Raw genomic sequence first — 57,671 nt, 5'->3', positions numbered from 1 at the left:
CAACGTAACGGCTTATTCGCCTTTGGGTAGTGGTGATAGACCAGATGCTATGAAAGCTGCAGATGAACCATCCTTGCTTGAAAACCCGCTAATCAACAAAATTGCTAAAAAACATGGTGCTTCGCCAGGTCAAATTCTTATCAAGTGGAGTGAGCAAAGAGGTACTGCGGTAATCCCGAAATCAACCAACGAAGAAAGAATTAAGCAAAACCTGATGAGTGCCGGTTTTCAGCTTGATGAAGATGACATGAGAGAAATTGCAGATCTGGATTATCATTTTAGATATGTGAACGGTAAGTTTTTTGAACTGGAAGGCAACTCTTATAGAAATGTTTTTGATGATTAATTTTTTTTATGTCATCCTGAATTTATTTCTGGATCCCCTGAAATAACAAAAGCTGAAACAAGTTCAGCACGAGAAATAAAAAAGCCCGCTCAATTTGAGCGGGCTTTTTTATTTAAAATATCAATACTTCTATTTCGCTACGTTCACCGCTCTGGTCTCACGAATTACCGTGATCTTTACCTGACCAGGATACGTCATATCTGTCTGTATTTTCTGAGAGATCTCGAAAGAAAGGTTCGATGCTTTTTCATCAGACACTTTTTCACTTTCTACAATCACTCTTAGTTCTCTACCGGCCTGGATCGCATATGCTTTCTTAACTCCTCCAAATCCGAACGCAATATCTTCAAGATCTTTCAATCTTTGAATGTAAGAATCCAGCACCTGTCTCCTTGCTCCCGGTCTCGCTCCACTAATCGCATCACAAACCTGAACAATTGGAGATAATAATGAATTCATCTCTATTTCGTCATGGTGAGCTCCAATAGCATTACAAACTTCGGGTTTCTCGCCGTGTTTTTCTGCCCATTGCATACCAAGGATCGCGTGAGGAACTTCCGTTTCGGTTTCTGGTACTTTCCCGATATCGTGAAGTAATCCGGCTCGTTTAGCTAATTTTGGATTTAGACCTAATTCCGCAGCCATCACACCACACAGTTTTGCAACTTCTCTCGAATGCTGTAAAAGATTCTGGCCATAAGAAGAACGATATTTCATTCTTCCAACCATCTTGATCAATTCTGGCTGTAAGCCGTGAATTCCAAGATCGATCACCGTTCTCTTACCTATATCTATAATTTCTTCTTCAATTTGCTTTCTGGTCTTTTTCACCACTTCCTCAATACGCGCAGGGTGAATTCGACCATCAGTTACCAGTTTATGAAGAGACAATCTCGCTACTTCTCTTCTAACCGAATCAAAACAGCTTAGAATAATAGCTTCAGGAGTATCATCTACAATGATCTCTACACCTGTTGCAGCTTCCAGTGCCCTAATATTTCTACCTTCACGACCAATGATTCTACCTTTAACATCATCACTTTCCAGGTTGAACACAGAAACACAATTCTCTATCGCCTCTTCCGTACCAATTCTCTGTATGGTATTAATAATGATCTTCCTTGCCTCCTGTTGTGCAGTAAGCTTCGCTTCCTCCACAGTATCCTGAATAATAGACATGGCATCTGCCTTTGCCGAATCCTTTAAGGACTCGATGAGCTGGGCTTTAGCATCTTCTGCAGAAAGACCTGAGATCACTTCCAGTTGCTGAACCTTACTATTGTGAAGTTTGTCTATTTCTTCCTGTTTCTTCTCCAGAAAACCTAATCTATGATCATAATCTGCTACTTTATCTTCAAGATCTTTATTCAGCTTTTTATTCTTTCCTAATTCATTAGAAACATGAGACTCTTTATCCTTAATTCTCTTTTCGGCATCACTGATCTTCTTATCACGTGAAAGAATAACCTTTTCATGCTCAGATTTTAATTCAATAAACTTTTCTTTAGCCTGGAGTATCTTATCCTTTTTAATACTCTCACCTTCAGCCTTTGCTTCTTTAAGGATGCCATTCGCTTCCTTCTTTGCGCTGGCGATGGTATTGGAAGCCTGTTTCTTTTCCAGCATTTTTGCGATCGCAAAACCCAGTGCCAGACCTACCACTGCGACTATAATTATAGTTAGTATTTCCATTCGTTTCTATTTAGTGTATATATAAAAAAAGCCTGTATTAGTCAGGTTTTGTTATAAACTCCTTTAAATCAAGTTTAGGATTAACAAGTTGATCAAGAATCCGCTCTCCCAGAAGGGACACGGCCCGCTTTTACAACTTAGACTCATCCTTTTTAAAAGAATCGTGTTGAGTTTATCAAAAAAGCACTAATACAGGCAGTAACCTTAATTTTATTTAAAGAACTTAAGAGGCTAAATGTTGCTGCAGAAGTTGGTTAAGTGACCTTAACTTCTCTTCTGCTTCAATCATCTCACTCGAATTATCAATATTTTTTTGCTCGGTTTGGGCGGCGAACTGCAATGCACACATCGCAAGCACATCCTGTTTATCCCTCACCGCGTAGCTTTGCTCAAATTGCTTAATCATAGCTTCGATCTTCTTTGCCGCCTTACGTAAACCTTCTTCCTGACTAGGCTGAATAGTTAACGGATATACGCGGTCTGCAATTGATATTTTTATCTTCAGCTTATCTCCCATCATTTCAATTTATTCAGACAACTGAACTATGCACTGATCGATCTCTCTGATCAAACTGTTTATTTTGAGCTTCGTTTCTCTTTTATGGTCGGTACTGCCAAGCATCGCGTTCGCAGCTTTTAAGGTCTGAACCTGTTCCTGGGAAGATTGTAAATTTCCTTCCAGTTTTTCATATTCAGTTTTTACAGATGTCAATTCCTCCTGAAGAGCCTCATTAGCCTGTTTCATAACATCATATTTATGAAGCAGTTTACTGATTCTATTTTCAAGGTTATCAACTATTTCTGTAATTTCACTCATAAGCGCTAAAACCGATGTGAACCCTTACAAAGTTAACATACGCTTTGAAATATCCCAATACTTTTTTAGCTGTTTTCAAATAATAATCAACAATCTCGATAATTCTCTGTTATCAAGCTGTTTAATTTTGCCATAAGTTTGATTAACTTTACATCAGGTTTAAAATTTGAATACCCCAAGATTTATGAAGAGAGCTACAAGCCTACTGTTTCTAATTTTATTTTCTACACTGCAATCACAAAATTCCTTACCACAGGATTATTTTAATAACCCACTGGATGTCCCGATAGTGCTAGCAGGTACTTTTGGTGAACTCAGGTCTAATCACTTTCATAGTGGCCTGGATATAAAAACCCAGCAACGTGAAGGTCTGGCAGTTAAGGCTTCAGCTGCCGGGTATATAAGCCGTATCAATATTCAGCATTATGGATATGGGAAGGCCCTATACATCCAACATCCCAATGGATATACTACTGTTTATGGACATTTACAAAAACTTGCTCCCAAAATCAAAGAATATCTTCGGAAACAGCAATATGCCAAAGAATCTTATGAGATAGAACTTTTTCCTGAAGCTGGTGATCTGGCTGTGGAACAGGGAGAATTAATTGCTTATAGCGGAAATACAGGAGGTAGCGGAGGCCCTCATTTACATTTTGAAATACGCGATGGCAGTCAGCGCCCCATGAATGCGCAGATGTTTGGTCTGGATGTACCAGATAGTAAAAAACCAATGATCCAGGGCGTTTTCGCATATCCTCTTGGAGATGATGCTCATGTTAACAATTCTCAGGAACGGCAAAAACTAAATCTAATCCCATTAAATGACGGAACCTATACTGTAAATCAGGTTGAAGCTTGTGGTGAGATTGGCTTTGGCATCTCCACTGTAGACCAGCAAGATGGCGCATATAATCATAACGGTGTGTTTAAAATTGAAGCTAACCTAAATGGAGATCAGGTTTTTGAAGTAAATTTCGAAAAGTTCTCTTTTGCTGAAACAAGACATTTAAATCAGTTAATAGATTATGAATATTACACCAACAATAAAAGCCGTGTACAACGACTTTTTAAAACAGCGGGCAACCCTTTAAGCATCTACGGCGAATTAATTTCTGAAGGCAAACTCAATGTTAAGGATAGTCTGGATTATCAATACACTATAAAAGTAACCGATTTTAAAGGCAATGAAAAAGTAGTTAGAATACCTATTAAAGGACAAATTAGCGATAGAATACAAAAGAAAGAAAAAGTTGAAACCGAATATTTAGCAACTGCTCAGAACGGACTTTCAGCCAAAGGAGAAAAAATAGACATATATATTCCCGGTGGAAGCTTGTATGAAGATGCCTATTTAGACATCAGTTTTAATGGAGAAACCGTAAAAGTTCATAAAGATGAAATCCCGGTTCATAAGAACTTTACCATTGGTTTTGACGTAATCAACTATTCTGAGGAAGAAAAAGAGCGATTATTTATTGCCAGACTTTCAGATTATGGCAGACCTAATTATTCAACTACTTATAAAAAAGGAAATAGGTTTACTACCGGCACCAGAACTTTTGGTAAATATACGCTGGTTAAAGACACCACGGCTCCCAGGGTAGTTCCTGGCAACTTCTATGACGGTCAATGGATCTCTAATAACGAGACTTTAAAGGTGAAAATATCAGATGATCTATCAGGAATAGATGCATACAGGGCAACTGTAAACGGCAAATTTATCCTGATGGAATATGAATATAAGAACAATACCTTAACCCATTATTTTTCTGATGATGTGATAACAGAAACTGAAAATAACTTAAAGGTGATAGTCACCGATAATGTTGGAAATACCAATACTTATACCGCGAAGTTTTTCAGGAAGTAAAACTTTGTACGCCACGCAATACGTGAAATGATATCATTTAAATGAAAAAGCTGAACCCGGTGGTTCAGCTTTCCTATTATATTTAGAATTGAAATTTAATTAAGATTCTATAAATTCTTTTAAGGTCTTTACCACATAATCTATCTCCTCTTTTGTATTATATTTCGAAAAGGAAAATCTTAATGATGGTTTCTCAAGATCCTCTTCAGAACAAAAAGCGTTTAAAACATGGGATCCTTTATCGCTACCACTTTGGCAGGCGCTACCTTTTGAACAGGCAATTCCTTTAAGATCCAGTTGAAATAATAACATCAAGGCCTTTTCAGCACTAACAGGTAGACAAATATTGATAAGAGTGTAGGTGCTTTTTTCAAAATTCTCACATTCCCCGTTAAATTTTACTCCGGGAATCTCTCTTTTAAGACTTTCAATGAAGTGTTTTTTAAGTGAAATAGTGTATTCCTTTTCCGCTTCAAGATTTTCATAAGCAAGTTTAAGAGACTCCTCTAAACCTACAATATTATGAACTCCTTCTGTTCCTGCACGATGACCTCGCTCCTGCTCTCCTCCAAAAATCAATGGCTTTAATCCAGAATTTCTTCTTACAAAGGCAAAACCAACTCCTTTGGGGCCATGAAATTTATGTGCGCTTACTGCTGTGAAATCTACAGGGATGTCACTGAGATCCATATTAAAATGACCTATAGACTGAACGGTGTCTGAATGAAATAATGCATTATGCGATTTCACTAGCTCCGCAGTTTTTTTAAGATCAAGCATATTTCCAATTTCATTGTTCACATGCATAAGACTCACCAAAGTCTTTTTATCTGAATTTTTCAGTCGGGTTTCAAGATCGGAAAGATCAATATTTCCTCTGGAATCAAGGTTTACAAACTCCACCTCGATCTCGAAACATTCTTTAAGCTGATCTACCGTATAAAGAACCGCGTGATGTTCAATTTTTGAGGTGATAATTCTTTGTACCCCAAGATCCCGAACGGCGGAATTTAATGCAAGATTATCAGCCTCCGTTCCTCCAGAAGTGAATACGATCTCTGATGCTTTTACATTTAGAATCGCTGCCACCGTCTTTCTTGCCTGTTCCAAAAGTGACTTAGAAGATCTCCCGAAACTATGGGTAGATGAAGGGTTTCCATAATTTTCTTTTAAAACGCGGGCCATTTTATCGACCACTTCCTCCCTTATCTGGGTAGTAGCTGCTGAATCAAAATACACATTCTCCATAGTGCGCAAAATTAACGGAAATAAAATAATTTCCTACATCTCTTAGTTATAAGTTTGATTCCTTTATTTTTGTTGAAAAAGCAGCTTCATGAGACGTTTATTATTCGGCATATTTTCCCTTGCGCTACTTAATTCCTGTGATGATGGAGAGATCATTGTGACCAGTTTTGATTTTGAGGATAGTGATGTAGAGTTTTGCGAGGGTCCTAATAAAAATGTTTTCTATTCTATTAACAATAATGATGTATTCGAATCTATTTCACTGGAATTCAACAGTAGTGTTCTGGATGTTGGTGAAGACGGAAATATTATTCCGCCGGAAGAGGAAGAAATAAGCTTTAATTTAACTGGAGATGGAAGTAACAATAATAGAATTGTTTACAGGATCTTTAATAGTGAAGTTCCTAATGATTATTTCTGTAATGTAGTCCCTCCGAGCCAGCCCGCCGTAATAGAAGAATGGATTAGTGGCACCGGTGCTGTTGTCTACATTACCCCTGGCTTTGCAGATGAATCTCCAAATATTGATGTAGATGGGGATGGTTTGGATAATATTGACGAAGGATGGGATCCTGACGGAGTAGACCATTTAGATACAGATGAAGATGGAATACCCGATTATCTGGATGTAGACGATGATGGTGATAATGTGGAAACAGATATAGAGTTAGCAAATAGCGCAAATGATCCCGTTAATAGTGACGGACAAAGAGACACCGATGAGGATGGAATACCGAATTATCTTGATAACGACGACGATAACGACGGAATTCTAACCAGGTTTGAAGTTCAGGAAGGAGATGAAAATAATCCAACTCTTTTCCAAACCGCCGAGGGGATTCCTAATTATTTAAATCCTGAGCAAGTGGATGAGCTGCGACATGATGTATATATATTAAATGATATCACCAGAAGTTATGGATATCGCATCACTGTAGAAGACCTAAAGTTTACCAAACAGGATGGCTCTGGAGAATCGATTCAATTCGCATCTTACAATTTTGGCAATTATATGGAGTCTGGTATTGAAGTTATCTTATGTCCTGATCAGGATTCTAATTGTGGCGTAACTGAGGAGACCGAAGAAGAGACTGAAGAACCTACCACTTAAGCATTCTGAAATATATAAACTTCGGTCGCTCCGAGGCCGTACTTTTGATAATCGGCATCATAGAATTTTATATTTGAATATCTTCCCAGTAAGTATTCCAGTTCCATTTTAAGGACGCCCTCTCCCACACCATGAATAAAAACGACCTTTTGGATTCGTTTTCTCATTGCGAATTCCAGTTTATGCCTGGCGGTGTCAAGTTGTAAATTCAACATTTCATGATTAGACATACTTCCTGAAGATCTCACTAACTGATTAATATGTAGATCAACTTCCATAGGAGGGGCATTTCTTTCCTTAGGCTTCACCCTGTTCGATTTTGGCTTTTTTGAAGATGTTTTTTCCTTTAAAACCTCATTAAAATCAAAATCCTGAACATCAATTTCGTCAATATCATTTTCAATTTTAACCAGCTGATCGGCCGTAAAATTCATAATAAAGCCCTCTTCAGTTTTAATTTCAACTTGATCTCCTTTTACATTCTGAACAATTCCACTAAGGTCATCATCCAGTAACTCTACATTATCTCCAGGCACTAAATCTTTCATCACTGCTAGTTTTCCTTTTCATTTTCATGGTCGTCCTTGGTGGCCACCCAGAAATTAGTTGCCCTGTAAAGTCCCAACATGATTATGATAAGACCCAGGATTTTAAAATATGGACTCACATCGTTTACTGAAATTGTATAAATAAGCAGGGCTCCTCCAACTACAATAAGAAGCGTATTTATAATTTGTGAGTTATTCATTTTCAGTAAGTTAAAATTTTTTAATTAGTAATCCGGAAAGTATTATTGTTTACATTTATGCAAATTTATGGCTTTCGATGAGGCTACCATTCTTTTTTCTGGTGTTTTTTAGCACATCTACAATTTATGCGCAGTTATATATTTCACCATCAGATAAATCTGACAGTTATCTGTATGCAAAAGATCGACTGGTATTTGTTCGAAATAATATTCATCTAAATAAAAATCACAATAAAGACACCGAAGCAAGTTTTTACCTTCGGAAAGGCGCACAATTACTTCAGGGTGAAAAACTAAAGAATTTAAATACCGGCGATGGGAGTATCTCAGTATTCCAAAGAGGCACCTCCAATGCCTTTGATTACAACTATTGGGGCCTGCCTGTTATAGTCTATCCAGCTAAACAGCTGCTACCTGATTATTTGAACGATCCTCTTACAAATACCGAGAGCAGGAAAGTAATATTTACTTCGGCATTAGAAGGTCAGAGCGATCCATTAAGCATTGCTAACCGATGGATCTATACATATTCCGGAACCGACTACTCAAGCTGGCAATATCTCGGGGATCATTTTGATCTTTTACCGGGTGAAGGCTTTACAATGAAAGGGGTGAATGGAAGCAATTACAATAAAGTAGAAGGTGAAATGGTTAATCCAGGATCTGCACAAATCTATGACTTTCGGGGCACCCCAAACGATGCGAAGATAGAATTACCAATAGAAAAAGAACAGGTATTATTACTGGGAAACCCGTATCCATCTGCCCTGGACCTGGATAAATTCCTTTTTGAAAACACTTCAACCACCGGTATTGCCTATTTCTGGGATTCTAAAAAAAATGGCAATTCCCATTACCTTGCAGATTATGAAGGTGGATACGGCACCTATTCTCCCGGAACCGGCATATATATTCCCGCTATTTTTAAAAGATATGGCGATGGGACCATAACCGGTGAAATAGGACAGATTTACCCCAGAAAGATAATTCCCATCGCACAGGGATTTATGGTAATTGGTAAAAATAATGGTAAAATTCATTTTCAAAACTCTCAAAGACTTTATCAAAAAGAAGCTTTAGGAGTATCTACATTTAAATCTCCCGAAATAACAAATTCTTCTTTAATTCTAAGCATTGAATTAGATTCAACATACATTCAGGAACTGGGTTTGGCTTTCCTTGAAAATTCCACTATTAATGAAGACCATGCATTGGATGCAAGAAAAATGAATGAATCTCCACAAGAGGTAAGCTGGGTAATTTCAGAAGAAAAATTCGTTGTTAATGCAAGACCTAAGATAGACAAAGAATTAATCCCGCTTAAAATTAGCCTCTCAAAAACAAGTATTCTCAAGTTTTATGTATCAGAATTTAATAATTTCAATCCAGACCGTTTGTTTGTTTATGATGCAAAAGATGATCTTTATTATGGAATTAAAACCGGTTCATTAAAGATAAGTTTGCCGGAGGGTGATTATAACGATCGTTTCTTTATAAGCTTTATAGAAAAACTTGCTTCAGAAGAAAATATCAAAGAAGAGCCTGTAGCAGGTGATAGTAAGCCTCCCTTAGTTTTGCTAAATACCATCGATATATTCCAGAACAATCTTATAGAACAACTTGAGATAAAAATTCTATATGATACTCATTTGAGTAATTTAAAAATCTATGACCTTAACGGAAAGTTATTTCTAAATCAAAATTTCAGGTCTAAAGAAAAAGAATTTTATTTTCCTACTGGAAATTTAAGTAATGCTGTTTATATTGTCAAGGTCAAAACCACCGACAATAAAGAGCTTACTAAGAAAATTGGCATTAAAAATTGAGTAGTCTGGAAGAATACATGTTTCCCTGTCTTAACAAAAGCCTTTTGGGGATTGAGTGTACCGGCTGCGGAGGTCAGCGGGCTGCACTTTTGCTTTTTCAAGGAGAATTCAAAGAAGCTTTCTATATGTATCCAGCTATTTACAGCTTAGCAATTTTGCTGGGATTCCTTCTTGTCAATCTTTTTTTTAAATTTAAATATGATTTTAATATTAAAATTGGTCTTATAGTATTCAATGCTCTTATTATTGCCGGGGCCTATATTCTAAAAATGATTCATATTTTCACCTAACCAACTAACAAATTTATGGAAAAAAGAGAACTACCCAATTCAACCCTGATCCTGATCTTTGGAATATTATCTATTATAGGATGTTGTTGTTACGGAGTACCAGGAGCAATATTTGGTATAATTACCCTTGTAATGTCTAAACGTGCGACAGAGATCTACAATTCAGACCCGGAGCTATATACTGGATATCAAAATGTAAAGGCGGGAAAAATTCTTGCTATCATTGGATTAGCATTAATAGCGCTTAGTATTATTGCAGGTATTATTAGTATAATCATGTTTGGGGGAGTTGAAGAAATGAGACAGGTACAGGAAGAGATTCTAAGAGAATATGGCGGATAATTACCTCCATTTTAGATAAAAAAAATCCCGCTAAAAAAGCGGGATTTTTTATTTAGCTGTACCAGAGATTATTTCTCGAACTGTTTTAAAGTTTTAATAATAATATCCACACAATCTCTTAATTGCTCTTCATTCATTACTAATGGCGGAGCGAATCGAATAATATTTCCATGTGTTGGCTTGGCAAGAAGTCCGTTCTCTTTCAGAGCCATGCAAATATTCCATGCAGTAGAACTATCTTCAGCATCATTAATAACAATCGCGTTCAACAATCCACGCCCTCTAACAAGATTCACAATATTAGAATCTTTTATATAATCGTCCAGTAGTCTTCTGAAAAGATTTCCAAGCTTACGTGCATTCTGAATTAGGTGTTCATCTTTCACTACATCTAATGCAGCTACAGCTACAGCAGCGGCCACGGGATTCCCTCCAAAAGTAGAACCATGCTGTCCGGGCTGAATTACATCCATCACTTCATTATCAGCTAATACTGCAGATACGGGATAATTACCTCCAGAAAGTGCTTTTCCAAGAATAAGGATATCTGGCTTGCTGTAAGTCTCTTCCTGTCTTTCGCAGTGACCTTCGCAGGTACAATGTCCACAAACTGCTAATAAGCCGCCGGTTCTGGCAATCCCAGTCTGGATCTCATCTGCCATAAACAAAACATTGTTTTTATTACAGATCTCTTTAGCTTTCTTCATAAAATCATCTGCCGGAGTATACACTCCTGCCTCTCCCTGTATTGGTTCTACAAGAAAACCAGCAACATTAGGATTAGCTTCTATTGCAGCTTCCAAAGCTTCGGGATCGTCATAATTTATCTTTATAAATCCTGGAGTATATGGTCCAAAATTTCTACGTGCTTCCTCATCATTAGAAAAGGAAATGATAGTAGTAGTTCTTCCGTGAAAATTATTAGCGCAAACTATGATCTGGGCTTCCGTTTCCTTAACTCCCTTTTTTTCATATGCCCATTTTCTAGCTATTTTAATCGCTGTTTCAACAGCCTCTGCACCTGTATTCATCGGTAGTAGCTTATCGAAACCAAAATATTCAGTGGCATATTTTTCATAAGCCCCAAGCACGTCATTATGAAATGCACGAGAAGTTAATGCAAGTTTTGAAGCCTGCTCATGTAAAGCTCCAACAATCTTAGGATGGCAATGCCCCTGATTTACCGCTGAATAGGCAGATAGAAAATCATAGTATTTTTTTCCTTCCACATCCCATACATGAACACCTTCTCCCCTGCTAAGTACTGCAGGTAATGGATGATAGTTGTGTGCACCATGTTGGTCCTCAAGTTGTATAGCTTCTTCTGAAGTTTTGATCTTAGGTAATGGCATGTTAGTTTTTAGTTTTTGAATTAGTGTAATGCTATTCCTTCTTTATTCGGTTGAAAAATGACGAAAAGGGAGAGAAATCATCCCCGAAATTCGAATTGCTGCAAATTACTAAATGTTTGCTGAAAATTTCAACTGCCTCCTCTTTAAATCTTGTTAATTATCCTATTTTTGCGCTATGGCAAGAAGAAATAAAAACAAACTTTTTACTGAAATTGAAGTTATAGACGCGGGAGCCAAAGGTAAGGCTATCGCTAAATCTCCAGATGGAAGAGTCATCTTTATAGACAATGCGGTTCCGGGAGATGTGGCAGATGTTCAAACTACCAGAAAGCGAAAATCATATTACCAGGGAACTGCTACCAAATTTCATGAATTATCAGATAAACGAACAGAACCAGTTTGCCTGCATTTTGGAACTTGTGGAGGTTGCAAATGGCAAAATATGGATTATAAATATCAGCTTGAATACAAGCAAAATGAAGTAGAAAATAATCTTCGCAGGCTGGGTAAAATTGAACTTCCCGAGATCACTCCTATACTGGGCAGTGAAGAGATCTACTTTTATAGAAATAAAATGGAATTTTCGTTTAGCGATAGCCGCTGGTTAACGCAAGATGAAATTCAAAGCGGAGAAGACATTCAGGATAGAAATGCCTTAGGTTTTCACATCCCGGGAATGTGGGACAAGATTCTTGATATCAAAAAATGTCATTTACAGGCAGATCCCAGTAACGCCATTAGAAACTTTGTTAAGGAGTTTGCAAATGAAAATGATCTTAGTTTTTTCAATACCCGTAACCAGGAAGGACTTCTGCGTACCTTAATGATTAGAACTACTTCTACTTGTGAGATTATGATCCTTGTTCAGTTCTATGAAGATGACCAAAGGAAACGCGAGTTACTGCTAAATGCAGTTGCCGAAAAGTTTCCGGAAATCACATCTCTTCAGTACGTTGTGAATAATAAAGCAAATGACACTATTTATGATCAGGAAGTGATTTGTTATAATGGTCGTGATCATATTTTTGAAGAAATGGAAGGTCTTAAATTCAAGATCAACGCCAAATCTTTTTACCAAACAAATTCAGATCAGGCATATAATCTCTATAAGATCACCAGGGACTATGCAAATCTAAAAGGTGACGAACTTGTTTATGATCTTTATACAGGAACAGGCACCATCGCTCAGTTCGTAGCGAAAAACGCTAAAAAAGTGATTGGTGTGGAAGCGGTTCCTGAAGCAATTAAAGATGCAAAAGAAAATGCCGAAAGAAATAATATTGATAACGTAGAATTCTATGTTGGAGATATGAAAAAGGTTTTCACCGAAAGTTTTATCAATAAACATGGACATCCCGACGTTATTATTACCGATCCTCCACGGGACGGGATGCATAAAGATGTTGTAGCACAAATAATTGGTATATTACCTGAACGCATTGTTTATGTGAGTTGTAATTCTGCCACTCAGGCACGGGATCTTGCACTATTAGATGAATATTACAAAGTAACCTCTGTTCAGGCAGTGGATATGTTTCCTCAAACTCATCATGTGGAGAATGTAGTTTGTTTAGAAAAACGATAGTAGAAATACATGAAAAATAACCTTAGATTTCTTCTTATTCTTGCACTATTGGTTAGTCTTGGCTGTCAGCGTGATGACATTTGTGCTGAATCTGTAGAGACCACTCCTTTATTGATCATCCGCTTTTATGATATTGAGGAACCAGATGAGCTTAAAACTCCGCAGAACCTAAGTATTAGATCAACAGATAGTGATAGCACAGATTTTGTAGTGAATACAGGAAGCGGGAACAATGTTCGTTATTACAGATATACGCAGGACAGTGTTGCCATCCCTTTAAAAACTTCCGCAGACCTTACTGAATATGTGTTAACTCTAAATACTGAAGAAGGGGATACCACTGCAACTAATAGTGGGCAGAGAGATACCATACGTTTTACGTATGGAAGACAGGAAGATTACCTAAACCGGGCCTGTGCATATAAAATAAGTTATGTAGGATTAAAGGTTGATGTAGATGGTGGAACTGAGATACCAAATTGGATCCAGGACATACAAATCGAGGAACCAAATGTTGAAGATCAAAATCAGGCACATGTATCGATATTTTTCTAGCTTTATTTTTATACTTATTGCCAGCTTTTCACTTTCTGCTCAACAGCAAGCTGCCGCTCAGGATACTCTTAAATATAATGAGAAATACGGGGTTAGACTCGGGGTTGATCTAAGCAAACCACTTCGTACTTTATTGGACGATAATTTTAGCGGATTTCAACTTGTAGGAGATTATAGGGCTTACAAAAATTTCTATGCCGCCGCAGAACTTGGAACTGAAAAAATTACTTTTGAAGGCGATAATATTCAAACTACTACCAACGGCAGCTATATAAAACTTGGTGGTGATTATAATGCTTATGAGAATTGGCTGGATATGCAGAATGCCATATTTGTTGGTGTTCGCTATGGTTTCGCAACATTTTCGCAAACCCTGGATCAATATAGAATTTATACTTCTTCAGATTATTTTGGACCCGATATTAGGGAAGATAACAATGAAGTTACCGGTTTAACAGCAAGCTGGGCAGAAGTGATGATAGGTATTAAAGTTGAAGTTATAAACAATCTTTTCCTTTCAGCTAATGTTCAACTTAAAAGAAGAATTGGCCAGAACAGTCCTACAAATTTTGATAACCTTGCAATCCCTGGTTTTGGAAGAACGTATGATAGCAGTGAATTTGGCGCCGGTTTTGGTTATTCTATATCTTATTTAGTACCATTTTTTAAGAAAGCAAGAAACTAATCATTAATCATCGTTCTGCTGCTTGCTTCGTTTCTTAGACCCTTCGTAAAGTACATACTTTAACAGTCTGCCCTCTAAAGGACCGTTATACAGTTTTATCTTCCTGGAAGCTCTTAATCCCACGCTTTTAATCGCATCGAAATTGGTAGCAATAAACCAGGCATGGGTACCAGGGTAGCTTTGCTTAAGGGTATCCCCTATTTTTCCGTAGAATTCTTCGATATCAATTTCCAGACGTTCTCCATATGGCGGATTAAATAACATATGTAGGTACTTATCTCCCTGCTTTTCGCTCTCAAAGAAGCTACGCTGCTCTATTTCAATAAAATCTGAAAGGTTGGCATTCTTTACATTATCTTTCGCCTTCATTATTGCCGAAGGAGCCTTATCATAGCCCTTAATCTTAAAATGAAAATCCCTTACCTTTTTCATCGCAGAATTTTCGATCTTCTCATAGAGATCTTCGTCCCAATCATTCCATTTTTCGAAAGCAAATTCCTTTCGGTTTAAGTTTGGAGGAATATTACAGGCAATCATTGCCGCCTCAATTGGGATAGTTCCGCTACCGCACATGGGATCAAGAAAATCACATTGACCGTCCCATCCAGAAATTAAAAGCATCCCTGCAGCCAACACTTCGTTGATTGGTGCAATGTTCGTAGCGGTACGATACCCTCGTTTATGAAGAGAGTCACCCGAACTATCAAAAGACACATTGCAAAAATTCTGTTCTATATGAATATTGATTCGTAGATCTGGGAAATCAAGATCTACGTCTGGTCTTTTTCCAAATTTCTCTCTGAACCTGTCTACAATAGCATCCTTACTTTTAAGCGCTACATATTGAGAGTGGGTAAATATATCTGAATGTACTGCCGAATCTATCGCAAGACTTCCGTCATCAGCGAGGAATTTCTCCCAGGGTAGTTTTTTAATATTATCGTACAGCTCCTGTTCAGAATTCACCCGAAAGCTTTCATATGGCTTCAAAATCTTTATGGCTGTTCGCAAACATAGATTAGCCTTATACATAAAGCCTTTATCACCAACGAAGCTAACCATTCGATTACCTTCTTTGATATCCATTGCACCAAGATCCAGTAATTCCTTTGCGAGGATCGACTCAAAACCATAAAGGGTCTTGGCGATCATTCTGTAGTTATCCATAATCCTTCTTTAAAGAACCGCAAAAATAAGTTAATTTTGCCCGAAAGTATAATTATTACGGGATAGTTCATGCCTGGTCATGAACTTAGTCAACTTAACTAACCAAAGGACCTTGCTTACAGATCTATATATATACATACTACCCATCTTTGCAGTTGTTGCAGGTTATATAATTTCCCTTTTTTTAAAACCCGGAAGTTCATCGGGCTTTAAACTTTTGCTTGCTTTTAGCGGTGCATATCTTCTTGCTGTAACAGTTCTGGAGCTGCTTCCAGATGTTTATAGTGCTCAACAAAACGGTATTGGTGTATTTATCATGATGGGATTATTGTTGCAAATCGTTTTAGAATTCCTTTCGAAAGGGGTAGAACATGGCCATTTGCATTTTCATGAGAATAACAACAGTTTTCCCCTTTTATTATTAATCAGTTTAAGCCTGCACTCACTACTGGAAGGATTTCCATTGGAAAATGATAATCACCTTCTTCATGGTGTTGTGATCCATAAAATTCCCGTAGCTGCAATTCTTTCTGTGTTCCTGGTGCAAAGCAAATTAAGCCAACCTAAAGTGATTTTATTCCTGGGCTTCTTTGCTTTAATGACACCTTTAGGTAGCTGGCTAAAAAATAATGTCGATTTTATTGCAGAATACGCTCCATATATAAACGCAATTGTAATAGGTATTTTTCTTCATGTATCTACAACAATTATATTTGAATCTTCAAAAAATCATTCCTTTAACGCTTCTAAGTTAGCAGTTATCATTTTGGGTATTCTTCTGGCTTATTTTATATAAAATGTTTAGTCAGGAAGAATCAAAGAAAATACGACAGGAATTCTGGACAAGCTTCGGAAAGGAGTATCCACATAAATGGCTGTTGTATAATACCAAAATGAAGGAAATACAATTGAAGTTTACTTTCAACCGAAAATTTGCGCAGGTCTCTCTCGATGTTATTGACGACACTGAGTTGATACGAGAATATTATTTTGAAAAGTTACAATCACTTAAAACTATTCTGAAAGAAGAGTATCTACCAGATGTGATTTTTGAAGAATTCTATGAATTACCTGAAGGAAAGATAATAAGCAGGATTTATACTCAGCTTGATAATGTGAGTATTCATAATAAAAAAACCTGGCCAGAAACAAAAGAATTCCTTTCTTCAAAAATGACGCTTTTGGAAGATTTTTTTAAAGATTTCAGCGATTTTTTAAAAAATTAAACAAGTAAAAAATATTTTTCGGTATTTTGATATATAGAAAGATAGCGACTTTCGTCTGTACCCTACCATATCTTTTTCATTTTACCAATTAACCAACCTATAAAATCGAAGGTGATTATATAGTTACATCGGGCACTATTGGCCAGGTTGAGGGACAGGGAGTTGCTGGCCCGCAGGAAAGTAGAATGAGAATTAGTGAGGTTTCTGAAAGCAGGATGGTTCTAATTATAGATCAGGAAAGTACCACTAATCAGGGTGGGATGGAATTTACTATAAAGATAGATGGTACATATATTAACAAAATAAACAGCATTTTTTTAGATTTTCACCATGTTTTCAAACTTAAACCTTAAGTAATGTTGAACTAGAAATCACTTCTGGTGAATTTCTATTAACACCTAGAATACATTTACGAGTCTAGTATATAAATAATATTATAGCCTTGACACATGTTGAATCAATACTTGTTTTTTAAAACCCTATATTTTGAAGAATATTAACTTTCCTAAATTTGAAACTGAGCGGTTACTACTAAGGAAGATAAAAAGACAGGATCAATCAAACATCCATAAAGGACTTTCTCATAAAGAAGTAATAAGATATTATGGTGTTCAATATGGTACTTTTGAGGACACGGAGGAACAAATAAATTGGTATGAAAATCTCGAGAAATCCGGTTCGGGTATGTGGTGGGCCATTTATCTAAAGAACTCAAATGAATTTTGTGGTGCTGTAGGCTATAACGACCATAATAAAGAGCATAATAAAGCTGAGATAGGTTTCTGGTTGTTACCTGATTACTGGGGTAATGGTTTTATCAAGGAAGCTGCTGAAATTATAATAGAATATTTATTCCATGACCTCAAAATACACCGTTTAGAAGCTTATGTAGAGAGCGAAAATAGAAATTCAGCAAAAGTTCTGGATAAGCTAGCTTTCAAGCTTGAAGGTTCTATGCAGGACTGTGAGGTTAAAAAGGGAAAATATATAAGTATTGAGCTTTTTGCCAAAATCAATTCAGAAGAATAAGAATATTAAATCTCATTAATTTTTACTGGTACCTGGGAATAGGGCATAAAAAAACCCTTTATCTGTTGAGATAAAGGGTTTTCAAGAAGAAGGCGGCGACATACTCTCCCACAATACAGCAGTACCATCTGCGCTAACGGGCTTAACTACTCTGTTCGGGATGGGAAGAGGTGAGCCCCGTTGCTATAGCCACCTTAAAAGGTAAGTTATAAGCTTCGAGCTTAAAACTGTTCTAATTACTTAGAACTAATATCGTTGACATACTTAAGAAACAAAAAATTAAACGAAGAACTGGTCATGCATTATAAAATAAGCATTTGGCGGCTCTGAGGTTTTGCGGCCTCAGAGCCATCGCGCATCAAGCTTTACGGATGATTAGTACTACTCGGCTATGACATTACTGCCTTTACACCTGTAGCCTATCAACGTGGTAGTCTCCCACGGTCCTTTAAAGAAATCTCATCTTGTGGTGGGTTTCGCGCTTATATGCTTTCAGCGCTTATCCCTTCCGAACGTAGCTACTCTGCAGTGCTCCTGGCGGAACAACAGATACACCAGAGGTTCGTCCAATCCGGTCCTCTCGTACTAGGATCAGGTCCACTCAAATTTCTAACGCCCACTGTAGATAGAGACCGAACTGTCTCACGACGTTCTGAACCCAGCTCGCGTGCCACTTTAATGGGCGAACAGCCCAACCCTTGGGACCTTCTCCAGCCCCAGGATGTGACGAGCCGACATCGAGGTGCCAAACCCCCCCGTCGATGTGAGCTCTTGGGGGAGATCAGCCTGTTATCCCCGGCGTACCTTTTATCCTTTGAGCGATGACCCTTCCATGCGGTGTCACCGGATCACTATGCTCTACTTTCGTACCTGATCGACCTGTATGTCTCTCAGTCAAGCTCCCTTTTGCCATTGCACTCTACGCACGGTTACCAAGCGTGCTGAGGGAACCTTTAGAAGCCTCCGTTACTCTTTTGGAGGCGACCACCCCAGTCAAACTACCCACCAAGCACTGTCCTTCCATTGGAAGTTAGGCTCTAAACAAGTAAAGGGTAGTATTTCAACAACGACTCCACCACACCTGGCGATGCAGCTTCAAAGTCTCCTACCTATCCTACACATCACTTGTTCAAAGTCAATACTAAGCTATAGTAAAGGTGCACGGGGTCTTTTCGTCCCACAGCGGGTAATCGGCATCTTCACCGATACTACAATTTCACCGAGCTCATGGCTGAGACAGTATCCAGATCGTTGCACCATTCGTGCAGGTCGGAACTTACCCGACAAGGAATTTCGCTACCTTAGGACCGTTATAGTTACGGCCGCCGTTTACTGGGGCTTCAGTTCAATGCGTCGCCGAAGCTAACATCTCCCCTTAACCTTCCAGCACCGGGCAGGTGTCAGGCCCTATACGTCATCTTTCGATTTAGCAGAGCCCTGTGTTTTTGATAAACAGTCGCCTGGATCTTTTCACTGCGGCCCCCCCATAAGGGGGGCGACCCTTCTCCCGAAGTTACGGGCCAATTTTGCCTAGTTCCTTAGCCATGAATCTCTCGAGCACCTTAGAATTCTCATCCCAACTACCTGTGTCGGTTTAGGGTACGGGTTGCCTCCACTCGCTTTTCTTGGAAGTCGCTCCTCTGGATTATCACGCCGGCCGTAGCTTTTGTGTACTATCGGGGTGTTACCACTCCCTTCAACGTACTATTCCGTCAGTACGCACCAAATTTACGCCTCCGTCCGCTTTAACGTGGGGCAAGTAGCAGAATATTAACTGCTTGTCCATCGACTACCCCTTTCGGGTTCGCCTTAGGTCCCGACTAACCCTCAGCTGATTAGCATAGCTGAGGAAACCTTAGTCTTTCGGTGTGCGGGTTTCTCGCCCGCATTATCGTTACTTATGCCTACATTTTCTTTTGTAACCAATCCAGCAAGCCTCGCGACTCACCTTCATCTCTGTTACAATGCTCCCCTACCACTATAGTAAACTATAGTCCATAGCTTCGGTAATATGTTTATGCCCGATTATTATCCATGCCGAACCGCTCGACTAGTGAGCTGTTACGCACTCTTTAAATGAATGGCTGCTTCCAAGCCAACATCCTAGCTGTCTGGGCAGTTCAACCGCGTTTCTTCAACTTAACATATATTTTGGGACCTTAGCTGATGGTCTGGGTTCTTTCCCTCTCGGACATGGACCTTAGCACCCATGCCCTCACTGATATGAATCATTTTATAGCATTCGGAGTTTGTCAGGAATTGGTAGGCGGTGAAGCCCCCGCATCCAATCAGTAGCTCTACCTCTATAAAACTATCTATATCGCTGCACCTAAATGCATTTCGGGGAGTACGAGCTATTTCCGAGTTTGATTGGCCTTTCACCCCTACCCTCAGGTCATCCCAAGACTTTTCAACGTCAACGGGTTCGGTCCTCCACTATGTGTTACCACAGCTTCAACCTGCCCAAGGGTAGATCACACGGTTTCGCGTCTACCACTACCAACTAAAGCGCCCTATTCAGACTCGCTTTCGCTACGGCTCCACAGCTGAACTGCTTAACCTTGCTGGCAACGGTAACTCGTAGGCTCATTATGCAAAAGGCACGCCGTCACCCCACGAAGGGGCTCCGACCGCTTGTAAGCGTATGGTTTCAGGATCTATTTCACTCCCTTGTTCAGGGTTCTTTTCACCTTTCCCTCACGGTACTGGTTCACTATCGGTCTCTCAGGAGTATTTAGCCTTGGCGGATGGTCCCGCCGGATTCATACAGGGTTTCACGTGCCCCGCACTACTCAGGATACCACTATGTTTTATACGAAGTTTCCTATACCGGGCTGTCACCGTCTATGGCCAAGCTTTCCAACTTGTTCTAATTCCTTGTACAAACAATATTGTGGTCCTACAACCCCAATAAGTCCGTAAACTCATTGGTTTGGGCTACTGCGCGTTCGCTCGCCGCTACTAGCGCAATCACTATTGTTTTCTCTTCCTCCGGGTACTTAGATGTTTCAGTTCTCCGGGTTTGCCTCCTTGCGGATACTATACCTTCAGTATAGTGGGTTGCCCCATTCGGATATTCGCGGATCAATTTGTATGTGCCAATCCCCACGACTTTTCGCAGCTTATCACGTCCTTCTTCGCCTCTGAGAGCCTAGGCATTCCCCATACGCCCTTATCTAGCTTGTATGCGCTTTGCTTAATGCTCTAATCCATTCTGATTGCTCAGAACAGAAGTATTATAATGTATTACTTATATTAAATATTTCTATCTAATAGTGTTCTCGTATTCTTTGTTTCTCAATATGTCAATGAACTTTTTTCCTGTCTAACAATAAAACTTCGATGATCCTACAAACTAAAAAACTTATGTTTCCTGGTTGTTTGTAAAAACTATTCCCGTTTTATCTCTAGGAATCGTGGAGAATATCGGAGTCGAACCGATGACCTCCTGCGTGCAAGGCAGGCGCTCTAGCCAGCTGAGCTAATCCCCCATTATTTCAGTGATCAGTTAACAGTTATTAGTTAACAGTACTTATAACGGCTACTCAACCTCTAAAATTTCCTTTAGTTATTTCAAATGAACGTCTTTATAAACCTGATGGCTTACTTTAATTAAAAAGTAGTCTCAGGCAGACTCGAACTGCCGACCTCTACATTATCAGTGTAGCGCTCTAACCAGCTGAGCTATGAGACTGTCCATATAAATCGAATTGACGATAAGAATCAAGACCAAATTGGCCTCTGAACTTCCCTTACTAATTGTCGCTTGTCACTAGGTGACAAAGCTCTAGAAAGGAGGTGTTCCAGCCGCACCTTCCGGTACGGCTACCTTGTTACGACTTAGCCCCAGTTACCAGTTTTACCCTAGGCCGCTCCTTACGGTGACGGACTTCAGGTACCCCCAGCTTCCATGGCTTGACGGGCGGTGTGTACAAGGCCCGGGAACGTATTCACCGCATCATGGCTGATATGCGATTACTAGCGATTCCAGCTTCACGCAGTCGAGTTGCAGACTGCGATCCGAACTGTGATAGGGTTTGAAGATTCGCATCCCCTCGCGGGGTAGCTGCCCTCTGTCCCTACCATTGTAGCACGTGTGTGGCCCAGGACGTAAGGGCCGTGATGATTTGACGTCATCCCCACCTTCCTCGCGGTTTGCACCGGCAGTCTGGCTAGAGTTCCCGACATGACTCGCTGGCAACTAACCACAGGGGTTGCGCTCGTTATAGGACTTAACCTGACACCTCACGGCACGAGCTGACGACAACCATGCAGCACCTTGCAATCTGTCCGAAGAAAAGTCTGTTTCCAGACCTGTCAGACTGCATTTAAGCCCTGGTAAGGTTCCTCGCGTATCATCGAATTAAACCACATGCTCCACCGCTTGTGCGGGCCCCCGTCAATTCCTTTGAGTTTCATTCTTGCGAACGTACTCCCCAGGTGGGTTACTTATCACTTTCGCTTAACCACCCAGCCCTCAATTAGGCCGGACAGCTAGTAACCATCGTTTACGGCGTAGACTACCAGGGTATCTAATCCTGTTCGCTACCTACGCTTTCGTCCCTCAGCGTCAATATATTATTAGTGATCTGCCTTCGCAATAGGTGTTCTGAGTAATATCTATGCATTTCACCGCTACACTACTCATTCCAACCACTTCATAATAATTCAAGAATAACAGTATCAATGGCAATTCTACAGTTAAGCTGCAGACTTTCACCACTGACTTATTACTCCGCCTACGGACCCTTTAAACCCAATGATTCCGGATAACGCTTGGACCCTCCGTATTACCGCGGCTGCTGGCACGGAGTTAGCCGGTCCTTATTCATACGGTACCGTCAAGCATCTACACGTAGATGTGGTTCTTCCCGTATAAAAGCAGTTTACAACCCATAGGGCCGTCTTCCTGCACGCGGCATGGCTGGATCAGAGTTGCCTCCATTGTCCAATATTCCTCACTGCTGCCTCCCGTAGGAGTCTGGTCCGTGTCTCAGTACCAGTGTGGGGGATCTCCCTCTCAGGACCCCTACCTATCGCCGTCTTGGTAAGCCGTTACCTTACCAACTAACTAATAGGACGCATACTCATCTTTAAGCCATAAATGTTTAATGTAATCCTCAGGTGAGGTCTACATACTATGGGGTATTAATCCACGTTTCCATGGGCTATTCCCCGCTTAAAGGCAGATTGTATACGCGTTACGCACCCGTGCGCCGGTCGTCATCAGAAAAGCAAGCTTTCCTATGTTACCCCTCGACTTGCATGTGTTAGGCCTGCCGCTAGCGTTCATCCTGAGCCAGGATCAAACTCTTCATCGTTAAATCTTATATATATTCAACAACTACTAAAGAAATTGCTCAGTATGACTTTTTCTAGTCTTAATTCTTATACACTTGATCATAAAGTATCGCTACTCTATAATCCTTGTCAATTCAATATATCAATGAACTTGTCAATTATCAATTAGCAGGTATCAATTAACAATCCTAAAATTGCCAGATGATCATTGCTTATTGTGTATTGATCATTGTCTTAGTTAAAACCCGAGGATTTGAACCCCTTTAAATTACGCCCCGTCCGGCGGTTTCTCTTAATATCATTCTGTAATTATGAACGTTTGCTCTCTCTCAAAGCGGGTGCAAATATACAACGCTTTTTATTTACCAACCAAAACTTTTTTGATAAAAATTTTAGTTTCTTTTTAAAGCTTTCAGCAGCACTTTAATAAACCCTTTTTCTTTAAATGAACATCACTTCATCTCCAAAGCGGGTGCAAATATAAAACGACTTTTACTCTCCAACCAAATAAAAAATCATCTTTTTTTATTTAATTCGCAAGGCCATTTCTTGCCGTATACCCCATTCTCATTACTGTCAGTGAACTTATCGCTCCATCGTTAAGCGGCTGCAAATATACACCAACTTCTTCTCTCCCGCCAAATAAAATCATGGCTTTTTTTAAGAAAAATTTAAAATAAAATATAATCAATTGATGATCAAGAAGAACTGATGACCATTACCTGCTTCTTTTTCTTGTATTTCTACGGTTATTCCACTTGTCACTTAGATCAAGATATTCAAAATCCAATGCACTTGCCTGTCTTTCCAGAATATTGTCTCTAAATGATCTTTGTAAAATATCTTCAATTAGAAAGTCTTCCTGATTAGATTCCGGATGATATTCTTCTTTTAAGGATATATCAAACATACTGGCTGTAGTGTTATACCAGAAAGCTCTCCAGCCACTTTTCAACTCTTTAACCAAATCAAAAGTAGTGATACCTGTTTGCCTGTGAATTAATTTCACTAAAATCTGTCCTTCTGTCCTTGTAAGCTTCTTTAATTCTATAGAAAATTCTTCTTCAATATAATTCTGTACAATTTTAGTATATTTCTTTTGAGCTCTTTTGGACTTTATATCATCGAGCCTGGAATTTAATTCCACTAATCTTTCTGAAGCTAATTTTGCATATGGGTAAACCTTTCGGGTTTTTCTTCTTAATATAAGGTAGCGTTTTCTATCTTCATTACTATCAAATTTCAGTTTACGTAATAAAACCACTTCTTCAAGATCTATAGCTTCCCGCGGTATGGAATCCCCGGCTATGATCATATATTTTTTTTGCAGCGTATCATTTTCAATTGAGTCTGCCACTACAGGATTATTAGTGTCCTGAGCAGAAACATTGAACCCGATTAAAAATATCGATATAAATAAAAATCTGATCACCATATATAATTTCAACTTTTCAAAAATCAATTTCGCCAAAATCATTCCAAAATTAATCAATAGCAAGTTGTTACCCATCTAAAACTTTTTAAATTCGTGAAAATTAATTGAACAATGAAGAAAAGTAAAGTACTTGATAAGAAATCGTTGGAGTTTCTAGAAACTTATCTCAATAATGCTGCGCCTACCGGATATGAATCTGAAGGTCAGAAATTATGGATGGAATATCTAAAACCATATGTTGATAAGTTTATTACTGATACTTATGGAACCGCTGTTGGTGTCATAAATCCTGAAGCTAAATATAAGGTGGTAATAGAAGGTCATGCTGACGAAATTTCGTGGTATGTAAATTATATTAGTGATGAGGGCTTAATATACGTTGTTAGAAATGGTGGAAGCGATCATCAGATCGCTGCATCCAAAAGAGTGAACATTCATACTAAAAATGGAATTGTAAAAGGTGTTTTTGGATGGCCTGCGATTCACACAAGGGACAAGGAAAAAGAACAATCTCCAAAAATGGACAATATCTGCATAGATGTTGGATGCGATAATAAAAAAGACGTTGAAAAGCTGGGCGTTCATGTTGGCTGTGTCATTACATATCCTGATGAATTTTTTGTTCTGAATAAAGATAAATTTGTTTGTCGTGCTTTAGATAACCGAATTGGAGGTTTTATGATCGCACAAGTTGCAAGACTTCTAAAAGAGAATAAGAAAGAATTACCATTTGGATTATATGTAACAAATTCTGTTCAGGAAGAAATTGGATTAAGAGGTGCTGAAATGATTACTCACCGAATTCAGCCAAACGTGGCTATTGTGACTGATGTAACTCACGACACCACTACTCCCATGATCGAAAAGAAAACCAATGGACTGAATAAGATAGGAGATGGCCCTGTTATTTCTTATGCACCTGCCGTTCAAAACAAGTTACGAGAACTTATTTTAGATACTGCAGAGGATAAAAAAATTCCTTTCCAACGCCATGCATCTTCAAGATTTACCGGGACAGATACCGATGCTTTTGCCTATAGTAATGGCGGAGTTCCTTCAGCCTTGATATCTTTACCTTTAAGATATATGCATACAACAGTTGAAATGGTTCATCGGGACGATGTAGAAAATGTGATCAATCTTATCTACGAATCGCTTCTCAATATTAAAGAAGGAGATAGTTTTAGTTACTTCGACTAGATTGAACATCACATAAAGTATTGTTAAACTCCCTGATATCAGGGAGTTTTCTTTTTTCAGACTTAAATATTTCACACTTTTTTAAATATATGCATTTAGATTTCGAAGTATATTTAAATAAAAAATATGACTCTGTCGCCTGATGATGTTGAAACCGTCATGTCTAATCCGCACGAAGCTGTAAAACTGGCAAACCTTAGATACGTTTCAGAAAACCATTTATCTATAGAAAGAAAAAAAGTTGGACGTGGTTTTGCTTATTTTAAAAAGGAAGAAAAAGTTTCAGATAAGAAGACTCTTGAAAGAATTAAAAAATTGGTTATTCCACCTGCATGGAAAAATGTAAAAATCACTCATCTACCTAACGGACACCTTCAAGTTGTGGGAAGAGATGAGAAAGATCGAAAACAATACTTGTATCATCCTACCTGGTCAGAAATAAGGAATCAAACAAAATTCTTTAAAATGGCCTCTTTTGGTAAAATCCTTCCGAAAATAAGAAAACAGGTAGACGAGGACCTTAACTTAAAGGGAATGCCTAAAAGAAAAGTTCTTGCTCTCGTTATTAGATTAATGGAAGAAACCCATATTAGAGTAGGCAATCATTATTACGCCAAGAAAAATAAAACATATGGTCTTTCCACATTTAGAACCCGACATGTAAAAACCTTTGATGATGGACTAAAATTTGAATTTATAGGAAAAAAAGGCAAAGAACACTCTATTACAGTGGAAGATCGAAGACTCATTGAACTTATCAATCAGTGTGAGGAAATTCCCGGCTGGGAACTTTTTAAATTTTACAATGAAAGTGGTGAGAAGCAAATTATCAACAGTGAGATGATCAATGAATATATTCATGAGTTAAGCGGTGATATGTACTCTGCAAAAGATTTCAGAACCTGGTCTGCCACGAAGATATTTTTTGAAACCCTAATTGAAAAAGGTTATGTAGAAGATGAAAAAGAAAATAAAAAGAACATTCTTGAAGGTTTTGATGCCGCCGCAGAAGGTCTAGGCAATACCCGCGCAGTTTGCAGGAGCTATTATGTACATCCTAAACTTATTGAGACATACGAAACAGGAGAAATCATCCCCTATTTTAAAAAAGTAAAGGAAGATAAAGCTCCTACGTATGCTCAACTTTCAGAAACAGAAAAAGCGATTCATAAACTCATTAAAGATTATAAAATAAAGATTGAAAGTTAAAATGACTGAAAAACATTATAAACCTCCTAAAAGTATGTGACGGTATAACAAAATTTACCTGAGAGGAATTATTGAAATTTAATTCCATATTTTTCATAATTCAGATAAATTTGATCTATGACGAATTCAATCGCTTCCAGAATTGCAGACTTCTTAAGTAAATTTCCCCCGTTTTCCCTACTGAATAATTCACAATTGGAGATAATCGCCAATGAGGTAAAGGTAATGTACTTTGAACAAGGTAAGACTGTATTTTCAAGAGACGAAAGTGTTCATGATTATTTCTATATAGTACAGAAAGGAGCAGTAGATCTTCAAAAGCTGGATGCAAACCAGGAACCTGAAACAATTGACAAATGCGATGAAGGGGACGTCTTCGGTTTACGTCCATTATTTGCAAAAGAAAATTATCAGATAAATGCCATCACTGATGAGGAAAGCGTGATCTATGCAATCCCTTTAAGTGTTTTCAAACCCTACGCGATAAGCAATCCCAAAGTAGGAGATTTTCTAATGGAAAGTTTCGCGTCCAACACCAGGAATCCCTATTCCAATGAACATCGCGGCAAATTAGTTACTGATGATGAGGACATCAGGTTTAAAAAAGAGGCGCTCTTCGAATTACAACAAATTCCAATTGTAAAAAAGATAGTTACGGTTTCTCCAGATACGAGTATTCAAAAATCAGCAATATTAATGAGCAACCGCAGAGTAGGATCTGTAATTGTTGTTGAAGAAGAAAAACCTGTTGGTATCGTTACCGATGTAGATTTCAGAGAATTGGTTGCTACCGGAAAACTACCAATTGAGAGTCCTATTAGAGACGTTATGAATTCTCCCGTAATATGTTATTCAAAAAAGCTGACCATTGCCCAGGCCCAGCTCATTATGATGAAACAAAATATCAATCACATTTGTATTACCAAAGACGGCACTCCCAACACCAAGGTAAAAGGAATTGTTTCTGAACATGACATCATTGTTTCCCAGGGAAATAATCCGGCAGTGCTAATGAAGGCGATCAATAGAGCTGGTAGTACCAAGAAATTAAAACGGATTAGAAACAAAATTATGATCCTTCTCAATGGATATCTTAAGAGTAATATTCCACTTTCGCATACTTCTAATATCATTTTTGAACTAAATGATGCCACCATAAAGCGAACCATTAAAAGATGTATAGACAAGATGGATGGGCCACTTCCGGCTAAATTCGCCTGGATGTCCCTTGGAAGTCAGGGAAGAAAAGAACAGTTATTACACACAGACCAGGACAACGCATTGGTATTTGAAGATGTCCCTGAAGATCAACTGGAAGAAACCCGTGCATATTTTTTAAAGCTCGCCACTAAAATTACTAAGCGATTGAATATCATTGGATACGAATTTTGTCCGGCCGAAATGATGGCGAGAAACCCGAAATATTGTCTTTCGCTTTCTGAATGGAAAGATCAGTTTTCGCAATGGGTGACTACATCTGGCAACGACGAGATCCTTTTATGTCAGATATTTTTTGATTTTGATATCTCCTATGGAGAAGTAAAACTTACCAATTCTATATCTGATCATATATTCGATATTTTAAAAGGAAACAAAAATTTTCTGAATAAGTTGGCTGCCCAAGCTCTAAGAAATCCATCACCACTTGGTTTTTTCAGGCAGTTCCTGGTGGAACAGGATGGTAAGAAAAAGGATCTTTTTGATATTAAAAAACGTGGAATCATGCCTTTGACCGATGCCGGTAGACTGCTTATCCTGGAACACAGGGTGAAGAATATCAGTAATACTTCTGAAAGGTTTGAGAAACTAGCCCAGCTGGAACCTAATAACAAAGAAATCTATCAAGCTTGTGCCTACTCCTCCAGAGCACTTATTAAATTCAGAACCAAGCAGGGCTTAAAGCATAAAGATAATGGAAGGTTTATAAACCTTGAGGATCTTGCAAAAGAAGATAAAATAAAATTGAAACGATGTTTTAAAACTATTAAAGAAATTCAGGAACTTATAAAGCTAAGATTTGAAACCACCTATTATTTATGATAAGGAAATGGCTAAAAAAGAATACAGTAAATGAAGATTTTCCATATTTCTGGCAGAATTATGCAAAGTCTTTTCAGGAGAAAATCCCTGAAAAAATCTCAGAAATAAGATTTGTCGTTTTTGATACCGAGACTACAGGTTTTAATATTGAAGATGATAGAATTTTAAGTATTGGAGCTTTACGAGTAGAGAATAACAGTATAGAAATAAGTGACAATTTTGAGGTTTTTCTAAAGCAGGAAAAATTTAATCCTGAAACTGTGCAGATTCATGGAATAATTCGCAATGAAAAATTTGATAAATTACTTGAGATTGAAGCCCTCAAGAAATTCCTCTATTATATTCAAAATTCTGTACTCGTTGCCCACCATGCAGGTTTCGACATAAAAATGATCAATGAAGCTTTAAAAAGACAAGGGCTCCCAAAGTTGAAAAATAGAGTTCTGGATACATCTGTTTTATTTAAAAAGACCCGTATTCTCACTAATCTGATAGATCGCGATAAGGTTTATTCGCTGGATGAAATTGCTGAAGCTTATAATATCGACCTTACAGACAGACATACAGCTTCTGGAGATGCTTATATAACAGCACTTATTTTCATGAAATTATTGAGCCGTCTTAAGAAAAATAAAGATTCTACCTTAAAAGATATTTACAAAACCAGATAGATTTAGCTCGTTTTTGCTCCTTCAATGATATCCTCTACTACCTCAGGATTTAACAAAGTTGAAGTATCCCCAAGATCTGATGTTTCATTAGAGGCTATTTTTCTTAAAATTCGTCTCATGATCTTACCACTTCTGGTCTTTGGTAAACCATCAACAAACTGGATCTTATCCGGCTTGGCGATTGGCCCTATCTTATCTGCAATTTGCTGATTGATTTCTTTTCTAAGATTATCCTGATTTCTGGATTCACCAGATTCTTTCAGAATTATAAAACCATACAATGCATTACCTTTCACATCGTGTGGGAAGCCAACAACAGCCGATTCTGCTACAGCCGGATGCTCATTAATCGCATCTTCAATTGGTGCGGTACCTAAATTATGTCCCGAAACAATGATCACATCATCCACCCTACCCGTAATTCTATAATAGCCGGTTTCATCGCGTAATGCACCATCACCCGTGAAATATTTATTCTCGAATGCTGAAAAATAAGTATCTCTGTAGCGATCATGATTTCCGTAAATAGTCCTTGCCATGGAAGGCCATGGAAATTTTATGCATAATCTACCATCTAGCTGATTCCCTTTGATCTCCTTCCCATCTTCATCCATCAATACCGGCTGAATTCCCGGAAATGGTAAGGTCGCGAAGGTTGGCTTTGTTGGAGTGGCGAATGGAATTGGTGAGATCATGATTCCACCGGTTTCCGTTTGCCACCAGGTGTCTACGATCGGACTTTTGTTTTTACCTATATTATTATCATACCAGTGCCATGCTTCTTCATTTATGGGTTCGCCTACCGTTCCAAGTACCTTCAAGGATGTAAGATCATATTTATCTACAAAATCAAGATTTTTTTTAGCTAAAGCTCTAATAGCTGTTGGAGCCGTATAAAACTGGTTGACTTTGTGCTTTTCAACAATTTCCCAGAATCGTCCAAAATCAGGATACGACGGAACTCCTTCAAACATTACGGTGGTGGCACCATTTAAAAGCGGGCCGTAAACTATATAAGAATGTCCGGTGATCCATCCAATATCGGCAGTACACCAATAGACATCGTCATTTTGATAATTGAATATATTTTTGAATGTATATGCGGAATATACCATATAACCGGCCGTGGTATGCAGCATCCCCTTCGGTTTACCCGTAGATCCTGAAGTATATAATATGAATAAAGGATCTTCTGCATCCATAACTTCAGGACTGCACTCATCTGAAGCTTTTTCCATCAATGGCGCAAGCCACTTATCTCGGCCCTCTTTCATCTGAACCTCAACTCCAGTCCTTTTCGCCACTAAAACTGTCTCTACATCTGGACAATCTTCCAGCGCCTTATCTACAATTCCTTTCAGATCTATTGTTTTGTCTCCGCGATAAGAACCATCTGAGGTAATGATCATCTTACAATCTGCATCTACCGTTCTGGTGGCCAAAGCTGAAGCCGAAAAACCAGCAAAAACAACCGAATGAACCGCGCCAATCCTGGCACAGGCTAGAACTGCGTAAGCCAATTCAGGAATCATCGGAAGATAAATACATACTTTATCGCCTTTTTGAATCCCATTATCTTTCAACACATTGGCAAACTGATTTACTTTTTTATGTAGTTCATTAAAGCTTAGATGTAAAGCCTCATCTTTTGGATCATTAGGTTCCCATATGATCGCTGTTTTATCACCCTGAGCAAGAAGATGGCGATCTATACAATTTTCAGTGATATTGAGTTTAGCATTTTCAAACCATTTCACCTCCGGTTTCGTAAAATCCCAACTAAGTACATTATCCCATTTTTTTCTCCAGACAAAGTGTTCTTCAGCCACTTCCTGCCAGAAATTTTCCGGCTCTCTAACAGATTTTCGATATACCTGAAAATATTCCTCTAGATTCTTTATGTGATAATTACTCATGGTTAAGTTGGTTTAAATGAAAAAAGACAAAACCGGATAAACCGGTTCTGTCTTTAAAATTATTAAATCGTAAGGAATCAAAAAAGTTATAATGAGTTAAATCTCCAGGAAGACCTCATTAAGGTAATTTTTGTTTAATCATCAACGATTATTTTAGTGTGCTTTTAAATAAGATTCCACATTATTCTCAATACGAGACTCAATATTTGAAACATCAGCCTTTTTAAATTTCTCACCGGTGATATTTTCATAAAGCTCAATATACCTTTCAGAAACAGACTCGATGTATGCATCGCTCATTTCCGGAACAGATTGACCTTCCAGTCCCTGAAAACCTTCAGAAATTAACCATTGCCGCACAAATTCTTTGGAAAGCTGTTTTTGAGCCTCTCCCTTTTCCTGACGTTCCTCGTATCCTTTTTTATAGAAATATCTTGAAGAATCTGGCGTATGGATCTCATCTATCAGAACAATCTCTCCATCTGCAGTTTTTCCAAATTCATATTTTGTATCTACCAAAATTAGATCCTGTTTTGCTGCAATTTCGGTTCCTCGCTCAAAAAGTTTTCTGGTATAGTCTTCCAGCCTCAAATAATCCTCTTCAGTAACGATACCTTTTTTTATAATGTCCTCCCGGGAAATATCTTCATCATGATCGCCATGCTCAGCTTTGGTAGCCGGAGTAATGATTGGCTCCGGGAATTTATCGTTTTCCTTCATTCCTTCAGCCATTGCAACTCCGCATAATTCTCTTTTCCCTGCTTTATATTCTCTGGCTGCATGACCCGACATATACCCTCTAATAACCATTTCAACTTTGAAAGGCTCACATTTTTTACCAATTGCGACATTAGGATCTGGCGTTGCTTCCAACCAATTGGGCACAATATCCCTTGTTTTTTCCATCATTTTGGTGGCGATCTGGTTCAGGATCTGACCTTTGTATGGTATTCCTTTCGGCATAACCACATCAAAAGCTGAAAGCCTGTCTGAAGCGATCATCACCAGTTGATCATCTTCCAAAAAATACACATCCCTGACTTTACCTTTGTAAACTGACAGTTGACCGGGAAAATTGAAATTAGTTTTCGTTATCGTATTACTCATAAAGAGCTTAAACTTTTATAATTAATCGTTATGTTCTATTGTTTTGTAGGCAGCAATGATCTTCTTCACCAATCTGTGACGAATTACATCTTTATCATCGAGGTAAACCATTCCCACTCCTTTTACATCTTTGAGTACGAGGAGCGCTTCTTTTAATCCTGAAATTGTTCTTCTTGGTAAATCTATCTGTCCCGGGTCTCCAGTGATCATAAACTTTGCGCTCTTACCCATACGGGTTAAGAACATTTTCATTTGTGCATGGGTAGTGTTCTGAGCTTCATCAAGAATAACAAAAGCATGATCCAGGGTACGTCCACGCATAAATGCTAAGGGCGCAATTTGAATCACTCCCTTTTCAATAAAAACCTCCAGTTTCTCGTGCGGAATCATATCTCTTAATGCATCATATAGAGGTTGCATATAAGGATCCAGTTTTTCTTTAAGATCACCCGGTAAAAAACCCAGGTTTTCTCCAGCTTCTACCGCTGGTCTGGTTAAAATGATCCTTTTTACCTGCTTTTCTTTCAAGGCTTTAACTGCCAAAGCAACTCCTGTATAAGTTTTACCGGTACCGGCTGGCCCGATTGCGAAAACAAGATCATTCTTTCTCGAAAGTTCCACCAGTTTACGCTGATTAACGGTTTGGGCTTTAATCACCTTCCCGCTTATCCCATGAACTATAGTTTCACCACTTTCTTTTGAACTTGCATAATCCTCTTCACTCTCACTGGTTAAAACCCTTTCAATGGTATTCTCGTCCAGCTTATTATATTTCCCGAAATGATCCATAAGCATGGAAAAACGCTTGTCGAATTCTTCCAGCATTTCTTCATCTCCAAAAACTTTTATTTTACTGCCCCTGGCGACAATCTTTAATTTTGGAAAATACTTTTTTAATAATTCTATGTGTTCATTTTGTTGCCCGAAAAATTCTCGAGGGCTAATTTCTGAAAGTTCAATAAGAAGTTCGTTCAAAAGCTATGATTTTTAAGATGAAGCATTGTAGGTTTTTAGAGGCATTTTTATTTGTCCTTCGTTTTTCAATAACCTAATTTTGAAACCGAATTAATGGTATTTTTTAGCGTTGAGCCTAAACGAATCACTAAAAATAAAATTATATTCGCCTTCCTTACAAACTTAAGGAAAATTACCAGTCTCAGATTAAAAAAATATTAACAATCGCCTATGGCAATCATCACTTTAACGACCGATTTTGGGGAGAAAGATTATTTCGCTGGTGCGGTTAAAGGAGCAATTTATAGTGAACTAAGTGATGTTAGAATTGTTGATATTTCACATTCGGTTTCGCCGTTTCACATTAGTGAAGCCGCATATATTATAAAGAATGCCTACAAAAGTTTCCCGAAAGGCAGCATTCATATTATCGGAATAGATTCTGAGCTTACTCCTGAAAACAAGCATCTGGCAGTAAAACTGGATGATCATTATTTTATCTGTGCCAATAACGGGATCCTTTCTTTGTTAGCTTCGGAAATCATGCCGGAAAAGATCGTAGAAATCAATATTCATGATAAAATTCAAACCAATTTTCCCGTCCTGGATGTATTCGTAAAAGTTGCCTGCCATATTTCCCGTGGTGGTACGCTGGAAGTAATAGGTAAAAGCGTTAGCGACATCAAACATCTTAAACAGTTTGAACCACTTATTAATTCTGAGAAAGATCAGATTCTGGGTCATGTTATTTATGTTGATAACTATGGAAATGTGATCACCAATATTTCCAGAAAATTATTTGAAAGTGTTGGAAAGGGTCGGGATTTTAAAATTAGTGCCAGAAACGTCAATTTCAATACGATCTACGAAACTTATAGCCATGCCATTAATTTTGATGTGGAAAAAGAAAACCGAAAGGAAGAAGATGGTAAGAAACTGGCCGTATTTAATTCGGCTGGCTATATTGAACTGGCCATTTATAAAAGTAATCCAAGCACTGTCGGCAGTGCCGCAAGTTTATTCGGACTTGAATATTTAGATACGATAACAGTAAATTTTGAATAGATGTTTGTTAGAATAGTGAAAATGGGCTTTCAACCGGAAAAGATTGAAGAATTTCTGGCTAATTTTGAAGAAAATAAAGACAAGATTCGAGGTTTTGAAGGTTGTCAATTTTTAGAACTCTATCGTGGTAAAGACAATACAAATCAATTTTTCACGTATTCCTACTGGGAAAACGAACAGGCATTAGAGAATTACAGAAATTCTGAGCTATTTAAAAATGTCTGGGCGAATACCAAGGTGCTATTCAATGAAAAACCGGAAGCCTGGAGCGTGGATAAACTGGTTAGTTTGGAGTAGTCCATAGTGAGAAGTTTAAATTATAAAAAATTAATTATATCCAAATAAAAAAGAGATTTCTCTCTCTGGTCGAAATGACAAAAAACAGAAAACACAGAACAATCAACCGAAACCGATAATTGATAATTGATAATTGATAATTGATAATTGATAATTGAAAGTATGCTGGCGATACTAAATAAGGAAATACAATCATTTTTTTCTTCCCTCACGGGATATCTTGTGATCGGACTCTTTCTTATTGCCTGCGGATTTTTCCTATTTGTGTTTTCCGGAGGATATAATATTCTGGATAGTGGTTTTGCAGATCTTAAACCATTCTTCAGTCTTGCACCATGGATCTTTCTATTTCTGATTCCTGCCATCGCCATGAAAAGCTTTGCTGATGAGAACCGAATGGGAACGATGGAAATATTATTAACTAAACCTATCGGACTCTGGAAACTGATCGCCGGTAAATATCTGGGGGTTCTCTTTCTGGTCTTTCTGGCAATTATTCCAACGCTTTTATATGTTTTAAGCATTTCTCAACTTGGAAGACCTGTTGGAAATTTTGACATTGGTGCTACCATTGGTTCTTATATAGGACTTATTTTCCTAGGGGGTTGTTATGCCGCAATCGGGATTTTTGCATCCAGCCTTTCTTCCAATCAAATTGTCTCCTTCTTATTGGGCGTTTTTCTTTGCTTTATTTGTTACTATGCTTTTGAAGGACTTGCAAACACTAATCTATTTGGTACCTCCAGTTACATTCTGGAGTCTTTTGGAATCAGCTTTCATTATAAAAGTATTAGTCGCGGGGTAATAGACACCCGTGATATCATTTATTTTCTGAGTCTGATATTTCTGTTTCTTAAACTCACAGAAATTAAACTTTCAGCAACCAAGAACAGGCGATAATGAAACAACCAAATAAAATAAAATCCCTACTTATTTTACTGGTAATTCTTATCGCGGTGAATTTCCTGGCTTCAGAATTCTATTCGCGTGTTGATTTGACCCAGGATCAACGATACAGCCTCTCCCCTGCTGCGAAAGAAATTGTAGCTAATGTAGAACAACCGGTGATCTTTGATGTATTTCTGGAAGGAAGTTTTCCATCAGAATTCAGAAGATTACAAAATGAAACCAGGCAGATGCTGGAAGAATTTTCAGCCTATAATCGCAATATAAAATTCAATTTTGTAGACCCGCTGGAAGAAAGTGGCGATGCCAATGCCATCGCTGAGGAATTCTACAAAATGGGAATGACTCCCGCGAGATTAAATGTACAGGAAAATGGAAAGAACAGTGAGAGTATTATTTTCCCCTGGGCAATTGCCAATTACGGAGATAAAACTGTAAAAATACCCCTTCTTAAAAACCAGATAGGCGCTACCGATGAAGAACGGGTAAATGCTTCAGTACAACAGTTAGAATATGCACTTGCCGATGGATTAAGCAAACTCATTTATCCCCGAAAAAAGAAGATCGCAGTAATGCGCGGAAATGGGGAACTCCCGGATGTTCAAATTGCAGATTTTGTAAAGACCATTCAGGAATATTACTTTATGGCTCCGTTTACATTAGATTCAGCAGCAATAAATCCTAAAAAAACACTAGCAGATCTAAAAGAGTATGATCTCATTTTAGAGCCAAAACCTACCCGGGCCTATTCAGAAAATGAAAAATATATCCTGGATCAATATGTAATGAACGGTGGAAAAATGTTGTGGCTGGCTGAAGTGACCAATATGGAAAATGATAGCCTGTTTAACGATCAAGGAACTGCCATTGCTCTGCCAAGAAACCTGAACCTTGGAGATTATTTTTTCTCTTACGGAGTTCGAATCAATCCTGAAATTGTGAATGACCTCTACTCTGCCCCTATCGTTCTGGCTAGCGGCAGCGGACAGAATACAAGGTTTAATCCATACCCCTGGTTCTATAGTCCGTTGACAACTTCACCAAATGAGCACCCTATAATCAACAATATTGAGGCTGTAAAGTTTGAATACGCCAATCCTATAGACACCTTAGCTAATGATATTAATAAAACAATTCTTTTAAGCAGTTCCCCCAAAACCAAACTTGAAGGAGTACCTGCACAGATTAGCTTAAATACTGTAGGCCAGAAACCTGATCTAAACAGCTACAATTCCGGTGAGCAGCCATTGGCGGTATTACTGGAAGGACAATTTAAATCGGTTTATAAGAACCGGGTAAAACCATTTGAAATACAAAATCATTTAGATAAAGGAGTTGATTCTAAAATGCTAATCGTTTCAGATGGGGATGTGATTAAAAATGATATCCAGGGAGGAAAAGCTATGGAACTTGGCTTCCAGCGTTATACCGGAAATACTTATGGAAATAAAGAATTCCTTCTAAACTCTGTCAATTATCTATTAGATGATAACGGATTGATTGATATTCGTTCCAAAGAGATCAATCTCGCATTTCTGGATAAAGAAAAAACAGCTGATGAAAGATCTAAGTGGCAATTAATAAACATTGCAGGCCCCATAATTCTCCTCTTCATCTTCGGAATTGCTTTCAGGTTCTATAGAAAGCAGAAATATGTAAAGTAAAGCTCACAAAGAAACTATAGAAAGTTTGAACTACTACATATTAACAATTTTAAATCAGTTTAATTTTACAAACAACTGTTTTAAAGTGTTTTACATCATTTTCAACATGAAAGTCTGTTAATAAATACTCAGTCAACAAGCCGGGATTTTTCACTTATTAAAATATATTTGTAAGTGATTAAACAAATCAATAAAAGCCGATGAAATTTATTGTATCCAGCAATTACCTGCTGAAACAGCTACAAATACTTGGAGGGGTAATTAACAATAGTAACACGTTACCAATTTTAGATAATTTCCTTTTCGATCTTAATAATGACGAACTAACGGTTTCTGCTTCAGACCTTGAAACCACGATGTCTGCAAAACTTAAAGTAGAATCAGATTCTGAAGGTAAAATTGCAGTTCCTGCAAAGTTACTTTTAGACACGCTGAAAACTTTTCCTGAGCAACCGCTTACATTTGTAGTTGAAGATAACAATACCATAGAATTAAGTTCCAACCACGGTAAATATGCACTTGCGTATGCCGATGGGGAGGAATTTCCAAATCCGGTAGAGCTTGAAGATCCAAGTAGTACGGTTGTTGAAGCTGATATCCTTGCATCTGCTATTTCCAAAACCATTTTTGCTTCTGGAAATGATGATCTTAGACCGGTAATGAGTGGAGTTTTCTTTCAGTTTACCGAAGACGGATTAACCTTCGTTGCTACAGATGCTCATAAACTGGTAAAATATTCCAGAGAAGATATTAAAGCAAATCAGGCTGCGGAATTCATTATGCCGAAAAAACCTTTGAATCTATTAAAAGGAATTCTTGCCGGCAGTGAATCTGAAGTGTTAATAGAATACAATGAATCAAACGCAAAGTTTACGTTTGATGAAACTCAGTTGATCTGTAGATTAATAGACGGAAAATACCCAAATTATGAGGCGGTTATTCCGAAGGAAAATCCAAACAAACTTACTATTGAGAGAAACCAGTTTTTAAGTTCTGTAAGAAGGGTTTCTATTTTCTCAAATAAAACCACTCACCAGGTGAGATTAAAGATCGCCGGGGCTGAGCTGAATATTTCTGCGGAAGATGTTGATTACAGTAATAAGGCTGAAGAACGTTTAACCTGTTCTTACCAGGGTGATGATATGCAAATTGGGTTCAATTCAAGATTTCTTGTAGAAATGTTGAATAACCTTACTGCTGATGAAGTAATGCTGGAAATGAGCCTGCCTAACAGAGCTGGAATTTTAACTCCGGTTGACGGACTGGATCCTGGAGAAAAAATCACCATGCTTGTAATGCCGGTGATGCTGAATAACTAATCCCTCCCCGGCCCCTCTCATAAGGAGAGAGCTAGAAAAAAAAATTACAAAATTTAAAAAGCCCTTTCAAAAATTTGAACGGGCTTTTTTCTAACTAATTAATTAAAAAAACTACTGAAAATTCTATTTCAAAAACTGAATAGTTAAGGGATAATAGGGCATTTCATCATTACTTACTTTTAGTGCGTTCATTATTGGTAGTATCAGGGCGATCAATCCAATAACAATTAATCCCAGAATTCCTAATCCGAATAAAAAGATAAGCGGAATGCAAATAATGGAATATATGAACAGGCTTATTTGAAAGTTTAAAATCATTTTACCGTGCATATCCATTCCAGCTACTTTATCTTTTTGCGTCAACCAAAGCACTAACGGGACTATAAATCCTCCTATTCCTGTTACCAGGTCTAACAATTGACTTAAGTGCGTCATGACTAACATTTGCTTGTCTTCTCTCATTTTTAATTTTTTGATGGTTATTGATGGTTTCTATATAAAAGACGAATAGAAAAGAGGTTTGTTACAGAATTGGGTGCAGCAATGATTTCTTTTATAAATTTGCTACATGAAATTGAATGATACTATTGTTGCCCTTGCCACACCTTCTGGTGCCGGTGCTATTGCTATAATTAGAGTTTCTGGCCCTGATGCTTTAAATATCGTCTCTCCTCTTTTTAGAGCAAAAAGTAAAAAAGAGCTGGCCGTGCAACCAACGCATACCCTTCATCTCGGAAATATGATGGATGGAGTAAGGACTATTGATGAAATTCTTGCCTCTGTTTTTCGTGCACCGAAATCTTATACTGGTGAGGAAACAGTAGAATTATCCTGCCATGGGAGTCCGTACATCCAGCAGGAGATCATTCAATTATTGATAAGAAAAGGATGTCGTTCTGCGGAAGCTGGTGAATTTACACTTCGCGCTTTTTTAAATGCAAAGATGGATCTTAGCCAGGCAGAGGCTGTAGCCGATTTGATCAATTCTGAAAATGCCGCTTCCCACCAGATGGCGATGCAGCAAATGCGTGGAGGCTTTTCTAATGAAATTCAGAAACTACGTGAAGAACTATTGAATTTTGCTTCCCTTATTGAACTGGAACTGGACTTTGCGGAAGAAGATGTGGAGTTTGCAAATAGAGATCAGTTCAGGGATCTGGTATCCAGAATCCAGACTGTTTTAAAGAGGTTAATAGATTCTTTCGCAACCGGAAATGTATTGAAAAATGGAATTCCCGTTGCCATTGTTGGTGAACCCAATGTTGGAAAATCTACTTTACTTAATGCACTACTGAATGAAGAGCGTGCGATAGTTTCTGAAATTGCAGGTACTACCAGAGATACTATTGAGGATGAAATGAGTATTGGCGGAGTAGGATTTAGATTCATCGATACTGCAGGAATTCGCGAGACTAAAGATGTGGTAGAAAGCATAGGAATTAAAAAGACTTTTGAAAAAATAAGTCAGGCGCAAGTGGTAGTCTACCTGGTAGACAGTTCTCAGATTGCCGTGAACAGAGAAAGACTTCAGGAAGTTCGAATTGAAATAGAAAAGATCAAAAATAAATTTCCACAGAAACCACTATTAATCATCGCCAATAAAACCGACCGCCTTGCAGAAGAAGAAATAGAAATTTTAAAAGAAAAACTGGAAGATATTTCCAGTCATGCTAAAAGAGCTGAATTTCTACTATTATCTGCAAAAACAAATCTGGGCGTTGAAGAGTTAAAAGAAAGACTATTACAATTTGTAAATACCGGAGCCCTAAGAAACTCTGACACCATCGTAACCAATTCCAGGCATTATGCCGCCCTTTTAAAAGCCCTGGAAGAGATCAATAAGGTAGAAGACGGTTTAAACGCAGAACTTTCCGGAGACCTTCTGGCAATCGATATACGTCAGGCTCTTCACCATTTTGGGGAGATCACGGGTGAGATCACTAATGATGATTTGCTTGGAAATATTTTTGCGAATTTTTGCATCGGCAAGTAAAAATCGTCAATAAAGATAGATAACCAATCTAAATTCTAATAATTACATTCCTTTGAAAAACTGACTATAAATTTGAGGCTTCCTGTAACCTAGGTTACATATATCCTTTGAAAATTCTTTTAATTTCGCCATTAGGTGAACTTAAAAATTTACATAGCGCTATTTTTCATTCTACTCTTTGGAGGAAAACTCCTTATAGTAGACTCCGGAGTAATCGAGATTTTAAGTCATGATCTCATTACTGTGGTTAATCCATTCTGCAAGAAAAATAGTGAAATTGTAAAAGATAAAAGAACTGTCAATTTTCAACTACAAGAGAATGAAATAAAATCACAGCAATTATCTATTGCCAGCTTATGCAGTCCGCAGCTTAAACTGGAAATATTTTTTTCCGAAACTGAATTCCGGGAAAATATAATTCATGCTCCTAATGTCTTTACATCCAGATTAAGCACGATCTATCTGGATCACCTTTCCCCTCCTCCCAAACTAGCATAGTCCAACTTTTAGTATTCGATGAGGCTGAGTAATACTCCGCTTCAAACCATATATATTTTATAATATCACAAAACAATGACTAACAAAATTCATATTAGTCGTCGTTCCATACAGTTATTGCGAGTTTTGGTTAGTGGGATTTTTTTGGTAGCAGGCGGTAATCATCTGCTTAATACCACGAAAACAGTCCAAAGGCTTGAACAGGCCAGTTTTAAAGGAATCGCCTATTTTTTTGGGGATCCAAACTGGCTAGTGATCCTCTCCGGAATCGTAATGCTAGCAGCAGGCTTTTTATTCCTGATAGGATACAAAACCAGATGGACGGCGATCGTTTTAGTACTCGTATTAATACCCATAACCCTGTCTGTACAGGTAGGGCAAATAAACACACTTGGACCACTTTTTAAAAACATAGCAATTATGGGAGGTCTTCTATTTTTTATAATTAATGATACCGATAAACTTTTTAAAGTCAAATAACATGAAAACAATATTTTATACCAGTATACTTCTGGCACTCACTCTTTTCACAGGAAAGCAGACTCAGGCTCAAACATCTAAGCCTGAAAAACATAATTATGTGGTGCTTACCAAAAAGGTTCCGCAATTACAACCGATATTACTAACTGCAGAAAACCTGAAAGATGAAGATGGAAAGCGATTCGGCGAATTTGTAATTATCATCTGCGGAAAAGAGATAGGTGATATTACCGATCCAATAAAAATGGATAAGTTCATTGCCAGGGCTGAAAAGTTAAACGTGAAACTCGTAGCCTGCGGTTTCTCCCTGAATAAATTCCAAATTGAAAAAAAAGATATCCCGGAAGAAATGAAAGTGGTAGAAAATGGTATTCTTTACAATTTTCAGCTTCAGAAAAAAGGATATAAAAGCATAAGTCTGTAGATATGACAAAATTTAATAATAAGCTTTTAGGCTTTATAGGATTAACCAGTATTCTTATGGTTTTCATTGCTTATAAAGCGAATGATAATAGAATGATTAAAGCGAACACGAAAACGGACACTCTTAGTATCACAGTGCTCCAAACCGCAGATATACATGGTCAATTGGATACTCATCCAGAACTTTTCTGGGAAAATGAAGAGATCGTTTTTAAAAATAGAGGTGGCCTGGCGAATATAAAAACGTTATTCGACGAGGAACGTGCATCTAACCCGGGTAATACACTTATTGTGGACGGTGGTGACCTCATTCAGGGAAGCGGGTATGCAGCTTTATCAAAAGGAAAAGTCATGCCCGGCATTATTAAAAAAATGGGGTATGATGTAATTATTCCAGGAAACTGGGAGGTGGTCTATGGGAAAAATATCATGATTGATGTGATGAATGGTTATGAAACTCAGGTCATCGCACAAAATATGTATCATGAGAATGGTAAAAAAGCTTTATTCCCTCCTCATTGGATCAAAGAAATTGAAGGCATCAGGATTGGTTTTGTAGGTCTAAATGACCCGGATGTACCCGTTAGGCAAAATCCTGTGTTTAGTAAGGGCATCGAATTCTCCGGATATACCAGGGAGTTTGAAAAAACTCTGAATTCATTAAAAAATGAAAAGAATGTAGATGTATTATTCCTCGTCACCCATTTAGGAATTTTTAAACAAGTAAAATTGGCAAATAATCCAATTGCCAGAAATGTAGATTATATCCTGGGAAATGACACTCATGAACGGGTTAGGGAACCAATTCAGGGTAAATATGCTAAAGTTACTGAACCTGGAGCCTTTGGATCCTTTGTTGGCAAACTTACACTGAACTTTATTGACGGAGAATTTGTAGGTGATAAGTACGAACTTATTGAAGTTGATCCTCAAAAATATCCGGCAGATGCTGAAATTCAAAAGCTGGTAAAAAAGGCAAAAGCGCCCTATCGGGATCACCTGGAGACCGTGATTGGGTACACTAACCAACCTTTATACAGGTATTTAACGGTAGAAAATCCAATAGACAACATGATAACAGATGCAGCGAAATGGAAAACCGGAGTTGATATTGCCATTTCCAATGGCTTTCGCTTTGGAAATCCCATAGTACCTAAGAACGGCCAAGCGGCTCCTATAACCAGGGCAAACCTGTGGAACCTTTTACCTGTGAATGAAAAAGTAAAAACTGGTAAAGCTTCGGGTGCACAGATCAGAGATTGGCTTGAACAGGAAATGCACAATGCATTTTCACAGGACCCTCTCGACAGATTTGGAGGCTGGCTGGTAAGGTTTTCAGGTATGGAGGTTCAATTCAACAGTCAAAACTCTAAGGGCGAACGAATTCAAGAGATCACAGTGAATGGTGAACTCTTACAAAGTGATAGGATGTACAGCATTTCTGCCTGTGTGCGTCCCGGCGATCCCTTAGATACACTTTGTCGCATGCCTAACGTGAAGGATGTAGAGGTTATGGATTATACCATTCATGACGTAATGGAAGAATACTTACAAGAAAAGTCTCCTGTATCACCTACTATTGAAGGTCGTGCCTATTGTGAATACCTGGGGAAATTTTCATTTTCTACGGTCCCTGGAACTAATTATCAATTTAAATAAAATTACTTCAAAATAAATAAAGTTGATGGAGGGATAGTTGAACCTGCGTCAATTTTGTTTCGATAGAAAAAGCATATGAGCCGCTATTAATTACAGGCTCATATGCTTTTTTTCTTTTAAATTTGAAATTTGGACCTATTAAACTCAAATGGAGCTTACAGTGAATTCACCAACGAAAGTATACTAACAAAACCAGAGAAATTTTTATTCTATTTTTTGTGTTAATTTCTTGTGCCCTTTTTGTACCTCGCAATTTCATCAGTAATAGCAAGGACTCATTATTTCTGTACTAGGAAATAGAAATAAATACCAGTATCGCCAAGAAAACTTACTGGCTAAATATAAACCGGTGATATCCACTTTAAAACATGGTTGGCTCCTTTGATAATTTCAGCCTGGCTGCATCAAAATATTCGGCCAGCAATGATGAGTTTCAGAGTTTATTGGGAAAGTATCTTGTAAAAATAAAAACTGTAACTTTCTTAAATAAAATGAGTAGAGAGCCAATCAGCGGAGGGAGAGTTAATAATATGTGTCATGGAATTAGATATCTGGGAATTTATATTAAAAATTGGTATTGCCGCTATTAGCGGTGCTTTTATGGGATTAGAAAGACAATACAAAGGCAAACCAGCCGGACTCAAAACCTATTCTCTGGTAGCACTTGGAGCGGCAACTTTTATTACCATCTCTTTAATGTTCCAGGAATCAGATAGTACAGATATGACCAGAATTGTTGGTCAGATTGTGGTAGGTGTTGGGTTCTTAGGTGCAGGTGTAATTCTACATGAAAAGAATGAAACTGCCGTAACAGGACTGGCAACTTCAGCGGCAATATGGTGCAGTGCTGCGGCCGGATGTCTGGCTGGATTCGGATTGTATTTACACCTAATAGCCCTAACTTTATTTGTGATTTTTATAAATCTTATTTTCGGTTTTTTAAATGGAAAATTAAGAGAAAACAGTAATGATGATAATTACTAAACATTCAATATCTTTTTCTTTGAAAATCTCATTTTCAGATTTAGATATATATCTGGATATGCTAAGAATTACCGCTCACTCATAAAACCTAATTACAAAAAATAAAAAGTTTTACCTTTGTCAAGGTACTACTTATATTTACCCATTGCCTGCCCAAGAATCTTAATCAAAACTTTCAAGTCTATTTATTTGCAATAAACCTAACGGTAAAATGATTAAACCAGAAAAACCTAAGAATGAGAGTTTAAGGCTTCGTAGTGTTAAACAACTTGGCTTATTAAATTCCTTACCTCAGGATACTTTTGATAATATTACCACACTCGCCAGTGAAATATGCGAATCCCAAGTCGCTTTGCTAACTATTCTTGATGAAAACAAACAATGGTTTAAATCAAAAAAAGGGCTATATGTTAATGAAACTGAAAGAGATATTTCCTTTTGTGGTCATGCTATTCTAGAACCAAAAAGTGTCTTTGAAATAGAAAATGCTTTAGAAGACGAGCGTTTCAAGGATAATCCCTTGGTTCAATCTAATGACACACATTTTAGATCGTATGCCGGCGTTCCTATTTTAGATAAAAATGGTTTGGCTTTAGGGACGCTTTGCGTAATAAATAAAGCACCTATTAAACTAAATTTACATCAAAAAAAATCGCTTATAGCCTTGGGGAAGCAGGTTGAAATTCTATATGAATACCACCTGCAAAATATACAGCTCAAAAAGATCCAGCAAAAACAAATGGAAAATAATAAGATCTTAAAAGAATTTGCAGGCAATGTGAGCCACGATCTTAAAATGCCTTTAGCCAATATCATTTTAACTACAGATATTCTAAAAGCAAAATATACCGATGTTTTAGATGAAACTGGTGTGGAATACTTAAAATATATTAAAGATTCCGGACTCAAATTAAGCGAATATGTCACTAGTCTATTGGAGTATTATTCTGAAGATGGTAACCTGGTAAAAGATATAAAAGAATTTTTCCTGAATGACCTCCTGGAAGACACCATAGATCTTTTACGAATCGATGCTTCCTGTGATATTCATTTTCCCGAAGAAAATATTAAAATCTTAGCCAATCGTGCAGGCTTAGGGCAGATTATGATGAACCTAATTAGCAATAGTCTCAAGTATAATAGCCAGGAAGAGATAATAATTACCATTAATTGTAAAGAACAGAATGGTTTTTATCATTTCTCATTAGAAGATAATGGAATTGGAATACCAGAAGATAAATTACAGGAAATTTTCGAACTCTTTACCGTTATTGAATCCCAGGATGAAAATAGTAAAACTGGTCATGGAATTGGTCTTTCAACGGTTCAAAAACTTATAGATAATATGGGTGGAGATATTTCAGTAGATAGTACTTTAGGAAAAGGAACTGTCTTTAATTTCTTTATTAAGAAGATGCAGTTAAACTAGGAATTTAAATGAAGTCTTATCAGCTTTTAATTTTGAAAGATGATAATTTTTGCCAGATAAATATCATCTTTCAATTTATACCTTCTAAATAAAACATCTTTTTTTCTCACCAATTTCTAAGTAGTATATCTTACTAAAGAATCCCACGCTCTGAGACGCGTTATTTCTCTCAAAGAAGCAGTCTTAAAAATGGTAATTCTGAATACAGCGATAGCTCTGCCACCAAATACATACGTTTCTTAGATTTTTTTTTCTGGCGTTAAACATCTAACAAACGTTACTGAATCTTTTTTAAAATAATCCATTTCAATTATATTCCCGCCGATCGAAAATTATCCCTATCTCATTCTGTTCATAATTCCAAGCCTTTATTGTTTGAATTAAAATAAGAATAAATTGAATTTCAGATACTTATAAATATTTTCCGCATTTTTTATAAGGAATTTCTTGTATCTTTAAGTATCGATTTAGTTCATTCACAACCGATATTTCTAGGGGTATGTCAAAATTCACTTCCGCAATTTTACTGGTATGCTTTATTCCCATATTCGGTTTTGCACAATCTAAAGGTCTCATTGAGAGTCTCAATAAGCAATCGGTAGACTCCAGTGCGGCGTGGCTGCGTGTAAACACCACTTCAGAAAAGTTCGTAAATGAATTCCACGAAATAGGCTTAAAAACATTGCAGCGAGGTTTGAAAACAGAGAATGACAGTTTGATCGCTGAAATTCACGAATCTCTGGCCTCATGGCATGCTTATAATGGATTTTTTTCACCAGACTCGGTAGTTCTTCATGCTGAGAAAGCATTATCGTACCATTTGAAAGGTGATGATAAAAAGAGAATTGCAGATACTTACAGATCTCTTTCCATAGACTATTTGAATACCGGACAATTAGATAAAGCTCAGGAGGTGATTTTCAAAGCTATTGATTTATATGAAGAACTGGGCGATGATTCAGGTCTCGGAAGCGCCTATCGCACTTTAGGAGTTCAATATCGTGTGATGAGTAATTTTGAAAAATCTATATCCTATACTAACCAGGCAATTCCGTTATTGAAGGAAACTGAAAATTATAGTGAATTAGCCATTGCGCAATTTAATTTGATCATAGGCTATGGCGAAACAGGCGAATTTGAAAAAGCATACGCCGCAACGGAATATTGTCTTGAAATAGTTAGAACAAAAGTACCCGAAGAAATTTTTGTTCCAGTTAGAGCATATTCCTACCGGGGAGAAGTTTATACCAAAGCCAAAGACTATGAAAATGCCTTAAAAGACTATATAGCAGCGTGGGAATTATGTAAAGAACATATAGGCAAAGAACGTTGTGCCACGTATAGAACTGAAATTGGGCATATTTACCTTTTACAGGAAAATTATAAGGAAGCCCAGGATCATCTGCTGGCTGGTGTAAATGCTTATGATGAAAAAGGCCAGATAGGACTTATACAGCCTTATTTAGATTTGGCAGAAACTTATATTCAACTTGGGGATTATAAGAATGCTTTAGAATATAAAGACAGGGCCTACAACAATTCCAAGAACCTATTGGAAGGGGAGATAGCCAATATTGAATCTGAAATGGCTATTAAATATGAAACCGGGAAAAAAGATGAGGCTCTGCAATCTCAGGCTGCTTTGATCGATCAGAAAAATAAGACACAATTACTTTTTATCGTGATCGCATCTTTATTATTGATCTTTCTGCTTTCATTGCTTTACTTTTTCTACAAGAGCAAAAAAGCCACCCGAATTATTCGAGCGAAAAATGCTGAAAATGAACTCCTGTTGAAAGAAATACATCACCGTGTTAAAAATAACCTGGAAATGGTGAAAAGCCTGATTGCTTTACAATCGGCACAGATTGAAGATCCTGCCACAAAAGACGCGATGATCGCCAGCCAGAATCGGGTACAGTCTATGGGAATTATTCATCAGAAGTTATATCAGGGGACAAATCTGGGAAGTATTGAAATGAAGGATTATTTCTTGAACCTGAGCGAAGGGATTCTCGACAGCTTCAATGCAGAAGAGCGGGTGAAAATTGAGTGCGCGATGGATAAACTGGAACTGGATGTGGATACAGCCGTCCCCATTGGCCTAATAGTAAACGAGCTGCTTACAAATGCGCTTAAGTATGCATTTCCAGAACGGCAACAGGGCGTTATCAATATAAGTCTGGAAAAGGACAGGGATCAAAATTTAAAACTGGAGGTGAAAGATAATGGGGTGGGGAAAACAGAAGGTCTTACTCCAAAAGGTACCGGTTTCGGTTCACAATTAGTCAAATTATTAACACAGCAGTTAAATGGCAGTATGTTAGAACGTAACAATCATGGAACCCATATTAAGTTTGACTTTCAATTTGAAAAAAGTGCCTGATGGAAGAGAAAATCAAAATACTCATTGTGGAGGATGAAATGATTATTGCTGCCAATATTTCTTTGCAACTAACTGAAATGGGCTATGAAGTTACCGGAATTGTCCCCAGAGGTGAAGAAGCTTTAATGCAACTAAAATCTGAAATTCCCGATATTTTACTGCTGGATATTAATCTTAAAGGCGATTTAGATGGCATAGAAACAGCATTGGCAATGCAAAGATCCCATGATATTCCAATTATTTATTTAACTGCTAATGCCGATGATGCTCATTTTGAAAGAGCGAAGGCAACACATCCTTACGGTTTCATAGCTAAGCCCTTTAAAAAATTAGATCTTCAACGAGCGATCCAGCTCACTATAACTCAAGTAAACTCTAAAAACGGGAGCGATTCAGAGTTAAGAACACAGGAAAGCAATCCCTTCATCTTAAATGATTGTATTTTCGTTAGACACTTGAACTCCATGGTTAAGGTGAACATTGAGGACATTCTTTATATTGAAGCCGAACGTAATTACTGCCGCATTTTTACCAGGAATAAGGAATATCTTCTGGTAATTACACTCAAAGAGATGGATAAGAAATTGCCTTCTAAGCATTTTTTAAGGATCCACCGTTCCTATATAATCAATATTTCTCAAATTAGGGAAGTAGCCACAAGTCATATAGTAATTGCCAGGAAGGCGATTCCTATTGGTAAATCATTGAAGAATAAGTTGCTAAAACGCCTACAAACTATTTAATTTTTTCCCGTTAAATTAAACCACTTCCTGGGACAACACATTTATACTTTCGTCCTGCATCGTTTATTTTAATCTCTGATTATTAGTTATTTAGAGTTACACTGAATTATGTATCAACCAAAAAATAACGTATGAGAACTATTAAAATTTTTACAGCCATTATTGCAGCAATCTTTAGCATGAGTATTTTAAATGCTCAGGAAAATGAAGGTGAAATTTTAACCACCAGTGAAATTACGGTAAAACAAGGTCATCACGCCCAGTTTATAGAAGGGGTTAAAGCCTGGAAAGCTTGTTACCTGGAAAATAATGGTAAAGAAAATTGGAACATGTGGCACCGGCAACAGGGAGAAGGTAATTTCTATATCATGTCTGGTAATATGACTAATTGGGCAGAAATGGATAAAGAAGATCCGTCCAGTAAAGCATGTTATATTACGCTGATCAATTTGATAATGCCGCATATTGAAAAAGTAAGTTCAAGAATTGCCCGACATATACCAAAGTTGAGCAGTAACTCGTCGGCAACCCCTAAATATATTAATGTCACCTATTACCAAGTCCATAAGGAATATCTTTTTGAAGAGGTAGTTTCCACAGTAACCGAAGCTATAAAAAGTAAAGAAGATGCTCCACGGGGGGAATGGTATAATATTAAATTCGGTGGTCCAGAGACAGCAGATTTTATCTTTGCATATCCATTTAATAAATATGCCGAAATGGATGTTGAAAGAGATAGCCCGGCAAAAATCTATACAGATCTTGTAGGAGAAGAAAAAGCGGCAGCCCTTTGGGAAAAGTGGTTCAAAACCTTAGAAAATAGCTGGTCTTATACCTACAAACTAAATTCTGATATGAGTAATTAATATCTCAAAAATCTATTTGAGTACATGAACCGTTTCAACTCTGTAAAGTCTATTCTCATCAAACAGGCTTGACAATATCCCTGAAATAGCAACTATTTTCTGCTATCATAGAAAGTAAAAAGGGGTCATTAAATCAATCAAAAAAGTTGAGTATCTAGAATTAGATTCAAAAAGACCCCCACTCCTCAATTCACACTCTATTAATTATTCTTTAATGAAGAAAGATAGCCATAAGGATAATAAGCAACATTTTAGAATGCCACACCTCCTGATATAATTTATTAAGGTTATTTCATTATTAGCCTTAATTCCGTTTAAAGCAATCAGGATCGAATTAATGTTAACATGAAGTTTAAGCAATTCTTATATACAGGAGCAATTATCATTCTTCTTTCAGGATGCGGAAAACATACCCGTGATTCAGAAATTGTTATACCTAAAATCCCAGGAATCATTGAATTTCAAGGAAAGAATGACGGTAAAAAAGCATTTATCGCCGGCCAATATATTTCTGAAGTTTCCCAGGATAAAGAATTTTACAGGAAAGTGATCAATATAAGCTTTATCGGTACTGAAAAAATTCTGGTAAAAGCTCACTTCTACAAGAAAAAAAAATCCGCAGCGTATGTATTTCAGAAAATATTCTTCAAAAAAAGTGCTCAGCTGTACACTGGTAAAATAAAAGGGAAAACGATTTTTATCAATTTTACGAAAAATGAACTTTCTATTGAATTAAAAGATTCGGAAATTTCTACTGCTAAATGTTCCCGGAAGAATACTCTGGAAGGAGTTTATAAAAAGATGGATGGCTTATTGCATGGCATTTAAAATATCAGAAAGACATGGGTAATAAATGTTAGTCGACACTATCTTCAATAATTATATAGACCGAAAAATATTCCATTCATTTAAATAAAAATTAATGAGAAAACGAACTCAAATTTCTTTCTGAAATAATCTTATTCATTTATATTCCCGCCGATCTAAAACAGAGATTATGAAAGAGCAAAAAGTGACAATCTATATAGAAAATGTATTAGAAAATATGCCTGAAGACTGGTTGAAACTAACCACTCACCGACTGGATATTTATAACGAAGAACTGGCCAAGACAGAATTCCTTGAACATTTTGAAAACTTATATAAAAACAATAATTCTGAAAGATCAGCATTAAGTGAACTGCCCACAGCCTACGATTATATTCGATTAGGGCATCCTTTATCGACCGTGCTGGAATGGGGAATCTCAAAATTGAATGATATCAAACCGGAACATGTGATCAGTTTCTCATCTAAAACTATTCCGGTTCTAGCCGTGTTAAGAAAGAATCTTTTCGCAAATAAAAATACTCAGATATGCTATACCAATGAGCTTCCTGAATGTTTCGATTTTGAAGCTATAGAACGTGTCTACGCTTATAATTTTGAGGTAAAGCAAGTTGAAAACTCAGAGGATATCCCTGAATTTGACGGCAGCACTATTTTTATTTCTGAACAGGACGGTCTGAATGCTCTGGAGCTCTCTTCAAATATCGACTTTTATATTAGTCTGCAGGCTGAACTTGGAAGCATTCTCATAGTAAATGGTACAGAGAATGAATCTTATATTTCCGAAATTCAGCATGTAAGAAGAAGGGAAACAATTTCAATGACCCCGGCAGATTGTTTTACTGCTTTGAATAAATTAGTAGGAAAAACTTCTCCTAAGAAAGATAATAAGTATGAAGCTAATAAAGCAAGTGTGATCGACTCAGTACAGAAGATCACTGCTACCAGCTCCAAGGTGCTTCTTGGTTCCTGTGGATTATCTGTACAGTATGCCATTATGATGGGGCTTATAGATGAAGCGCAGGAAAAACATCCGGGAAAAACTATTAAAATCATAGTACCTCCAAATTGCTACGGTGGAACGAATGACCAGGCCAGACGGGTTGCCGCCTGCCTGGAAAATGTAGAAATCATGGATTTACCGGTAGATGGTGCCAACGATATGGTAAACAGTACCGATAAAGTTTTAGAGTTGGTTGCCAGGGAAGATGCGGTGCCTTTTATAATTGCTGAAATTCCAACTAATCCAAGAGTTGAAGTTCCAAACCTCGAAAATTTAAGAGATGTTCTTAAAAAAGAACGTAAAACTTCCTCTGGAGAAACAGCGGTAGATCCTGTATTTATTTTAGATCAGACTTTCTGCCCAAATGTTCAGTTTTGTGGTGAAAATGGAATTCTTTCATCTATCAGGACTATTTCATACGTGAGCGGCTCCAAATTCCCCAGCGGCGGAAGATGTACCGCCGGCTATTGTATAGCAAATAAAAAAGCGGATAGTTTACTGGACAAAATTGATAAGCATTTACAACTTTGCGATAATGAAGCCACAGCTCTTCAGGTAGAAATACTGGCCGAGCAACTGCCCTCCATGAACCAGAGAATTACAGATGCATACAAAAACACACGTGAATTTGTGAATTTCATCAAGGCTACTTTACCGGAAGCGAAGATAAATTTTGTTTCAGAAGAACTCGCGAAGCAAGGCTTTACTCCTTCTGTGTTTTCTCTGGATCTTCCTACCAAAGGTGATACTTCTGAAGAAAGAGAAGCTTATAAAAGAGAGCTTAATCATAAACTGATCAAAATGATGATTACCAGGATACCCGAGGAAAGTAAATATTGTGTAAGCTATGGTCAGTTAAAAGGTTGTTACTGGACCATTCCCGCTACTTCTACACAAGGTACTACCAAAGAAGCCGATAAAGATTATATAGCCCGTGTTTCTGTTTCTCCAGAGCTTAATCTGGAATTGCACAAAAAAGTGTTTTCAGATTTTGTAGCGCAAATTTAGATTGACGCCTAAGCTTTAAGAGAATCCGGAATGTAATTTTAACCATGTGTTTGGTAAGATTCAATCTGGATTTTTACTACTTAAAAAATGCTCTTTTTCCCAAAGAAGTTCACCAGAATTAATATTATTTTGATTAGTTCCAAATTCTTGAAACAGAACAGGGCTGAATAGGAAGTATGATTTCCTATAATTTGCAAGAGTTAAAATGTTCCTGTTTTAAAATATTTCATTTTTCTAACTTTACTCCAAAAAAAAGCATGAAGAAAAGCTTCTGCCTTCTTTTATTAGCATTACTTCCCGGCTACCTAAGTGCGCAACTGGTAAATATCGAGTCCAGGCGTATGCAAACAGATTCTATTCGCTTTGTACTAACTGCCGACTTTTCATTTAACCATACCAATAATGATGGTCTTGAGGTTAACCAGTTGGACGCCACACTTACTTCTCAGATTAAGTCTAAAGACCTGAAAAAAATATACTTACTGCTGGGTAATTATAAGCTGATTGATTCAGAAGAAAAAAACCTCCAAAATTCCTGGTTCCTTCATGGTAGATTTAATTATAAACTTTCGGCATTGCTTAGACTGGAAGCTTTTATTCAGGGTCAATACAACCAATTGTTGGTGGTGGAACAACGAAATCTACTGGGCCTGGGAATTCGTATAAAATGGGTTGATAGGGAAAATTTCACCGGTTATGCCGGCAACAGTTACCTTTATGAAGTAGAACATAGTGATGAAGCTGGCACCACAGAATACAATCACCGAAATAGTACTTACCTGAGTCTTTCCTACTTCCCAAAATCGAAGCGTTTTTCTTTAGCAAATACGCTGTATTACCAGCCATTATACGAAGATTTTGGAGATTATCGTATTCTGGAACAATTTAGAATGGATGTACCTTTATCCAGTTGGTTTAAGGTCTTTGCCCTTTTCAACTATTATCTGGATAGTGAAACACCTCTAGGTAGCCGGGAATACACCTCTAATTTCAATTTTGGAATAGGGATTAGCTTTTAATTTTCAGCAATAAAAAAGGAGGCTGTCTAAAAAGTCGAGGAAACGTCATCCTGAATTTATTTCAGGATCTTAACTAATTAAAAATCAAAAGCACCTAGAAGCTGAATCAATTTACTATTGACGTATTTCTGAAATTAGTAATCATAAAGTTAAATACTTAATTTTTAAGAGTCTCCATTTCCCCGGCCTATCGAAAATTTATCGTAAAATTTGAAGTGTAAGCACCGTAAAATTTTAGGCTGTTTGAGCTAAAAAAATTTCTTTAAAAACACATCTCAATGGCGAGTTCCTAAAATTTAGGTGCTGAACGATAAATTTAGATAGAGTTTCGTAAGCCTAGATTTTTTTGGTTCGTTTTTTCATCAATGGAAAAAATGAACAAGTATCTTAATGAAATATGTCAATTTCCAACGCTAGATAATTTTTTATCATGGGTCTCAGCTTGACGAAATAAGGACTTTTTAGACAGCTTCCTTACAAACTTGTAATTGTATTTAACTATGTCTATTTTTTCATTGGAGGCAGGGCAAAAGCTACGGCTTCGTGTTCAAAATGCTTTCTATGTGCTCCATCGCAAAATGGTTTGTTCTGGGAAAGTCCACATCGGCAAATGGAAACCAGTTCCCTTCCTCCAAGATCGTATATATTTCCCTCCTTGTCTACGATCTCGAAATCACCGCTTACTACGACAGAACCGTTATTGTTTACTTTTAATGTTGTTTTAGCCATTTTTTTTTTATTTTTTAATATGTATATCTGTTTTCTGTCCTATAAGCTTCTTTCGTCACCCTTAATTTATTTCAGGGTCTCAATATAGCATTTGTTTATATCAAAATGAGATTCTGAAACAAGTTCAGAATGACGTCATTTTTCGGTTTAGGAAACTTTACGGACAAACAATTTTTTAATTAGTATTTTCTATTTAGAATACCCAATACAAGGAAATCAGTTTATTTGAATGAGTATCAGTTTTCATTTTTTACTAAAAACCATTCAGGTTTTAATTATCCCTACTGAAAGAAATTTGGATTCTCAAATATACAAATGTCAAACTAGTCAGGTCAGCTTGTAAGAAGGTAAAAGCTTTATTTTAAATTATTATTTCTGAAATAAGTTTGCTCAACTGCTAATTTTAGGTTCAAGCCATAAGAAACCAATGCTTAAAAGGAAAACAATATAGAACCATATTAGATTTATAGGTTCCTGTATCTTTTGAAGCTGATTATCTTTTAATTCTGAATTGAAATACCTCTTGTTCTCCTGCATGGTCTTCTGAGCTCTTAGTGAAGTCCAGTCTTTGGTATTACCGGTGTAATAATAAAACTTGGAAATTCTATCCCGACTCGTGAATAGATACCTCCACCCCTCTTCTCTTGGAAAATTAGTCCCAGTCCAAAGCGTGGGAATATCTATATCAGCCTTTATGGGAATTTCATTTTCTTGATCATCCATAATTTCCGGATCCTGAATAGAGGTTCTTATTTTAAATGAAAAAGGTTCGTTTGCATAAGCCATAAAAGAATTGCTGCTCCAATCCATATCTGGCTCCTCTGTTTTGGAGAGATCTGTAATAATTTGAGACCATAAGGCCTGATAAGCTTCAGTATTCCCCTCCAGTATTAATTTATAAGTATCCTGAAATACACTGGTGCCAATTCGCCCATTTTGAACTTTCCTGTAACCTGAAATTATATGTCCATCAGACTCATGTATTGCCTGAAGCATAAATTCATCATTTATAGCAAAGGCATAGGTTTCAATTGGAACCTTTGGCCATTCTTCCATCCTGAATTCGGAGTTTTGGGTGCTTGCAAAATTAAGTTCAGAAAATTTCCCCGGGGAATTAAAAAAGTTTAAATCAGGCTGAATAAATATCCCCAGACCTTGCTCCTTCACCGCTATTTTTAGGTTATCGCGGGCACGTCCAGCCATATTTCTCAGCTCAATTGCATCAATGATCAACAGGTCAAAATTTTCGAGAATTTCTTCAGATATGCTGTTTACTGTTACTCGCTCCGTATTAAAATATTCAAATTTGAACCTGCCCCTGGTAAGCTGACTCCTTACCACAACTTCGTGTCCTGATTCCGCTAGGAAATTCTTCAAATATTTGGTTTCAAAAGTAGGATATGCATTTAGTATCAAAATTTTTAAAACCTGCCGATCCTTTACTTTTACCGGAACCGGATTTGAAGTGAGTAAATTCCCTGTGGAATCTTTTTCAACCAAAGAATAGAGAAAGTTGCCTTTAGCCTTTAAAGCAGATTTTAAGTTGAAAGAATGTACTCCAGGATTATCAAACGAAATAGAATCCAGGCTTCGCCCTGCCGGTCCCTCTAAAATTAATCTATTTCCATTTTTGGAATTTTTATAGTTGCCCTGTAAAACAAAAGAATCTCCTATTGAGTTTATTCCTTTATAATGCAACTTAGTCACTCCGTCTGGACCAGCAGCAGATAAAAATCTGGATGAAATTCCGTCGAATTGCCATAAATCGAAAGAAGCAATACCATGACCCAGGATAAAAGCGGAAGTTATTCTATCATCTTCTGTAAAAAGAGGTTTACCGGGCTCGTAATTTATAACTTCCAGTTTTTTGGTTTCATTTTGTAGACTATCCAGTTGCGCTTCTTTATAACCTGGCGTGAAGATGATCACCTTGTTCTTTTCAGCATCCACTATCTTAACCGGTTTTAAGGCTATCAATGCCAGGGAACCAATTGCTAAAAATGCCAGAAAAGTCTTTAAAAAGAACCTTTTCTTTTTGGAAACATACCATTCTTTCCAGATGAATATCACCCAGATCAAAATCGCAGAAATACATACCGGAAGCAGCCAGTCGATATTTGAAAAGCTAAGGTTATCTATCATTTCTCTCCAGTTCTTCCAAAACCATTTTATTTAATTGATCCTCAAATCTCATTTTCTTAGCAGGATTTGGTTCTAATTGGGATACGGCCTCCAGTAAAATGCGCTGCACCTCATTCAGTGTTTGCTCAGAAATTTTAATATTCCCCGTCAGGGACTTTAGTTGTTGCAACGTTTTTAAATATTTTCCAGGTTGGTTAATGGCAATAATGGCAAGTTCGTCACCCGCATTTTCAAAGAGCTTTTTATCTTCTTCCGTAATCGTTTCCGGGTTTTTCATTAGTTCTTCTAGCCTTCCAATTGCTCTCCGCATGGCCTTATTAGCATCTGTTTCCTCCAGATTTTCCTTCTTTCGGAAACTGGAAACCTCTTCCAGTTCTCCGGTTAATCGCACCTCTTCTTTTATAGGCGGCGGATCAAACCCAATTCGATGCACATAGATACGCGCGGAATTCTTTATTTCCTGGATTAACGCCAGGGCTTTATATTGATAAGGCAGTGATTTTTC

51 protein-coding genes, 2 tRNA genes, 3 rRNA genes and 1 other RNA gene (2 of these 57 only partly in view) are annotated in these 57,671 nt (G+C 37.5%); 34 read left to right on the top strand and 23 right to left on the bottom strand.

Features of this window, described 5'->3' with window-relative positions:
* Positions 1 to 346, top strand: partial view of an aldo/keto reductase gene (locus BLT95_RS02300; protein WP_089664451.1) — the end only. The gene continues 602 nt to the left of window position 1, outside the view; the window shows 346 of its 948 coding nt (coding positions 603–948); the start codon falls outside the window, past its left edge; its stop codon occupies positions 344 to 346.
* Between the two features lie 129 nt (positions 347 to 475).
* On the opposite strand, the gene rny is transcribed toward BLT95_RS02300, so the two are convergent.
* The 4 genes from rny to BLT95_RS02280 all read right to left on the bottom strand — a co-directional run bounded on the left by rny (position 476) and on the right by BLT95_RS02280 (position 2,855).
* Complete coding sequence (gene rny / locus BLT95_RS02295) at positions 476 to 2,038, bottom strand: ribonuclease Y (protein ID WP_089664450.1); 1,563 nt, start codon at positions 2,036 to 2,038, stop codon at positions 476 to 478.
* 55 nt (positions 2,039 to 2,093) lie between these two features.
* Positions 2,094 to 2,210: non-coding RNA, 6S RNA (ssrS, locus tag BLT95_RS02290), on the bottom strand.
* 51 nt (positions 2,211 to 2,261) lie between these two features.
* Positions 2,262 to 2,555 carry a cell division protein ZapA gene (locus BLT95_RS02285; protein ID WP_089664449.1) on the bottom strand — a complete coding sequence of 98 codons (294 nt, stop codon included), beginning with the start codon at positions 2,553 to 2,555 and terminating at the stop codon, positions 2,262 to 2,264.
* 9 nt (positions 2,556 to 2,564) lie between these two features.
* Positions 2,565 to 2,855 (bottom strand): hypothetical protein, encoded by a 291-nt coding sequence (locus BLT95_RS02280; protein WP_089664448.1) that lies wholly within the window; start codon positions 2,853 to 2,855, stop codon positions 2,565 to 2,567.
* 184 nt (positions 2,856 to 3,039) lie between these two features.
* On the opposite strand from BLT95_RS02280, the gene BLT95_RS02275 reads away from it, so the two are divergent.
* Positions 3,040 to 4,728, top strand: a complete 1,689-nt coding sequence (locus tag BLT95_RS02275; protein WP_089664447.1) for a M23 family metallopeptidase — start codon at positions 3,040 to 3,042, stop codon at positions 4,726 to 4,728.
* A gap of 99 nt (positions 4,729 to 4,827) precedes the next feature.
* Here the strand turns inward: BLT95_RS02275 and BLT95_RS02270 are convergent, their stop codons facing one another.
* Entirely contained in the window at positions 4,828 to 5,976 is a 1,149-nt protein-coding gene (locus tag BLT95_RS02270) for a cysteine desulfurase family protein (RefSeq protein WP_089664446.1), read from the bottom strand.
* An 88-nt stretch (positions 5,977 to 6,064) separates the two neighbouring features.
* On the opposite strand from BLT95_RS02270, the gene BLT95_RS02265 reads away from it, so the two are divergent.
* On the top strand, positions 6,065 to 7,087 hold the full coding sequence (locus tag BLT95_RS02265) for a hypothetical protein (protein ID WP_089664445.1): 1,023 nt from the start codon (positions 6,065 to 6,067) through the stop codon (positions 7,085 to 7,087).
* Here BLT95_RS02265 and BLT95_RS02260 read toward each other — a convergent pair.
* Together BLT95_RS02260 and BLT95_RS02255 are read right to left on the bottom strand one after the other, a co-directional pair.
* Positions 7,084 to 7,635 carry a Smr/MutS family protein gene (locus BLT95_RS02260; RefSeq protein ID WP_089664444.1) on the bottom strand — a complete coding sequence of 184 codons (552 nt, stop codon included), beginning with the start codon at positions 7,633 to 7,635 and terminating at the stop codon, positions 7,084 to 7,086. The two genes, BLT95_RS02265 and BLT95_RS02260, sit on opposite strands and share 4 nt — an antisense overlap.
* A 5-nt stretch (positions 7,636 to 7,640) precedes the next feature.
* Complete coding sequence (locus tag BLT95_RS02255; protein WP_089664443.1) at positions 7,641 to 7,835, bottom strand: hypothetical protein; 195 nt, start codon at positions 7,833 to 7,835, stop codon at positions 7,641 to 7,643.
* A gap of 77 nt (positions 7,836 to 7,912) precedes the next feature.
* Between BLT95_RS02255 and BLT95_RS02250 the strand changes: the two genes are divergently transcribed.
* From BLT95_RS02250 to BLT95_RS02240, 3 genes are read left to right on the top strand one after another with little or no spacing between them, the layout of a single operon-like run.
* Complete coding sequence (locus BLT95_RS02250; protein ID WP_089664442.1) at positions 7,913 to 9,661, top strand: T9SS type A sorting domain-containing protein; 1,749 nt, start codon at positions 7,913 to 7,915, stop codon at positions 9,659 to 9,661.
* A 17-nt stretch (positions 9,662 to 9,678) separates the two neighbouring features.
* Complete coding sequence (locus BLT95_RS02245; protein ID WP_089664441.1) at positions 9,679 to 9,951, top strand: DUF2752 domain-containing protein; 273 nt, start codon at positions 9,679 to 9,681, stop codon at positions 9,949 to 9,951.
* A gap of 15 nt (positions 9,952 to 9,966) precedes the next feature.
* Positions 9,967 to 10,293 (top strand): CCC motif membrane protein, encoded by a 327-nt coding sequence (locus BLT95_RS02240; RefSeq protein WP_089664440.1) that lies wholly within the window; start codon positions 9,967 to 9,969, stop codon positions 10,291 to 10,293.
* A 68-nt stretch (positions 10,294 to 10,361) separates the two neighbouring features.
* Here BLT95_RS02240 and rocD read toward each other — a convergent pair whose 3' ends face one another.
* On the bottom strand, positions 10,362 to 11,645 hold the full coding sequence (gene rocD, locus BLT95_RS02235; protein WP_089664439.1) for an ornithine--oxo-acid transaminase: 1,284 nt from the start codon (positions 11,643 to 11,645) through the stop codon (positions 10,362 to 10,364).
* Positions 11,646 to 11,820: 175 nt separating this feature from the next.
* Here rocD and rlmD point away from each other — a divergent pair, with 175 nt between their 5' ends.
* The 3 genes from rlmD to BLT95_RS02220 are packed head-to-tail and all read left to right on the top strand — an operon-like array spanning position 11,821 to position 14,470.
* On the top strand, positions 11,821 to 13,230 hold the full coding sequence (rlmD, locus tag BLT95_RS02230) for a 23S rRNA (uracil(1939)-C(5))-methyltransferase RlmD (protein ID WP_089664438.1): 1,410 nt from the start codon (positions 11,821 to 11,823) through the stop codon (positions 13,228 to 13,230).
* Between the two features lie 9 nt (positions 13,231 to 13,239).
* Positions 13,240 to 13,785 carry a DUF6452 family protein gene (locus tag BLT95_RS02225; protein WP_089664437.1) on the top strand — a complete coding sequence of 182 codons (546 nt, stop codon included), beginning with the start codon at positions 13,240 to 13,242 and terminating at the stop codon, positions 13,783 to 13,785.
* Entirely contained in the window at positions 13,742 to 14,470 is a 729-nt protein-coding gene (locus tag BLT95_RS02220; RefSeq protein WP_231896397.1) for a DUF6048 family protein, read from the top strand. The genes BLT95_RS02225 and BLT95_RS02220 overlap by 44 nt, the downstream gene beginning before the upstream one ends.
* A gap of 3 nt (positions 14,471 to 14,473) precedes the next feature.
* On the opposite strand, the gene BLT95_RS02215 is transcribed toward BLT95_RS02220, so the two are convergent.
* On the bottom strand, positions 14,474 to 15,637 hold the full coding sequence (locus BLT95_RS02215) for a THUMP domain-containing protein (RefSeq protein ID WP_089664435.1): 1,164 nt from the start codon (positions 15,635 to 15,637) through the stop codon (positions 14,474 to 14,476).
* A gap of 79 nt (positions 15,638 to 15,716) precedes the next feature.
* Between BLT95_RS02215 and BLT95_RS02210 the strand changes: the two genes are divergently transcribed.
* The 3 genes from BLT95_RS02210 to BLT95_RS02200 all read left to right on the top strand — a co-directional run bounded on the left by BLT95_RS02210 (position 15,717) and on the right by BLT95_RS02200 (position 17,892).
* The gene (locus BLT95_RS02210) at positions 15,717 to 16,433 is read left to right on the top strand and encodes a ZIP family metal transporter (protein WP_089664434.1); all 717 of its coding nucleotides are present in this window, start codon (positions 15,717 to 15,719) and stop codon (positions 16,431 to 16,433) included.
* Position 16,434: 1 nt separating this feature from the next.
* Positions 16,435 to 16,863, top strand: a complete 429-nt coding sequence (locus tag BLT95_RS02205) for a DUF4268 domain-containing protein (RefSeq protein ID WP_089664433.1) — start codon at positions 16,435 to 16,437, stop codon at positions 16,861 to 16,863.
* Between the two features lie 486 nt (positions 16,864 to 17,349).
* A complete protein-coding gene (locus BLT95_RS02200) occupies positions 17,350 to 17,892 on the top strand; it encodes a GNAT family N-acetyltransferase (protein WP_231896396.1) in 543 nt (180 codons plus the stop codon).
* A gap of 87 nt (positions 17,893 to 17,979) precedes the next feature.
* Here the strand turns inward: BLT95_RS02200 and rrf are convergent.
* The 7 genes from rrf to BLT95_RS02170 all read right to left on the bottom strand — a co-directional run bounded on the left by rrf (position 17,980) and on the right by BLT95_RS02170 (position 24,628).
* Positions 17,980 to 18,089, bottom strand: a 5S ribosomal RNA gene (gene rrf / locus BLT95_RS02195).
* Between the two features lie 157 nt (positions 18,090 to 18,246).
* Positions 18,247 to 21,080, bottom strand: a 23S ribosomal RNA gene (locus tag BLT95_RS02190).
* Positions 21,081 to 21,309: 229 nt separating this feature from the next.
* Positions 21,310 to 21,383, bottom strand: a tRNA-Ala gene (locus tag BLT95_RS02185).
* A gap of 129 nt (positions 21,384 to 21,512) precedes the next feature.
* A tRNA-Ile gene (locus tag BLT95_RS02180) sits at positions 21,513 to 21,586 on the bottom strand.
* A 97-nt stretch (positions 21,587 to 21,683) separates the two neighbouring features.
* Positions 21,684 to 23,213: ribosomal RNA gene (locus tag BLT95_RS02175) — 16S ribosomal RNA — on the bottom strand.
* Together the 16S, 23S and 5S rRNA genes with 2 tRNA genes alongside form the textbook arrangement of a ribosomal RNA operon.
* A 509-nt stretch (positions 23,214 to 23,722) precedes the next feature.
* Positions 23,723 to 23,845 carry a hypothetical protein gene (locus tag BLT95_RS14535; RefSeq protein WP_262490119.1) on the bottom strand — a complete coding sequence of 41 codons (123 nt, stop codon included), beginning with the start codon at positions 23,843 to 23,845 and terminating at the stop codon, positions 23,723 to 23,725.
* Positions 23,846 to 23,911: 66 nt separating this feature from the next.
* Positions 23,912 to 24,628, bottom strand: coding sequence for a DUF4294 domain-containing protein (locus BLT95_RS02170; protein WP_089666822.1), 717 nt, complete (start codon positions 24,626 to 24,628; stop codon positions 23,912 to 23,914).
* Between the two features lie 111 nt (positions 24,629 to 24,739).
* Between BLT95_RS02170 and BLT95_RS02165 the strand changes: the two genes are divergently transcribed.
* From BLT95_RS02165 to BLT95_RS02150, 4 genes are all read left to right on the top strand, one after another.
* The gene (locus BLT95_RS02165; protein ID WP_089664432.1) at positions 24,740 to 25,828 is read left to right on the top strand and encodes a M42 family metallopeptidase; all 1,089 of its coding nucleotides are present in this window, start codon (positions 24,740 to 24,742) and stop codon (positions 25,826 to 25,828) included.
* Positions 25,829 to 25,954: 126 nt separating this feature from the next.
* Positions 25,955 to 27,037, top strand: a complete 1,083-nt coding sequence (locus BLT95_RS02160; protein ID WP_089664431.1) for a DNA topoisomerase IB — start codon at positions 25,955 to 25,957, stop codon at positions 27,035 to 27,037.
* Between the two features lie 117 nt (positions 27,038 to 27,154).
* Complete coding sequence (locus tag BLT95_RS02155) at positions 27,155 to 29,077, top strand: DUF294 nucleotidyltransferase-like domain-containing protein (protein WP_089664430.1); 1,923 nt, start codon at positions 27,155 to 27,157, stop codon at positions 29,075 to 29,077.
* Complete coding sequence (locus BLT95_RS02150) at positions 29,074 to 29,748, top strand: 3'-5' exonuclease (protein ID WP_089664429.1); 675 nt, start codon at positions 29,074 to 29,076, stop codon at positions 29,746 to 29,748. Before BLT95_RS02155 ends, BLT95_RS02150 begins: the two co-directional genes overlap by 4 nt.
* Positions 29,749 to 29,750: 2 nt before the next feature.
* Here BLT95_RS02150 and acs read toward each other — a convergent pair whose 3' ends face one another.
* The 3 genes from acs to BLT95_RS02135 all read right to left on the bottom strand — a co-directional run bounded on the left by acs (position 29,751) and on the right by BLT95_RS02135 (position 33,746).
* The gene (acs, locus tag BLT95_RS02145) at positions 29,751 to 31,664 is read right to left on the bottom strand and encodes an acetate--CoA ligase (RefSeq protein ID WP_089664428.1); all 1,914 of its coding nucleotides are present in this window, start codon (positions 31,662 to 31,664) and stop codon (positions 29,751 to 29,753) included.
* Between the two features lie 153 nt (positions 31,665 to 31,817).
* Complete coding sequence (locus tag BLT95_RS02140; protein ID WP_089664427.1) at positions 31,818 to 32,771, bottom strand: phosphoribosylaminoimidazolesuccinocarboxamide synthase; 954 nt, start codon at positions 32,769 to 32,771, stop codon at positions 31,818 to 31,820.
* 21 nt (positions 32,772 to 32,792) lie between these two features.
* On the bottom strand, positions 32,793 to 33,746 hold the full coding sequence (locus tag BLT95_RS02135) for a PhoH family protein (protein ID WP_089664426.1): 954 nt from the start codon (positions 33,744 to 33,746) through the stop codon (positions 32,793 to 32,795).
* A 210-nt stretch (positions 33,747 to 33,956) separates the two neighbouring features.
* Between BLT95_RS02135 and BLT95_RS02130 the strand changes: the two genes are divergently transcribed.
* From BLT95_RS02130 to dnaN, 5 genes are all read left to right on the top strand, one after another.
* Entirely contained in the window at positions 33,957 to 34,790 is an 834-nt protein-coding gene (locus tag BLT95_RS02130) for an SAM-dependent chlorinase/fluorinase (protein WP_089664425.1), read from the top strand.
* A complete protein-coding gene (locus BLT95_RS02125; RefSeq protein ID WP_089664424.1) occupies positions 34,791 to 35,087 on the top strand; it encodes an antibiotic biosynthesis monooxygenase family protein in 297 nt (98 codons plus the stop codon).
* Between the two features lie 162 nt (positions 35,088 to 35,249).
* A complete protein-coding gene (gene gldF, locus BLT95_RS02120; RefSeq protein WP_089664423.1) occupies positions 35,250 to 35,987 on the top strand; it encodes a gliding motility-associated ABC transporter permease subunit GldF in 738 nt (245 codons plus the stop codon).
* On the top strand, positions 35,987 to 37,657 hold the full coding sequence (gldG, locus tag BLT95_RS02115; RefSeq protein WP_089664422.1) for a gliding motility-associated ABC transporter substrate-binding protein GldG: 1,671 nt from the start codon (positions 35,987 to 35,989) through the stop codon (positions 37,655 to 37,657). Before gldF ends, gldG begins: the two co-directional genes overlap by 1 nt.
* A gap of 200 nt (positions 37,658 to 37,857) precedes the next feature.
* Positions 37,858 to 38,976, top strand: coding sequence for a DNA polymerase III subunit beta (gene dnaN, locus BLT95_RS02110; protein WP_089664421.1), 1,119 nt, complete (start codon positions 37,858 to 37,860; stop codon positions 38,974 to 38,976).
* A 123-nt stretch (positions 38,977 to 39,099) separates the two neighbouring features.
* Here the strand turns inward: dnaN and BLT95_RS02105 are convergent, their stop codons facing one another.
* Positions 39,100 to 39,438: a DUF4870 domain-containing protein gene (locus BLT95_RS02105; RefSeq protein ID WP_089664420.1), complete on the bottom strand. Its 339-nt coding sequence runs from the start codon at positions 39,436 to 39,438 to the stop codon at positions 39,100 to 39,102.
* 106 nt (positions 39,439 to 39,544) lie between these two features.
* Between BLT95_RS02105 and mnmE the strand changes: the two genes are divergently transcribed.
* The 13 genes from mnmE (at position 39,545) to BLT95_RS02040 (ending at position 54,295) form a co-directional block, all read left to right on the top strand.
* Positions 39,545 to 40,969 (top strand): tRNA uridine-5-carboxymethylaminomethyl(34) synthesis GTPase MnmE, encoded by a 1,425-nt coding sequence (mnmE, locus tag BLT95_RS02100; RefSeq protein WP_089664419.1) that lies wholly within the window; start codon positions 39,545 to 39,547, stop codon positions 40,967 to 40,969.
* Between the two features lie 135 nt (positions 40,970 to 41,104).
* Positions 41,105 to 41,467 carry a hypothetical protein gene (locus BLT95_RS02095; RefSeq protein WP_089664418.1) on the top strand — a complete coding sequence of 121 codons (363 nt, stop codon included), beginning with the start codon at positions 41,105 to 41,107 and terminating at the stop codon, positions 41,465 to 41,467.
* Between the two features lie 75 nt (positions 41,468 to 41,542).
* Positions 41,543 to 41,947, top strand: coding sequence for a DoxX family protein (locus BLT95_RS02090; RefSeq protein ID WP_089664417.1), 405 nt, complete (start codon positions 41,543 to 41,545; stop codon positions 41,945 to 41,947).
* A gap of 1 nt (position 41,948) precedes the next feature.
* Positions 41,949 to 42,371, top strand: coding sequence for a sulfur reduction protein DsrE (locus BLT95_RS02085; protein ID WP_089664416.1), 423 nt, complete (start codon positions 41,949 to 41,951; stop codon positions 42,369 to 42,371).
* 2 nt (positions 42,372 to 42,373) lie between these two features.
* Positions 42,374 to 44,029: a bifunctional metallophosphatase/5'-nucleotidase gene (locus tag BLT95_RS02080; RefSeq protein WP_089664415.1), complete on the top strand. Its 1,656-nt coding sequence runs from the start codon at positions 42,374 to 42,376 to the stop codon at positions 44,027 to 44,029.
* A gap of 537 nt (positions 44,030 to 44,566) precedes the next feature.
* Entirely contained in the window at positions 44,567 to 45,013 is a 447-nt protein-coding gene (locus BLT95_RS02075; protein ID WP_089664414.1) for an MgtC/SapB family protein, read from the top strand.
* A gap of 211 nt (positions 45,014 to 45,224) precedes the next feature.
* Positions 45,225 to 46,442, top strand: a complete 1,218-nt coding sequence (locus tag BLT95_RS02070; protein ID WP_089664413.1) for a GAF domain-containing sensor histidine kinase — start codon at positions 45,225 to 45,227, stop codon at positions 46,440 to 46,442.
* Positions 46,443 to 46,941: 499 nt separating this feature from the next.
* Positions 46,942 to 48,828, top strand: coding sequence for a histidine kinase dimerization/phosphoacceptor domain -containing protein (locus BLT95_RS14420; RefSeq protein WP_089664412.1), 1,887 nt, complete (start codon positions 46,942 to 46,944; stop codon positions 48,826 to 48,828).
* Positions 48,828 to 49,571, top strand: a complete 744-nt coding sequence (locus tag BLT95_RS02060) for a LytTR family transcriptional regulator DNA-binding domain-containing protein (RefSeq protein ID WP_089664411.1) — start codon at positions 48,828 to 48,830, stop codon at positions 49,569 to 49,571. The genes BLT95_RS14420 and BLT95_RS02060 overlap by 1 nt, the downstream gene beginning before the upstream one ends.
* A gap of 131 nt (positions 49,572 to 49,702) precedes the next feature.
* Positions 49,703 to 50,437, top strand: coding sequence for a hypothetical protein (locus BLT95_RS02055; protein ID WP_089664410.1), 735 nt, complete (start codon positions 49,703 to 49,705; stop codon positions 50,435 to 50,437).
* Between the two features lie 345 nt (positions 50,438 to 50,782).
* Positions 50,783 to 51,265 carry a hypothetical protein gene (locus BLT95_RS02050; protein ID WP_089664409.1) on the top strand — a complete coding sequence of 161 codons (483 nt, stop codon included), beginning with the start codon at positions 50,783 to 50,785 and terminating at the stop codon, positions 51,263 to 51,265.
* A 169-nt stretch (positions 51,266 to 51,434) separates the two neighbouring features.
* Complete coding sequence (locus BLT95_RS02045) at positions 51,435 to 53,276, top strand: PLP-dependent transferase (protein WP_089664408.1); 1,842 nt, start codon at positions 51,435 to 51,437, stop codon at positions 53,274 to 53,276.
* 257 nt (positions 53,277 to 53,533) lie between these two features.
* Complete coding sequence (locus tag BLT95_RS02040; RefSeq protein ID WP_157718004.1) at positions 53,534 to 54,295, top strand: DUF481 domain-containing protein; 762 nt, start codon at positions 53,534 to 53,536, stop codon at positions 54,293 to 54,295.
* A 504-nt stretch (positions 54,296 to 54,799) separates the two neighbouring features.
* Here BLT95_RS02040 and BLT95_RS02035 read toward each other — a convergent pair.
* From BLT95_RS02035 to BLT95_RS02025, 3 genes are all read right to left on the bottom strand, one after another.
* A complete protein-coding gene (locus BLT95_RS02035) occupies positions 54,800 to 55,024 on the bottom strand; it encodes a CDGSH iron-sulfur domain-containing protein (RefSeq protein WP_089664406.1) in 225 nt (74 codons plus the stop codon).
* 390 nt (positions 55,025 to 55,414) lie between these two features.
* Positions 55,415 to 57,166, bottom strand: coding sequence for a hypothetical protein (locus BLT95_RS02030; RefSeq protein ID WP_089664405.1), 1,752 nt, complete (start codon positions 57,164 to 57,166; stop codon positions 55,415 to 55,417).
* Positions 57,156 to 57,671, bottom strand: partial view of a tryptophan-rich sensory protein gene (locus BLT95_RS02025; protein ID WP_231896395.1) — the 3' portion only. It continues 1,650 nt past the right edge of the window; the window shows 516 of its 2,166 coding nt (coding positions 1,651–2,166); its start codon lies beyond the right edge, outside the window; the stop codon is at positions 57,156 to 57,158. The genes BLT95_RS02030 and BLT95_RS02025 overlap by 11 nt, the downstream gene beginning before the upstream one ends.

The sequence above is a fragment of the Gramella sp. MAR_2010_147 genome, from assembly GCF_900105135.1.
In the GTDB taxonomy this organism is placed as follows: domain Bacteria; phylum Bacteroidota; class Bacteroidia; order Flavobacteriales; family Flavobacteriaceae; genus Christiangramia.
Note: the sequence above shows the minus strand (reverse complement) of the source record. Positions and strands in the feature narration are given on the sequence as shown.

What these genes read in the sequence shown, in the direction of transcription:
- rny (WP_089664450.1), bottom strand. Translation starts at nt 2,038, where the DNA reads ATGGAAATACTAACTATAATTATAGTCGCAGTGGTAGGTCTGGCACTG.
- BLT95_RS02285 (WP_089664449.1), bottom strand. Translation starts at nt 2,555, where the DNA reads ATGGGAGATAAGCTGAAGATAAAAATATCAATTGCAGACCGCGTATAT.
- BLT95_RS02280 (WP_089664448.1), bottom strand. Translation starts at nt 2,855, where the DNA reads ATGAGTGAAATTACAGAAATAGTTGATAACCTTGAAAATAGAATCAGT.
- BLT95_RS02275 (WP_089664447.1), top strand. Translation starts at nt 3,040, where the DNA reads ATGAAGAGAGCTACAAGCCTACTGTTTCTAATTTTATTTTCTACACTG.
- BLT95_RS02270 (WP_089664446.1), bottom strand. Translation starts at nt 5,976, where the DNA reads ATGGAGAATGTGTATTTTGATTCAGCAGCTACTACCCAGATAAGGGAG.
- BLT95_RS02265 (WP_089664445.1), top strand. Translation starts at nt 6,065, where the DNA reads ATGAGACGTTTATTATTCGGCATATTTTCCCTTGCGCTACTTAATTCC.
- BLT95_RS02260 (WP_089664444.1), bottom strand. Translation starts at nt 7,635, where the DNA reads ATGAAAGATTTAGTGCCTGGAGATAATGTAGAGTTACTGGATGATGAC.
- BLT95_RS02255 (WP_089664443.1), bottom strand. Translation starts at nt 7,835, where the DNA reads ATGAATAACTCACAAATTATAAATACGCTTCTTATTGTAGTTGGAGGA.
- BLT95_RS02250 (WP_089664442.1), top strand. Translation starts at nt 7,913, where the DNA reads ATGAGGCTACCATTCTTTTTTCTGGTGTTTTTTAGCACATCTACAATT.
- BLT95_RS02245 (WP_089664441.1), top strand. Translation starts at nt 9,679, where the DNA reads ATGTTTCCCTGTCTTAACAAAAGCCTTTTGGGGATTGAGTGTACCGGC.
- BLT95_RS02240 (WP_089664440.1), top strand. Translation starts at nt 9,967, where the DNA reads ATGGAAAAAAGAGAACTACCCAATTCAACCCTGATCCTGATCTTTGGA.
- rocD (WP_089664439.1), bottom strand. Translation starts at nt 11,645, where the DNA reads ATGCCATTACCTAAGATCAAAACTTCAGAAGAAGCTATACAACTTGAG.
- rlmD (WP_089664438.1), top strand. Translation starts at nt 11,821, where the DNA reads ATGGCAAGAAGAAATAAAAACAAACTTTTTACTGAAATTGAAGTTATA.
- BLT95_RS02225 (WP_089664437.1), top strand. Translation starts at nt 13,240, where the DNA reads ATGAAAAATAACCTTAGATTTCTTCTTATTCTTGCACTATTGGTTAGT.
- BLT95_RS02220 (WP_231896397.1), top strand. Translation starts at nt 13,742, where the DNA reads ATGTTGAAGATCAAAATCAGGCACATGTATCGATATTTTTCTAGCTTT.
- BLT95_RS02215 (WP_089664435.1), bottom strand. Translation starts at nt 15,637, where the DNA reads ATGGATAACTACAGAATGATCGCCAAGACCCTTTATGGTTTTGAGTCG.
- BLT95_RS02210 (WP_089664434.1), top strand. Translation starts at nt 15,717, where the DNA reads ATGAACTTAGTCAACTTAACTAACCAAAGGACCTTGCTTACAGATCTA.
- BLT95_RS02205 (WP_089664433.1), top strand. Translation starts at nt 16,435, where the DNA reads ATGTTTAGTCAGGAAGAATCAAAGAAAATACGACAGGAATTCTGGACA.
- BLT95_RS14535 (WP_262490119.1), bottom strand. Translation starts at nt 23,845, where the DNA reads ATGATTTTATTTGGCGGGAGAGAAGAAGTTGGTGTATATTTGCAGCCG.
- BLT95_RS02170 (WP_089666822.1), bottom strand. Translation starts at nt 24,628, where the DNA reads ATGGTGATCAGATTTTTATTTATATCGATATTTTTAATCGGGTTCAAT.
- BLT95_RS02165 (WP_089664432.1), top strand. Translation starts at nt 24,740, where the DNA reads ATGAAGAAAAGTAAAGTACTTGATAAGAAATCGTTGGAGTTTCTAGAA.
- BLT95_RS02160 (WP_089664431.1), top strand. Translation starts at nt 25,955, where the DNA reads ATGACTCTGTCGCCTGATGATGTTGAAACCGTCATGTCTAATCCGCAC.
- BLT95_RS02155 (WP_089664430.1), top strand. Translation starts at nt 27,155, where the DNA reads ATGACGAATTCAATCGCTTCCAGAATTGCAGACTTCTTAAGTAAATTT.
- BLT95_RS02150 (WP_089664429.1), top strand. Translation starts at nt 29,074, where the DNA reads ATGATAAGGAAATGGCTAAAAAAGAATACAGTAAATGAAGATTTTCCA.
- acs (WP_089664428.1), bottom strand. Translation starts at nt 31,664, where the DNA reads ATGAGTAATTATCACATAAAGAATCTAGAGGAATATTTTCAGGTATAT.
- BLT95_RS02140 (WP_089664427.1), bottom strand. Translation starts at nt 32,771, where the DNA reads ATGAGTAATACGATAACGAAAACTAATTTCAATTTTCCCGGTCAACTG.
- BLT95_RS02130 (WP_089664425.1), top strand. Translation starts at nt 33,957, where the DNA reads ATGGCAATCATCACTTTAACGACCGATTTTGGGGAGAAAGATTATTTC.
- BLT95_RS02125 (WP_089664424.1), top strand. Translation starts at nt 34,791, where the DNA reads ATGTTTGTTAGAATAGTGAAAATGGGCTTTCAACCGGAAAAGATTGAA.
- gldF (WP_089664423.1), top strand. Translation starts at nt 35,250, where the DNA reads ATGCTGGCGATACTAAATAAGGAAATACAATCATTTTTTTCTTCCCTC.
- gldG (WP_089664422.1), top strand. Translation starts at nt 35,987, where the DNA reads ATGAAACAACCAAATAAAATAAAATCCCTACTTATTTTACTGGTAATT.
- dnaN (WP_089664421.1), top strand. Translation starts at nt 37,858, where the DNA reads ATGAAATTTATTGTATCCAGCAATTACCTGCTGAAACAGCTACAAATA.
- BLT95_RS02105 (WP_089664420.1), bottom strand. Translation starts at nt 39,438, where the DNA reads ATGAGAGAAGACAAGCAAATGTTAGTCATGACGCACTTAAGTCAATTG.
- mnmE (WP_089664419.1), top strand. Translation starts at nt 39,545, where the DNA reads ATGAAATTGAATGATACTATTGTTGCCCTTGCCACACCTTCTGGTGCC.
- BLT95_RS02090 (WP_089664417.1), top strand. Translation starts at nt 41,543, where the DNA reads ATGACTAACAAAATTCATATTAGTCGTCGTTCCATACAGTTATTGCGA.
- BLT95_RS02085 (WP_089664416.1), top strand. Translation starts at nt 41,949, where the DNA reads ATGAAAACAATATTTTATACCAGTATACTTCTGGCACTCACTCTTTTC.
- BLT95_RS02080 (WP_089664415.1), top strand. Translation starts at nt 42,374, where the DNA reads ATGACAAAATTTAATAATAAGCTTTTAGGCTTTATAGGATTAACCAGT.
- BLT95_RS02075 (WP_089664414.1), top strand. Translation starts at nt 44,567, where the DNA reads ATGGAATTAGATATCTGGGAATTTATATTAAAAATTGGTATTGCCGCT.
- BLT95_RS02070 (WP_089664413.1), top strand. Translation starts at nt 45,225, where the DNA reads ATGATTAAACCAGAAAAACCTAAGAATGAGAGTTTAAGGCTTCGTAGT.
- BLT95_RS14420 (WP_089664412.1), top strand. Translation starts at nt 46,942, where the DNA reads ATGTCAAAATTCACTTCCGCAATTTTACTGGTATGCTTTATTCCCATA.
- BLT95_RS02060 (WP_089664411.1), top strand. Translation starts at nt 48,828, where the DNA reads ATGGAAGAGAAAATCAAAATACTCATTGTGGAGGATGAAATGATTATT.
- BLT95_RS02055 (WP_089664410.1), top strand. Translation starts at nt 49,703, where the DNA reads ATGAGAACTATTAAAATTTTTACAGCCATTATTGCAGCAATCTTTAGC.
- BLT95_RS02050 (WP_089664409.1), top strand. Translation starts at nt 50,783, where the DNA reads ATGAAGTTTAAGCAATTCTTATATACAGGAGCAATTATCATTCTTCTT.
- BLT95_RS02045 (WP_089664408.1), top strand. Translation starts at nt 51,435, where the DNA reads ATGAAAGAGCAAAAAGTGACAATCTATATAGAAAATGTATTAGAAAAT.
- BLT95_RS02040 (WP_157718004.1), top strand. Translation starts at nt 53,534, where the DNA reads ATGAAGAAAAGCTTCTGCCTTCTTTTATTAGCATTACTTCCCGGCTAC.
- BLT95_RS02035 (WP_089664406.1), bottom strand. Translation starts at nt 55,024, where the DNA reads ATGGCTAAAACAACATTAAAAGTAAACAATAACGGTTCTGTCGTAGTA.
- BLT95_RS02030 (WP_089664405.1), bottom strand. Translation starts at nt 57,166, where the DNA reads ATGATAGATAACCTTAGCTTTTCAAATATCGACTGGCTGCTTCCGGTA.